The following is a 55,885-nucleotide window of genomic DNA, read 5'->3' on the forward strand; positions in this document are numbered from 1 at the left end:
GCCCGTGGTGGCGGGGCGGGCCTGACGGCCCGGCGTCCACGCCGGTGCGGCCCCGGGTGCCGGTCGCTGCGCCCGGCACCCGGGGCCTCACTCGTCGGCCGTTTCCTGCACTTGGCGGACGTTGCAACGCGTGCCATGTGCGGGAATCGCCGGGCGACCGGCGATTCCTGCAGCTCCCTCAGGCCACCGAGTCGGCCGAGTCCGAGGCCAGTAGCCGGCCGGTGACGACGTCCACCCAGCCGCGGGCGGGCGCGTACTCGGCCACCGCGGGGCGCAGGACGCCCGGCAGGGGCTCGACCGCCCAGAGCGTCACCCACCGGTTGGCCACGAGCGCGTGGAGCGCCGGCACCTTCGCCACCGCCTCGAGCACCCGGTCGCGCGGTGCCTCGATCGCGAGCACGGGCCGGGCCGGCAGGTGGCGCAGGCTCCCGGCCGCCGCGGCGGCGGCCACGGGGTCGGCGCCGGTGACGGCTGCCGGGTCGAGCAGGCTGTGCGCCTGCCAGGGCAGACCGATCGCCAGGTCGCCGGCGCGACCGCGCATCACGCCGACATCGCCGACCACGTTGTGCGTGGTCTTGTCGCCGGCACCGAAGAGGTCGGGATCGCTGACCGAGGCGGCGTAGCAGCCCATGATGCCGGCGGCCACGAGGCCCGGACCGGCCAGCGCACCCGCGAGGCCCGAGAGGTCGAGGTCCTCGTCGTGTCGGTAGTCCAGCTGGAACCAGCGCACGCCCGGCTCGGGGATCCGGCCGCGGCCGACGAGCAGTCCCTGCGCACCGGCCAGGCCCCACTCGGGCATCGGCTCGGCCACGTCGGCGCCGCGCAGCAGCGCCGGCGTCGCCCCGGCGAGGTCGACCTCGCGCTCGGCCCGCGCGCGGCGGGCGGCCCGGTCGAGATCGGCCTGCAGGGCGCGGACGTCGGGGTGGTCGGAGGCGGCCATGACGACGTCGGCGGTGGTGTCGTGCCACGCGGCGATCGCGGTGGAGCGGGCCGGCACCTGGATGCCGTGGTGGAACAGCTCCGCGCGCACGGCGGGGTCGTTGAACCATTCGGCGAGCACCGAGGCGTTGAGCACGCCGGGGTTGGCGCCGCACGCACCGCAGTCGTAGGCGGCGGCGTAGGCGTTGTTCGCCGTGGTCGCACCGTGACCCACCACGAGCAGCACCGCGCCGAGGTCGTCGGCCACACCGGCGGCCTTCAGCAGACCCGCCACCCGAGCGGCCTTCGCGGAGGCGTCGATCTCCGTGCCGCTGCCATCGGTCATCACACCCACCTCGACCGCGAGGCGCCGACGGCGCGCGCGCTCGGCCAGCGGACGACGCAGCGCCCGCCGCACCAGACCGGTCGCGATCTCACCCACCGCGAGCACACCGCCGAGCTCGGCGTAGCCCAGGGCCGTGAGCGGGTCGCGGCCGGCAGCGGTCGTCGTCCACAGGGGGGCGGGCGTGGGGGCGGAGGCGATGCGGTGCAGGTCGGGCTGCAGCAGGCCGGGAGCCCGCGCGGTGCGCGTGCCGTCGGTGTCGATCACGTCGAGGGCGATGCCGAAGAAGCCGGCCACGCCGTGGGTGCGGTGGCGTCGCGGGCCGGGCAGGGCCTCGAGGTGGCGGCGCAGCGGCGCCGAGCGGGCGTCGAGGCACCACAGGCTCTGGACGGTGAGCCGCCGGCCCGTCGGGGGCGCGGCGACCTCCGGGCGCACCGCCGCCCGGAAGAGCCGCTCCTGCACGACCAGGTCCAGCGCCCGCTGTCCGAGGACCCGCCAGTGCCGGGCCAGGGTGACCTCCGCAGAGGTCTCGCGCGGCACGCTCACGGGCGGCAGCTCGACGCGCCAGTCCCGGGCCACGGCGAGCAGGTCGTGCACGGCGCGCAGGGCCACCAGGCCGGCGACCGCGCCGGCGCGCCCCTCCACCCGCGCGCGCCACAGGGCGTGGGCCGCCCAGCCGGGCGCGGTGACGAGCAGGCCGGCGACGTAGCCGGGCAGGTCGATCCGCTCCCGGCCCCGCAGCTCGCGGTGCTCCCCCACCAGCTCGTGCAGCAGGCCCAGCGCCCGCAGCGGGTCCTCGGGCAGGGCGGTCGCCAGGGCCCGCAGCCCGCGCACCCCCAGGACCAGGTCCGCGCCCGGGGTGCGGGCGGCCTGCAGCCAGGAGCGCCACGGGTCGGCGTCGGTGTGCATGCGGCCCCAGGCCCGGGCGCACCACACGGCGGCCTGGGCGCGCGCCCACGCGTCGTCGCCCGCCAGGGTGCTGCGGGCCGCACCCCCCGCCGCACCCCGGGTGGGGCCGTCGGCAGCCGGCACCAGCGACCGGGCGAGCCGCACGAGCTCGCGGGCCTCCAGGTCGCGCCAGGCGGCCGGCAGCGCCTCCTCGGCGGCGAGCTGCGCCGCCGCGCGCGTCAGGGCGTCGTCGTCGATCGCGCCCTGGTCGTACCAGGCCAGGAGCATCTCCACCTCGGCCCGCGGATCGCGGCCGAGCACCCGGTCGAGGAGGTCGGTGCCCGCCTCCTGGGGGAGGTGCGCGACGCCGTCCACGGGGGAGGTCGCCACCGCGGCGCGCAGCGGCCAGGCCGGCGCGAGCACGGAGGAGGCGACCAGGACGGCGTCGCGCACCCGATCGGGATCGCCCGCGGGCCGGGACGCCCCGGCGCGGCGGGCGGAGGCGAGCTGGGCGCCCAGGCCGGTGCGCACGCCGCCGCGCTGGGCGGCGGGCACGGCGAGCCGCGCCTCGAGCAGGGCGAGCAGGCCCGCGACCCCGGCCACGCGACCGCGCAGCAGCGGGGAGAGCAGCAGCCAGGCGAGAGCCAGGGCGACCAGCAGCGGGAGGGCGACGAGCAACGGCCCGGCGGGGGCGGTCGCCTCGTGCTCGAGCGGCAGCCGGAGGTGCTCGACCCCGACCACGAGCGCCCCGAGCGCCAGGCCGGGCGCCACCGCGACGAGTCGGCCCACCGGACCTGCGCCGGTGCCGGCGGCGCGGCGCAGGCCCGCGCCGACGAGCCCGGCCACGAGCAGGGCAGGCACGGCGGCCACGACGGCGGGACCGGCGAGCAGGACCAGCACCGCCGCTCCGGCGGCGACCGCGGCGGCGACGGCGAGCAGACCCGTCCCGAGGCCGACGGGGGTCACGGCCGGCGCGGCGCGGCGGCGGTCCACCTCGCCACCGGCGTTGAGGAAGGACCAGGCCTTCCACCAGGCGTGGGCGACCACGTGGAGCAGGGCGGCGGCCGGCAGGCCGAGCAGGACGAGTCCGGTGGCGAGCGCCATCTGGGCGCTCGTCGAGCCGGCCAGCCGGCCCTTGATGTCGGGGCGCGAGGCCGCGGCGATCGAGCCGATCACGATCGTGCCGGCGGCGATCAGCGCGGCCGCGAGGGCGACCGCGGGCACCGCCTGCAGCCGGGCGGCCACGTCGGGGTGCAGCACCAGCAGCAGCACACCGCCGTTCACCACGCCCGCGTGCAGCAGCGCGGTGACCGGTGAGGGCGCCTCGGCGGTGTCGGCGAGCCAGTCGGCCCGCGGCAGCAGCGCGCCCCGGCACACGACCGCCACCAGCGCCGCCACGGCGACCACGGCGTCCTCCGCCCCCGAGCCCCGGGCGATGCCCGGCAGCACGAGACCGGCGTCGATCGCCACGACGCCCCACAGCGCGAGGTCGCCGGGCAGCTGCGCCACCAGGACCCGCCGCGCCGCGGCCGCGGAGGCCGGCGTCCCGGCGTGGTGCACCAGCCCCGCGACGGCGAGTCCGCTGAGGGTCCAGCCGGCCGCGAGGACCGGGAGACCGGGCGCGACCACCAGGGCCACCAGCGCCCCGGCGGCCAGGAGGAGCAGCGCCCCGAACCGGGCGAGCCGTTCCTGGCCGCGCAGGTTGGTCGCGCAGAAGCGCGCGATCACCGCGACCAGGGCCAGCACGTGGACCGCGAGGAGGAGGGAGAGCAGGGTGCGGGCGTCCGGGAGGACGCCGGCCAGAGCGGCGCAGCCGAGGCCGGCCACCACCATCAGAGGAGCCGCGCGCAGCGACCCGGAGACGAGGCGGAGGACTGTCATGCGTGCGAAATTACTGGAATTTTGTTTCCGGTATCAACATGCGTGAATGTGATCTCGGGCGCATGCCCCCGCGGGCCCTGCCGTACCCGTAGGATCACGGTCGTGTCCGACGCTCCCGCCCCCGAACGCTCCTGGACCTTCCTGAGCAACCACGGACACGTCCTGGTCGCACTCAGCCGCGACCCCAGCGCGCGGCTGCGCGACATCGCCGCCGCCGTCGGCATCACCGAGCGCGCCACCCAGGCGATCGTGCGCGACCTCGAGTCCGCCGGCTACGTCACCAAGGTCAAGGTCGGGCGCCGCAACGAGTACCAGCTGCACCCCGACCGGCGGCTGCGTCACCCGGGCGAGTCCGGCACCCCGATCCGCGACCTGCTCGGCATCTTCGACTGATCCACACCCCGCCCGCCGCGGCGGGGTGTACGACGGGCCGCACGTGGACACCGGGGCGGATGCACACCCTCCTGTGGATCATCGCCGTCCTGCTCGTCGTGGCGGGGGTGGTCTCGCTGATCCGTGGCGAGATCGTCGCCGGCGTCGCCCTCATCGTCGTCGGGCTGCTCGTCGGGCCCGGAGGCGTCTCGCTGTTCACGTGACGCCCTTCCGGCGCCCCCGCCCGTCGTGACAGGGTGCGGACGTGTCGCAGCCGGTCTCCGTCCCCGCCCCGTCCGCCCTCCAGGTCGTCCCCGCCCTGGCCGCCGCGCGCGGGCTCGGCGCCCTGGCCCTGCGCGCCCGCGGCGGGTGGGGCACCCGACGCCGGCTCGTGGGGATCGGCACCCGCGCGATGCCGCCCGTGCGCGGCCTGCGCGTCGCGCGCGGCGACCTGGGCGGGGTCCCCGCCGAGCGCTACACACCGAAGGACGGCGCCCCGGCCCGCCCCGAGATCGGCCTGTGGCTGCACGGCGGCGGCTTCGCCGTCGGCGATCCCGGCGGGCACCGCGGGTTCGTGGGCCGTCTGGCCCTCGCCAGCGGGCTGGAGTGGCACTCCGCGGACTACCGGCTCGCGCCCGAGCACCCCTTCCCCGCTCCTCCGCAGGACGCCCTCGCCGCCTACCGCGCGCTGGTCGAGCGGGGGGCGCCCGTGGTCGTGGGCGGCGACTCCGCCGGTGCCTCGCTGGCCCTCGGCGTCGCCCTGGACGCCGCCGCGGCGGGCCTGCCCGCCCCGGCCGCCCTCGTGCTGGTGTGCCCCTACCTCGACCTCACCGACGACGGCGCCGCCGCCCGCGGTCGCGCCCCGAGGGAGCCGCTGCTGACGCCGCGACTGATGGAGGAGTTCCGCGCGGCCTACGCCCCCGACCCCGCCTCGTGGGCCACCCCCGAGGTCTCGCTGCTGCTCACCGACGACGACGCGCTCGCCGGACTCCCGCCGATCCTGCTCGACGACGCCGCCGACGACCTGCTGCTCACCGACTCCCGGCGCCTCGCCGCGCGACTGGCGGCCCTCGGCGACCGGACGCCGCAGGTGGACCACGTGCACTACGAGGGCCTGTGGCACGACTTCCACCTCTTCGCCGGCAGCGCGCCCTTCGCCACCCGCGCCGTCACCCGCCTCGCCGATCGCCTCGTCCGCAGGCTCGACGGCTGACGGCACGCCCCCTAGGTTCGGGGGATGACCTCCTCCAGCAGCGCGCCCACCACCGTCGTCGTCGGGGCCGGCCCCGGGATCAGTCGCTCGCTCGCCCTGCTGCGGGTCGCCCAGGGTCACCGCATCGGCCTGCTCGGCAACGCCGACGACGTCGTCGAGTCTCTCGCCGCCGAGCTGCGCGAGGCGGGGGCGGAGGTGGAGTCCGCGGTGGCCGACCTGGCCGACACCGAGGCCACCACCGCGGCGCTGAGCCGCCTGGGCGACTGGGCGGGCGAGGTGGCGCACCTGCACTTCAACCCCAGCGCGTTCCGCGAGGTCGACCCGCTCGAGCTCGCCCTGAGCGACCTGCTGGCCGACGTCGCGGTCGGTGTCGGCGGGCTGCTGGTGAGCGTGCAGGCGCTGCAGGACCGGCTCGTGCCCGGCTCGGTGGTCACCGCCACCGGCAGCATGGCGGCCGACAAGCCGTGGCACCGCGCCGCCACCCTCGGCGTCCAGAAGGCCGGCATGCGCACGCTCGTGCTGTGCCTGGACACTGCGCTCGCCGAGCGCGGGGTGCGCGCCTGCTCGGTCACCGTGCGCGGCGCCCTCGCCCGCGAGGGCGACTTCACCCCCGACAAGGTCGCCGCCGCGATCCTCGCCGCCGCCACCCGCGACCGCGACGACTGGCGGACCGAGGTCCCCTACCCCGGCTGAGCGCAGATCCACCGGTCGTCGAGGAGCGAGCGCGGACGCGCAGTCCCACCCCATCTCGCGACGGCGACCAGCACGGTCGTCGAGGAGCGAGCGCAGCGAGCGTCACGAGACGCCCGTGGGGATCAGGACGTCTGCGGCCGGGTCAGCCGCGGGTGGAGCGGAAGCAGATCAGCACGTTGCGGGCGGCCGCGACGCGGCGCATGAGGAAGACCCCGTTGTAGCCGGCGGTGATCTTCGGGCACTGCGTCACCGCGAGGGTGTCGGCCCGGCCTGCGGTCATCCGGCCCTCGTAGATCGTCTCCCCGGCGACGCCGCGCGCCCGGTGGGGCTTGGAGCAGGGCACGATCTGCACCCGCGCGTTCTGGCACGAGGTGATCGACTGCGGCAGCGGCAGCGCGTCGGTGGGCTCGGGGGTCTCGGCCCGGGTGGTGACGAACCCGTTGCCCGCCACGACGGCGACCAGGCAGGTGACCCAGCGGGACCCGGCGCTGCGCTGCGCGCGCGTGGGCAGGAAGTAGAAGGTGCGGTAGGCGCTCAACGCCCAGGCGCGGTCGTCGGTGCCGACGAGCTCGCGTCGACCGCGGTCGCACACCGTGATCGAGAAGGAGTCGAGCTTGGGACCGGCCTTGAGCTCCAGGCCGTCCGGGGCCGCCAGGCTGCGGCCCACCCAGTGGGTGTGGGGTTCGGTGCAGGGCACCGGGGCCGGCAGCGTGGTGGCCGCCGCCTGCTCGGGGGTCAGGTTGTAGCAGGTCCCCTGCGCCGGGGCGCCGTCGAGCGGGTCGGCGGCGCCGGCGCGGGCACCGGGCACGACGACGAGCGCGAGCGCCATCGCCAGGGCCGCGACGACCGGCAGGAGACGGGACGGGACAGCGGGGAGGGTCATCGATCACGCACCATGCAGTTGAGGAGTCCGCGGCCCGGGTCGGTGCCGCGCAGGTACCAGCCGGCGTAGGCGCGCCCCACCTTGCGGGGGCACTTCCGCTCGGCGATCTTCGGGGCCCGGTCGAGGTCGACGTCGGCGCCCTTGAGCGGGATCCCGACCTTCGACCTCGCGATGTGGCGCTGCGCGCAGGGCGTGGCGCGGAACCGCTTGTCGACACACAGCGCGAGCGCGGCGGGCACCCGGTCGGAGGAGAGCCGCGCCGGCGTCGCCCGGGTCGTGGTGACCAGCCCACCCGCCTGCAGGAGCACCAGGCCACAGGAGGCCCACCGGGCGCCGGCGTCGCGTTGCGCCTGGGTGGGGGTGAAGAACACCATCTGGTAGACGCTGCGGCCGTAGCGGGTGAGGTCGGCACCGATCGCGGCGTCACGCGCGTCGTAGCAGGCCGCGGTCAATCGGGCCTGCAGCGCGGGCGAGTCGGGATCGATCGGGTCGCTGCCCTCGAGCACGACGACGTCGGTGACCCACACGGTGTGCCGCTGCGTGCAGGGCACAGGGTCCTCGTCGAGCGAGCTGCCGCCCGCCTGGGCGTAGGTGACGTCGTAGCACTCGCCCTGCGCGGGGGCGCCGACCAGGGGGTCGACGACGCCCGCCGAGGACGGGGCCGCCGGCGCGAGCAGCGCGGTGAGCACGCCGAGGGCCACCGCCAGGGCGAGGCCGAGCCGGGTGCCCGGCGGGCGGGGTGAGGACGACGACATGGTGGGTTCCCCCGAGACGGGTAGGGAGCAACGGGAGCGCGCGGAGCGTGCTGACCCGGAGCCTAGATCACCCCTCCCCCGCCGGGAAGGGAGGCACGGCGTGCCCGGTCCGCGCGGAGCGCGCTACTTGCGGGTGCGGCGCCAGCAGATCAGGACGTGGATGTTGTCCTCGACGTTGCGGGTGGAGGCGAGGTAGCCGCGTCCGGCCTTCCGCGGGCAGTAGCGGCGCGCCAGCGTCGCCGCGCGCTCGGGCGTCATCCGTCCCACCACGGTGGTGCCGGCGATGCCGCGGTAGCGGTGCGCGAACTCGCAGGCCAGCACGCGCCGCTTGGCGTCCAGGCAGGCGGCCACCGGCTCGGGGTTGAGCCCCTTCACGCGCAGCGGGGAGATGCGGGTGGTGCGCTGCAGCTGCCCCGACTTCTGCGCGGCGACGACGCAGGACACCCAGCGCGCTCCCTGTGCCTGCAGCTCCTCGCTGGGCAGGAACACGTAGCGCAGGTAGGTCGAGGTGGCGTAGGCCTTGCCGCTGCCGATGTAGCGCCCGGCGAGGTCGCCGCAGGCACGGGAGGCGAACTTCTGCAGCGCCGTCGACTGCGCCGAGAGCGGGATCGACTCGGGCACCTCGGTGGCGCCCGCGGCCCACGCGGTGTGCACCTGCTGGCAGTCGCGCGCCGCGACCGGGTTGGCGACCTCGGTGTCGGCCTGCTGGCGGGTGAGCAGGTAGCACTCCCCGCGCTGCGGCGCACCGACCATCGGGTCGACCACCGCGCCCCGGGCGGCGGCGGGACCGGCTGGGAGGAGCAGCGTCGCCACCAGGGAGACCAGCAGCAGGAGGGGCAGGAGGAGCGCCGGGGTGGGCGCGGCGGAGGAGCGCATGGTCACGAGGGACTCCCGAGGACGGTGGGTGGATGGGGAGAGGTCCGAGCAACCTAGGGCATCCCGGGGCCGGACGGGAGGACGCCGGGCCGGACGCCGGGCCGGACGGGGAGGGCGACGGCGCCCACGACGGCCACCTCCCACCGGTACAGGCAGCCCTCCCACCACAGGCCCTCGCGGCCCGGGTGGCGCCCCTTCCGCCGGGGGCGTCAGCGGGCGCGGACGCCGTCGAGGACCAGGTCGGCGAGGGAGGCGTAGGCCTGGGCGTCGGTGAGGCCGGTGGCGGCGCGCAGGGCACCGGACTGGATGCCGTGCATGACGTGGGCGACGGCGGCACCGACGAACCGGGCGTCGACGGGGCGCAGCGCGCCGGCCTCGACCCCGGCGTCGACGAGCTGGTGCACGCGGCGGGCGGCCCGGGCGGTGTTGGCCTCGTAGATCTCGCGGGCGGGGGCGAAGGCGGCGAGGTCGCGGTAGAAGTCCTCGGAGGCGGGGCTGAGCGCCTCGGCGACCGCGCGCAGGTAGGTGACGAGCCGGCGGCCGAGGTCGGGGTCGGCGGCCACCTGCTCCTCGACCCGCGCGGTGGCGGCGCGGAAGTAGGCGCGCACCACCGCGCCGATGATCTGCTCCTTGCTGTCGGCCACCTGGTAGAGCGTGGTGCGCGAGCAGCGCAGACGGGCGGCGAGGTCGCCGACACCGAGGTGCAAGAACCCCTCGGCGAGGAAGAGCGTGGTCAGCTCCTCCAGCAGCTCGTCGCGTCGGGACACGTGCGGACCCTAGCGGGGACGACGGCGCGTCAGCGCGGAGCCATCCGCAGCGCGCCGTCCATGCGGAAGGTCTCGCCGTTGAGGTAGTCGTGCTCGGCGATGAAGACCGCGAGGTCGGCGTACTCGGCCGGCCGGCCGAGCCGCTGCGGGAACGGCACCCCCGCCGCCAGCCCGGCGCGGAACTCCTCCGAGACGGTGGCGAGCATCGGGGTCTCGATGATGCCGGGGGCGATCGTGCACACCCGGATGCCGTACTGCGCCAGGTCGCGGGCCGCGGGCAGGGTGAGGCCGATGACGCCGCCCTTGGAGGAGGCGTACGCCGCCTGACCGATCTGGCCCTCGAAGCCGGCGATGCTGGCGGTGTTGACGACGACGCCGCGCTGACCGGTGGCGTCGGTCGGCTCGTTCGCCGCCATCCGCTCGGCGGCGAGCGCGAGCACGGTGAAGGTGCCGACCAGGTTGATCCGCACGACGGTGGCGTACAGGCCGAGGTCGTGCACGCCCTTCTTCGACAGGATCCGGGCCGAGGGGCCGATGCCCGCGCAGTTCACGACGGTGCGCAGCGGGCGCGGACCCTCGGTGGCGAGATCGAGGCCGGCGGCCACCTGCGCCTCGTCGGTGACGTCGACGGGCACGTACTTCACGCCGGGCAGCCGGTCGGCGGCGTCGATGCTGGCGGGGAGGTCGAAGGCGACCACGCGGGCGCCGCGCTCGAGGAACGCGGCGGCCGTGGCGGCGCCGAGGCCGGAGGCGCCGCCGGTGACGACGGCGGTGGTGTCGGTGAGGATCACGGGGTGCTTCTCTCTGCGGGGCTCGGGGAGGGGCGGGCGGGCAGTCTCAGTCGGCCAGCTGCAGCGGGCCGCTGTTGTCGCGGTCGAGGTGGCGCCCGATGACCAGGCGCTGGATCTGGTTGGTGCCCTCGAAGATCTGGGTCACCTTGGCCTCGCGCATGTACCGCTCCACCGGGAAGTCGCGGGTGTACCCGACGCCGCCGAGCACCTGGACCGCGTCGGTGGTGACCTTCATGGCGTTGTCGGTGGCCACGAGCTTGGCGATCGAGGCCTCCTTGCCGAAGGGCAGGCCGGCGTCCTTCAGGCGCGCGGCGTGCAGGGTGACGGCGCGCGCCGCGTGGATGGCGGCCTCCATGTCGGCGAGGATGAAGGAGAGCCCCTGGTGGTCGATGATCCGGCGGCCGAACGCCTCGCGCTGCTGGGCGTAGGCCAGGGCGGAGTCGAGCGCCCCCTGCGCGAGTCCGACGGCGACGGCGGCGATGCCCAGGCGTCCGGCGTCGAGGCCGGCCAGGGCGATCTTGAGGCCGTCGCCCTCCGCGCCGAGGCGCCGCTCGACCGGCACGCGCACGTCCTCGAGCAGGATCGCGGCGGTGGTGGAGCCGGTCAGGCCCATCTTGCGCTCGGGGTGGTCGGCGCGCAGCCCGGGGGTGTCGGCCGGGACGAGGAAGCAGGAGATGCCGCTGGCGCCCTCACCGGTGCGGGCCATGATCTTGTAGAAGTCGGCCTGCCCGCCGTGGGTCACCCACGCCTTCGCGCCGTTGAGGACGTACTCCTCACCCTCGCGGCGGGCGGTGGTGCGCATCGCCGCGGGGTCGGAACCGGCGTGGGCCTCGGAGAGGCAGTACCCGCCGAGCAGCCCGCCGCCGAGCATCTCGGGCAGCCAGCGCTGCTGCTGCTCGGGGGTGCCGCGGGTGATGAGGCCGAAGCACGAGAGCGCGTGCACCGAGACCCCGACGCCGACCGAGGCCCAGACGGCGCCGATCTCCTCCAGCACCTGCAGGTAGACCTCGTAGGGCACCCCGCCCCCGCCGAACTCCTCGGCGTAGGGCAGCCCGAGGACACCGGTCTTGCCGAGCAGGTGGAAGACGTCGCGCGGGAACTCCTCGGCGGCCTCGGCCTCGGCGGCCCGCGGGGCGAGCTCCTCGCGGGCGATCTGGCGCACGAGCTCGACCAGGTCGCGGTGCTCGGACGAGGTGAAGGTACGGGCGGCGGGCATGACGATTCTCCTCAGCTCAGGACGTCGATGAGTACCAGAGTACCATTTTGAGTACTCTGCGCCAGGCCCGACGCCGCGGCGGACTCGAGGCCGCGCCGACCGGGGCGGCCGCCTACGCTCGGCGCATGCGCCGCCGCCACTCCCCAGTACCCCTGCTCGCCGCTGTGGCCCCGGTCTTGGCCCTGGTCCTCGGCGCGTGCAGCGCCGGGGAGCCCGCCGAGCCGGGGCCCACGACGAGCGGGACGCCCGCCGACACCGACGCCGCCGGCACCGACCCCGCGGCGTCGCCCAGCACCCTGACACCGGGTGAGCTCACCCCGCCCGAGATCCTGGGCCGGCTGCTGGAGTCCGATCCCGAGATCGCGGCCCGGGTGGACTACAACACCGGCGCCGGCACGATCTCGGTGTCCTACGGCGGCACCCAGACCGTCCTGCTCTCCACCGTCGGGCGGTGGGGAGGCCTCGCCCTGGCCGCCTGCACCGCGACCGCACGGTACGCCACCGCGGTCGACCCGGACGCCGCCGTGGAGGTGCGCGACGGCATGCCCGGCGATCGCCGTACCCCCGTGCGGGCCAGGTGGGACCGCACGGCCGGGGAGTGCACGACGCCCTGACGTGCGAACGCCCCCGTCCCGACGGATCGGGACGGGGGCGGAAGCGGGGCATCCGGACACCGAAGCGGCCGGCTCCCCCATGCTAGGGCACGGGCGCCCCCGGCGGGGTCGGGACGAGCCCCCCGGCGACGTCCCGACCCGCGCGCGGGCGGCTCACCCGAGCCGGATCAGGCAGCCGGCTGCTCGGGGGCGGGCTGCTGGGCCTGGCACTGCGCGAGCCGGTCCTGGGCCTTGGCGAGGCGCTGCTGCTGAGCGCGCTTGTTGTCCTTGGCGCGCGCGGCGTCGGCCTTCGCCCGGGCCAGCGCCCGCTGGGCCTGGGCGCGCTCGCTGCCGTTGTCGGCGTTCTGGACGTCCTCGCGGGCCTGCTCGACCTCGGCCTTCTGCGCGGCGAACACCGCGGTGAGGCGGGCCAGGGCGTCCTCGGCCTTGGCGACCTGCTTCTCCTGCTGGGCGCAGGCGCCGCGGTCGCCGCCGTGCGATGCAGGGGCGGCCTGGGCGGACGGCAGGCCACCGAGGGCGAGACCGGAGAGCGCGAGGACGGCGGCGGTGGACACGCCGGCGGCGGTGCGGGCGAGGCGGGACGTGGTCATGAGGAAACCTCTCGTAGGCCGCGAGGGATCGCGGGGGGTCGTGGCGGGATCGGTCGGCGCGGGCGAGCCGCGTCATCCCCCACCTGTCGCGGGACGGGCCCGGCGTTACATCGCGCGACCGACGACCCCGGTCGGTCGGTCGGGTCGATCGGTGCACGGGAGCCGTCACAAGGCCGGCACACCGGCGATCCCACCGCCACCCCGGGCCGACCCCGGGCGCTACGGTGGAGCCGACGTCGCGTCCGTCGCCCGTCGCCCCCACGCTCCAGACCGCCTGTTCGACCCTCGGGGGACCCGTGACCGATCTCGACGCCACGACCGACGCCATGACCGACGCCATGACCGATGCCGCAGACTCCAGTCCGGCCGACATCGTCGCCGCGCTCATGCCGGAGCGGGACCGTCTGGCCACCGAGGTGCTGGACGAGGTGGCCCGGGCCCTGCCCGAGCTGACCCGCGACCGGCGCGCCCGCGAGGCGCTGCGCGCCGCCGCGATCGACAACGTGCTGGCGGCGATGGAGGCGATCGCCACCGAGGCCCGGCTGGAGGAGGTCGCCGCCCCCGACGCCGCGCTCGACCACGCCCGGCTGATGGCGCAGCGCGAGCAGCCGCTCACGACCCTGCTGCGCGCCTACCGACTGGGGCAGACGACCTTCCTGGAGGGGGTGGTCGACGCCGCCCGCGCGCGGGGCCTGGACCCGGGCGACTCCGCCCTGGACCTGATCCGCTCGGTGTCGACCTACATCGACCGGATCTCCGACCTCGTCGCGATCACCTACGAGCAGGAGCGGGAGCTGTGGCTGGGCAACCGTGCCGCGCTGCGCCAGCTCTGGGTCGGACGGCTGCTCAGTGGCGAGCCGCTCGACGCCCAGGAGGCCCAGGCGGCCCTCGGCTACCGCCTCGACGGCTGGCACCGGGTGGCCGACCTGTGGGTCGAGGACCCCACGGGACGGCTCGGGGCGCTCGACCGCGCGGCGGCGCTGATCGCCCGCGCGACCCGCTGCCGGGGCGAGGCGCTCAGCGTGCCCCAGGGCGCCGGACGACGACGGCTGTGGCTGCACGTCGAGCCCGGCTCCACCATCGACACCTCCGACCTCGCGCCCGCACTGCGCGACCTCGGCGCCCACGCCGCGCTCGGCCCGGCCCGGGAGGGCCTGCCCGGCTTCCGCGCCGCGGCCGAGGGGGCCCAGCGCGTCCGCGACCTCATGCTCAGCGCCGACGCCGGCGCACCGCCGGTGCTCGACCACGCGCGGGTCGCGCCGCTGACCCTCATCACCCGCGACGACGCCGAGGGCGCCGCGTTCGTGGCCGCCACGCTCGGCGACCTCGCCGTGCCCGACCCCCGGCACGCCGCCCTGCGCGAGACGCTGCTGGCCTACCTCGAGGCCCAGCGCAGCTACCACGCGGCCGCGGGGGCGCTGCACGTGCACCGCAACACCGTGCACTACCGCGTGCAGCAGGCGATCGCCCTGCTCGGACGCGACCTGGAGGCCGACACCTTCGCGATCCACCTCGCCCTGCTGCTCACCCGCTGGCGCCGGCCCCGCGGCTGAGCGGACACCGCGCGCAGCATCGCCCCGGCCGGCAGTGCTCCCGGGAGGGAGTCGGGAGCGGTGCCGGCCGGAGGACGGTCCTCAGGGCGCCAGGGCGGGGTCGACGGCGACGAAGTCGACCTTCTCCCGCACCCCGCAGTCGGGGCAGCACCAGTCGTCGGGGATGTCGGACCAGGCGGTGCCGGCCGCGAAGCCCTCCAGCTCGTTGCCGGCCGCCACCTCGTAGGTGTAGCCGCAGCCGGGGCAGCGGGCCGCGAGGACGTCGTCGCCCGCCCGCGCCGGCGCGGCCGCCTCGGGAGTCCCGGCGACGTCGTCGGGACCCGGCGCCTCCGGGAGCGGGTAGCGCTCCAGCAACGCGTCCCGCTTGCCGGGCTGGACGTTGGCCAGGCGCAGGTCGCCGCCGTAGTGGGCCACGACGCGGGGGTCCATGATCCGCCGGAACAGCGGCGGCACGAGCGCGAGGGAGATCATCCCGGTGTAGCCGGTGGGCAGCACGGGCGCCTCGGCGAAGTCGCGCAGCGCCTGGTAGCGACGGGTGGGGTTGGCATGGTGGTCGCTGTGGCGCTGGAGGTGGTACAGCAGCACGTTGGTGGCCACGTTGTTGGAGTTCCACGAGTGCGCCGGGGTGACCCGCTCGTAGCGCTGCCGCTCACCGGTGCCCACGCGCTGGCGCAGGAGGCCGTAGTGCTCCATGTAGTTCACGATCTCCAGCAGGGTGAAGCCCATGACGGCCTGGAGGAGGAGGTAGGGCAGGACGCCGATCCCGAGCCAGGCCACGAGCGCGCCCCACAGCACGACCGACATCAGCCAGGCGTTGAGCACGTCGTTGCCGAGCCGCACCGGGTGCTGACCGCGGCGGGCGTACCGCTTGGCCTCGGCGTTCCAGGCGCTCACGAGCGAGCCGCGCACCGTGCGCGGCCAGAATCGGTAGAAGCTCTCTCCGATCCGCGCCGAGGCGGGGTCCTCCGGGGTGGCGACCCGCACGTGGTGGCCGCGGTTGTGCTCGATGTAGAAGTGGCCGTAGAAGGTCTGGGCGAGGGCGACCTTGGAGGCCCAGCGCTCGACGTCGTCGCGCTTGTGACCGAGCTCGTGGGCGGTGTTGATGGCCACCCCGCCGACGATGCCGATCGAGAGCGCCAGCCCGACCTTGCCGCCGCCGGAGAGATCGGAGTCGGTGAGGTACCACAGCGCCGCCACGAACCCGACGTACTGCACCGGCAGGTAGAGGTAGGTGATCCAGCGGTAGTAGCGGTCGTTCTCGAGGTACTCGACCAGCTCCTCGGGCGGGTTGGAGTGGTCGAAACCGGCCACGAGGTCGATGAGCGGGATCAGGCCGAGGAACACCACCGGCGTCATCCACAGCCAGAACTCCTGGCCGGTCGCGTGGTGGAGTGCGGTGCACGACAACGGCAGCACCGGGACGATGAGACCGAGCAGCCAGAGGTAGCGCTTACGGTCGCGCCAGGCGGGCGGCGCGGCGGTCGGGAGCGGGGATGCGGACACGGGAGCCTCCTGAGGGGCGAGGGTGACCCAGTTCACACCCGACGCGTGCACAGGCCCTAGCGCCCCGACGCTGAAATGTCGCGGACACGTTGTGCTGGGCGCCCAAAGGCCCGGGCGCCCCGACCCCGTACGGCCGGCGGCGGGCTCAGAACGATCCGACGCCGGCGGCGAAGGCGCGCCAGGCGCGGTCGCTGGAGTTGACCCGCCAGTCGGTCTCCTTGTCCAGCGAGAACCAGGTGACGCCGCGCACCTCGCGGTGGGCAGCGAGCCACGCCCAGGCGTCGCTGATCCAGGCACCCTTGTCGCCGCCCCACTCGGTGGACCCGGTCTCGTCGACGTGCACGGGACGGCTGCTGATCCGATCGAGCTCGGCGACCCCGGGCCCGAACAGGTCAGCGAAGGAGGTCCAGGTCGACCACGACTGCGTGGTGCCGAAGTTGTAGCCGTCCAGACCGACCCGGCCGACCACGGCGTCGCCGGGGTAGATCCGGGCCAGCGGCGTGGCGCCCGGGTAGGGGATGTTCTGGGTCCACGACCAGGTCACGTTGGTGACGCGCTCGGCCGCGAAGAGGCCGACGACGCGCTTCCAGGCCGCGATGTACTGGGCGGCGGTGTTGCCGTTGACGCCGACGGCCCACGGGTACCAGGTGCCGTTGGCCTCGTGGGCGAGGCGCAGCACCACGGGCCTGCCGTAGGCGCGGACCTGCCGGGCCCAGCGGCGCACGTAGGCGTCGAAGGAGCCGCCGGCGATGCGGGCCAGGCTGTAGGCGGGCTGCACGACTCCGGCGCCGGGCTTCCAGGGCTCCCACACGATCTCGGGCACCGCGCCCCGCGAGGCCACCCGGGCCGCACCGGCGGCCGGGAAGTCCGGGGTCCCCGCCCAGGAGGTGTAGAAGGTGACCTGGTCGGGGGTCACGCCGGTGGCCGCGATCATCGCGTCGACCTCGCCGAGGTCGCTGGGCGCCCCGGCGGTGGCCACCCCCAGGGTGCGACCGGTGGCGGTGCTCGCCGCGGGGCCGGTGGTGGCGCGGACCGGCACGACCCGGGGCTCCCGGGCCGAGGCGGCACCGGCGCCGGCCGTGCCGATCGCGGTGAGGACCAGCGCGCCGAGGAGACCGAGCAGGCACACCAGCGCCGAGACCGGGAGGACCATCGGGGCGATCGTGCCGGATCCGGTCGCCGCCGGGGCGCGACCGGCGCGGAGCACGGACACCTGACCTCGGTGCGTCATCTCCACCTCCACGGGCCGCGAACCGCGGCTCCTCCGCCGGCCCGTCCTTGCGGGAACCATCGGCATCATGGTGCTTCCTTGAGGATTCCGGCGAATTGACTTGAGGAGAACTTGAGCGAGGAACCCCTCAGGTGGGCGCCGAGGAGCGCGCTGACGGCACGCGCCGAGGGCCCCACCGGTCTGGACCGGTGGGGGCCCGGAAGTAAAGAACGGCGCCGAGTCCTCCAGATTCCCGCAAGGCCGCCGAACGGATCAGGGTCCGACTTCTCCGCCCGCCAGGAGCCACCATGTCCCGTTTGCGCACCGCCCTCGTGCCCGCCGCCGTCCTGCCCGTCGCCCTGATCGCGGCGACCCTGGGCGTCCTCACGGGGGGCGGGCCGTCGTCGGCGGAGGTCGCCGCCCCGCCCGCCGTGGCGCGGCCGCTGCCGGGTGCCCGCATCCAGGGCGTCATCGCCAACGACCGCGGTCGTCCCATGGACGACGTCGACGTCGTGGCGATCAACGAGGCCGGCGTCGTCGTGGCCGCCGCCTACACCTACTCCTCCAGCTCGCTCTCGGGCCCGCAGCACGGGTACTACAACCTGGTGGTGAAGCGCGGCGTCTACACCGTCGTGGCCGAGGCCGACGGGTACCAGCGCGCGACCGTGCGCGAGGTGATGGTGCCCCGCCGCACGGTGATCACCCTGCCGACGATCAGGCTCGAGAAGCTGCAGGCGCCCTCGCGGCTGCGCGCCGAGGCCGACGACTCCTCGATCACCACCCGGGAGCGGGCCCAGATCGAGGTGCGGGTGACCACGCCGTTCACCCGCCGGCCGCTGGGCACCCTGCTGGTCAAGGAGGGCCGCGAGACCGTGGCCGTCGTGCGGCTGCGCACGAGCAACCGCGGCGAGGTGGAGATCGACCTCGGCACCCTCGACCGCGGCGTGCACCAGTTCCGGGTGACCTACTCCGGCACGCCCGACATCAAGCCCGCCAGCGCGCCGAGCGTGGAGTTCACCGTCCGCAAGGCCCGCCGCCGCTGATCCCGCGGCGCGCAGCGCCCCCCGACCGCACGGCCCCCGGCCCGGCCCGCCCCTCCCGGCGGTGCCGGGCCGGGGTGCGTGCGGGCGGTCACGGGGCCTCAGTAGCTGCGCGGCAGGCCGAGCATCTGGGTGCCGATGTGGGCCAGGATCAGCTCCTCCGCGACCGGGATGTTCTTGCCGATCCGGGCGTCGCGGAAGAGCCGCTCGACGGGCCACTCCTTGGAGTAGGCCATCCCGCCCAGGGTCTGGAACGCCTGGTTGGCCGACTCCCACGCGACCTGGGCGGCGGTGAGCTTGGCGATGTTGGTCTCGTTGCCGCAGGGCCGGCCGTGGTCGAAGAGCCAGGCGGCCTTGTAGGTCATCAGCCGGGCGAGCTCGGTGGTGGCCTTCAGCTGGGCCAACGGGAACTGCAGGCCCTGGTTGGCCCCGATCGGCCGGCCGAACACCTCCCGCTCCCGGGCGTAGGACGACGCCACGGCCAGGGCCGCCTCGGCGCCTCCCACTCCACCGGCGGCGGCCAGGATGCGCTCGGGGTTGAGCACGTCCCACAGGACCCCGAAGCCGTGGTCGACCTCGCCGATCACGTGGGTGAGCGGCACCCGCACGTCGTCGAGGAAGACCTGGCTGGAGGTCACCGTGTTGGCCCCCATCTTGGGGATCGGGGTGAAGGAGAGGGTGCCGGCTGCCCGCGCGGCGGCGACGTCGACCAGGGCGAGGGTGAAGCCGAAGGTGCGGCTGCCCGCGGCCACGGCGTCGGCGGCCGAGGTGGTGCGGGCCACGACGATCATCCAGGTGGCGTTCTCGATGCCGGAGATCCAGATCTTCTGGCCGCGGATCACCAGCTCCTCGCCGTCCACACGGGCGGCGGTGGTGATGGCCAGGGCGTTGGAGCCGGCGTCGGGCTCGGTGAGGGCCAGGCAGAACTGCACGTCCCCGGTGACGACCCCGGGCAGGATCGCCTCCTGCTGGGCGCGGGTGCCGTGCCGGGCCAGGGTCATCGCCCCGAACCCCGGGGTGAGGATGTAGAGGAAGGTGCCGGCGGTGCCGCCGGAGGCGGCGAGGGTCTCGCAGGCCACGGCCAGCTCCAGCATGCCGGCGCCGCCGCCCCCGAACTCCTCGGGCACCGTGAGACCGATCCAGCCGCCGTCGGCGAGGTCGCGCCACGCCTCGGCCGGGAAGCGGTGCTCCTCCTCGCAGCGCGACCAGTAGGCGTGGTCGTACTTCGCGGCGACGGCCGCCACGCCCTCGCGCACGGCGAGGGCGGTCTCGGGCAGGTCGAAGTCCATCGGGTCGGGGTCCTCTCCACGGGGTGGTTCCGGTCGGGGGTCAGAACGGGTCGATCGAGTCGACGCGCCAGCCGTCGCCGGTGCGCACGACGCCGACGAGCACCCGTGCCTGCAGCACCTGCACGGGGGCGTCGGCGTCCTGCGCGGTCTCGCTCGAGACGAGCAGCTGGTCGAGGTAGAGCAGGCACAGCACCCGGCCCTCGGCCGCGCCGGCCGCGCGCTCGGTGCGCACGACGCCGGCCGCCCGCACCGTGGCCTGGGTGACGGCCTGCTGCTCGCGGGCGAGCACCGCGGCCGAGCCGGCGAAGGTGGTGCGGAACTCCTCGGCGAACCCGGTCGTCATCAGCTCGGTGGCGCCGGTGACGGTCTCCTGCAGCGCCCGGTGGTCGTAGGTGAGGGCCCGGGCCAGGGCGGTGTCGGCCACGGCGAGCGCGTCGTCGAGGTCGGCGCGCCCGCGCACGACCGTGCCGGGCCGGTAGTCCTCCCCCGACGTCGCCAGCACCGGCGCGCGGTCGGGCGCGACGCCCCCGGCGGCGGCGTCCTCCCCGTCCGGTCCGACGACGCCGGCGAGCGCGCGCCCGGCGAGGACGACCAGGCCCAGGGCGAGCACCGCCAGGGCCCGCACCAGCAGCGGTGGGGGCGGGGCGGTGGCGCGCGGGGCGCTCATCCGACCTGCTCCAGTCGCGCGACGCGCCACCCGGCCGCGCCCTCGGGCGCGGGCACGAGCACGACCCGGGTGCGGTAGCGGCTGTCGGTGCCCTCGGGTTCGGTGTGCACGTCCACCGCCACCAGCACCCACACCTCGTCGGCGGTGGCGTGCTCGACCGCCACCCCGGACTCCGGCACGTCGGCGGTGATGACGAGGCGGCCCTCGCGCACCGAGCGGGCCAGCTCCTCCCGCTGGCGGGCGTACTGGGCCGCGAACTCCCCGGTGGCCTGGGCGGCCACGCGGGCGAGGTCGTCCTCGAGGGTGCGGTGGTCGAGGGTGAAGAAGTCGCGGGCGGCGGTGACGGCGACGTCGGTGGGCTGGGCGGCGAGGTCGCCGCGGGCGGGGGCGGTGTCGTCGGATCCGCGCAGGGCGCCGAGCGCGGTGACCCCGGCGGCCAGCACCACGACCACCAGGACCGCCACGAGCCACCAGCCCCGGTGCGGTCGGCGGGACACCGCGACCGCAGGCTCCTCCGCGACCCCGCTCACGGCGCCATCACCGCCGTGAGGAGCCACGCCAGGCCCGCGCGGCCCGCGGGCGGCGGGGCTCCTCGGCCGCCGCGCAGCCGGGCTGCCGCGGTGCCGTCGGTGACCATCCCGGTGGCCGGGTCGTAGGCCGCCATCCCGCTCGACGGCGCGGCGGGGTCGCGGGCGAAGGCCGGGGTGGTCACGTTCTGCGCCCCGCGCACGCTGGGACTGGTGGGGTCGGTCGGCGACGCCGCGCAGTGCGCCCGCAGGCTGGGCTCGGCGTCCAGCGGCTGACGTGGACCGGTGCCGTCGGCGGGTCGGCCGTAGGGGTCGTAGCGGGGCGTGGACCCGTAGCCGCGCACGCAGGACTGGAAGGGCTGGGCCCCGAGCTTGTCGAGTTGCTGGGACAGGTGCAGGGAGTAGATGGGCAGGCCCTCGTCGTCGTAGTGGCAGGTGGAGGCGACCGGCACACCGGTGACGGGGTCGTAGTCGTCGCAGTAGCGGGTGGTGTTCACCTGGTTCTCCAGCACCCACGGGAAGACCGTGAGGGTCTTGCGCAGCTGGGGGATCCGGTCGGCCGCGACGTCGGTGACGCCCACGAGGTTGCCGAGCAGCACCGGCAGCAGCGGCTGGTTGTCGGCGAGCAGGTTGGTGACCTCGGTGGTGGCGCGCAGGCCGGTGTCGTACAGGCTCACGAACGTCGGGTCCAGGGCACGCAGCCGCGCCACCAGGGAGGCGATCTCGCGGGTCCAGGTGAGCGTCGGGCCGGCGAGCTCGGCCTGGGTGCCGAGCACGGTCCTCGCGTCGCGGATCAGGGCCGTGACGTCGTCGATGTTGGCCAGGGTGTCGCGGGCCAGCCGGTCGCCGCCCTCCACCAGCCGGCCCACGCTGGGCCCGAGTCCGGCCAGCGCGTACTCGCTCTCGCGCAGCAGGGTGTCGAGGTCGTCCAGCGGCACCGAGCCGGCGAGCCGGTCGAGGTGGAGCAGCAGCTGCTCCAGGCGCAGCGGCGAGCGGGTGTCGGCCAGCGGCACGACGTCGCCGTCGCGCATCAACGGTCCGTCGGCGCTGCGCGGGAGCAGCTGCACGAAGCCCTCGCCGATCGCGGACTTGGCCCCCACCTGCGCCTCGACGTCGCGGGGCACCCGTGCGTCCTCGTCGAGGTCGACCACCACGGTGGAGCCGGTGCCCGGGCCCGCCCGCAGCTCGACCACCCGGCCCACGCGGGTGCCGAGCAGGTCGACGTCGGCGCGGGGGTAGAGGCCGCCGGGGTCCGCGACCTGGATCTCGATCCGGACCGGGTCGGCCAGCAGTCGGTCCCACCCCAGGTAGCGGGTGCCGCCGAGCCAGACGACGAGGGCGGTGACCAGGGCGAACGCGAGCAGCTGCCACTTCACGCGGGTCGGGGTCATCGGGCACCGCCCGTGAGCAGGTCGGCCAGGGTCCGGGGCGCGACGGTGCTGCGACGCACGCCGACCTCGGTGGTGCGCGGGGAGGTGAGGGAGCCCAGCAGGCCCTCCCCGCCCGCGCCGGCCAGGGCGTCGTCCACCACCCCCGGCAGCGCGTCGAGCAGGTCCTCCAGCGGCAGGTCGGACAGCTCCGGCAGGCCTGACAGACCCGGGAGCCCGGGGACGGTCGGGGCGTCGGGGCCGCCGGCGGTGGTGCCTGCGCGGGGGTCGTGCTGGGCCAGGACCTTGTTGAAGGCGTCGAGGTCGAAGCTGATCGTGCCGTACATGCCGGCGTAGTCGCCCTGGGTGACGTACTTGGTGTAGCTCGGGAAGGGGAAGGTCACGACCCCCTCGACGGCGCGGGCGAGCAGGTCGCCGGAGTCGGCGAGGCCGTCCAGGATCGGGGCGAGGTGCTCGAGGTCGGCCCGGGTCGCGCGGCGGGTGTCGCGGATCAGCGGCACCGCGGTGCGCGAGAGCCGTTGCAGCGCGCCGAGCGCACGGATCAGGCGCGGTCGCTGCCGTTCCAGCACGGCCAGCCCGCCGGGCACCGCCTCGAGCGCCGCACCGATCACCTCGCGCTGGTCGGCGAGGGTGCCGGAGAGCCGGTCGAGCGCCTCGAGACCGGCCACGAGGTCGTCCCGGCGGTCGTCGAGCAGGTCGACGAAGCGGCCCACCCGCCGCGTGGTCGCGCCGAGGTCGGAGCCGGACAGGGCGGTGGTGAGCTCGCGGCTGATCGTGGTCAGCGCGTCGAGGCCGCCGCCGTTGAGGACCTGTGAGAGCGCCCCGAGGACCACCTCGACGTCGGGGACGACGCTCGCGGTGGCCGCCGGCAGCACCGTGCCCGGCGCGAGGGTGCCCACCGGGTCGGTGCCCGCGGGCGGGTCGAGTGCGACGAACCGCTCGCCGAGCAGGCTCGTCTCGCGCAGGGTGGCGACGGCGTTGCCGGCCAGCCGGACGTCGTCGTCGATGCGGCACACGACGACGGCGCGCAGCCGGTCGTCGAGCTCGATGGACTCCACGCTGCCGATCACGACGTCGTTGGCGCGGCAGGTCTCGGCCGGCACCAGGTTGGTGACGTCGTCGAAGACCATGCTCACGCGGTAGCCGTCGGTGCCGACCCCACCGGGCAGCGGCAGCGAGGACGCCCCCTCGTAGGAGCAGCCGGCGAGCAGGATCCCGGCCAGCAGCGGCACCAGCCCCCGGCGCAGGGGGCCCGCAGGTGCCCGACGCCCCCCGGTCATCGGGCACCTCCGGTGATCCGGTCCAGCTCGCGCGGGCTCGGCGCGAGGGGCGCACCGCCGCCCGGGACGCCGCCCTGGGAGTGGTAGGCCTCCAGCAGCACCCGGCCGAGGTCGCCGCCCGCCGCCCGCAGCGCCGCGCAGAACGGCGCCAGCTGCGCCGCCGAGGCGGCGGGAAGGACGTCGCACAGCGCGCCGAACGTCGCGGAGAGCTGGATGTCGAGGTCCTGCAGGAACACCGCGTGGAGGTTCTGGGACCCGGTACGGCCCTCCACGCTGGTGCCGGCGCGGTCGGTGGGATCCCAGTTGCGGGGCGTGTAGGTGCCCATCAGGTTGACCAGGCCCACGGGGGCGAGGTCGGTGATCTCCTCCAGCTCGCGGGTGTGGCGGCGCAGCACGCCGGTGATGCTGGTGAGGTCGTCGATCCCGCCGCGCAGCGCCTCGCGGTTGGCGTGGGCGAACCGGGCCACCCGGTCGAGGGCGTCGTCGAGCGTGGTCACGGCCGCGCTGAGCGCGTCACCCTGGCGGGCCAGGGTGCTGCCGACCGCCACCAGCAGGGCGACGGTGCGCCGCAGCACGGCGTCGTCGCCGGCGAGCGCGGCGTTGAGGCGGGCGAGCTCGGAGGTGGTGCCCTGGACGTCGTCGCTGCTGCCGGCGAGGGTGGCGACGGCGTCGGCGAAGCTGCGCACGGCGGCGTTGACGAGCCGACCGCGCCCGCGCAGGTTCTCGGCCCCGGCGCGCACCAGTCGTGAGAGGGCGCCGTCTCGGTTGGCGCCCTGCGGACCCAGCGAGGTCGCCACCTGGTCGAGGGCGCGGTAGGTGTCCTCGAGCTCCAGCGGCACCCCGGAGCGGTCGAGCCCGAGCGTGGCGCCGTCGGCGAGCTCGGCTCCCCCGGTGTAGGGCGGTGCGAGCTGGATGAAGCGGTCGCCCACCACCGAGGGGGGCACCACGACGGCGTGCACGTCGGCCGGCAGGGTGACCGCGGGGTCGTAGACCATCGTCACCCGCACGGCCGTGCCCTCCACGGCGATGTCCTCCACCGTGCCCACCCGCACGCCCAGGACCTTGACCTGGGCGCCCTCGTAGAGGCTGGTGGTGCTCGGGAACATCACCGTGAGCCGGCGCTGCTCGGGCGCCAGGGAGGGTCGCACGACGACCAGCCCGACGAGCACCAGGAGGGCAGCTCCGCCCAGGAGCAGCACGCGCCTCATCGGGCACCCCCTCCCGGCCCGCCGGGGACGGTCCGGTCCAGCGCCGAGGCCAAGGCCGGCCCGAGCGGCAGGCACGGCTCGGCGCTGCCGGTGACCCCCTGGTTGAGCGCGCTCAACAACGGGTCGAGCAGGCCGCCGTCGGGGGCCGTGGAGTCACCGGTGGTGCAGATCGCGAAGCCGCGCGGCGCCTTGAGGGTGGAGTCGAACCACTCCCCCGTGCCGCCGACGTTGGTGAACTCGCGGGCGTAGGGCGCGGCGTAGGTCAGCATCTGCTCCAGGTCCTGCTCGTGGGCCCGCAGCACCGAGAGCACGGTGTCGAGGTCGCGCAGGGCCGGCCCGAGCACGGCCTCGTTGTCGTCCACCAGCCCCCTCAGCCGCGCGGCGAGCGCGCGGGTGCGGCCGATGATCCCGCGCACGACGTCGCGGCGGTCGTCGAGCACCGTCAGCACCTCCTCGGAGGCCGTCAGCAGGTCGGCGAGGTCCTCGTCGCGGGCGGCCACGGTGCCGACCACGCGCTCGGCGCGGTCGAACAGCGAGCGGATCTCGGTGTCGCGGCGGGTGATCGACGACGACAGCCGCCCCAGGCCGGTGAGGGCGCCGTCGAGCTCCGGGGCGGTGCGGCGCAGGGTGGCGCTGAGGGAGTCGAAGGCCGCGGCCACGGCGTCGGTGTCGGTGCGGGCGGTGGCGTCGGCGAGGTCGTTGAAGGCGGGCACGATGTTCACCGGCGTACGGGTGCGCGCGAGCGGGATGAGGGAGCCCTCGGCCAGGGTGCCGTCGCCGGCCGGCCGCACGCTGAGGAAGTGCTGGCCCAGCAGGGTCTTGACCTCGATGCCGGCCTCGGTGCGGGCACCGAGCGGCACGTCGTGGGCCACGGTGAACTCCACCACCACCCGGGCGCCGTCCAGGCGCAGGTCGCGGACGGTGCCGACCTTGACCCCGGCGACCCGCACCTCCTCACCCGGCACGAGGCCGGCGGCGTCGGTGAACTCGGCGCGGTAGGTGAGGGTGCGGTCGACGAACGGGAGGCGCTGCCAGGCCATCGCGACGGTGAGCAGCAGCGTGATCGCCAGCACGCCGACGATCGCGATCGGCACGGGGTCGCGCTCGGTCCACGAGCGGCGGGCGCGGGGGCTCACGAGCCGCTCCCCGACGAGGCGGGGTCGGTCGTGCCGAGCTCCTCGGAGCTGTCGGGCCGCACCACCGGCGGTCCGGCGCACACGGTGTCGCGCTCGTTGCCCGCCAGGCTGGGCGTGCCGAGGTAGAGGGTGTCGCCGAGCAGCTTCACGCGGACCTCCGCACCGCAGACGTAGAAGTTGAACCAGGAGCCGTAGGAGCCCGCCCGGGTCATGAAGCGCAGCTTCGGCGGGATCTCGGCGAGGGAGTCGGCCAGGTCGGCGCGGTCCACGCGCAGCTGGCGTGCCACCCGGGCCAGCGCCCGTGCGGTGTCGGCGAGGCCGGGGCGGATGTCACGCACGAAGCCGCTCCCCGCACCGAGCAGCCGCTCGAGCTGCGGCAGCGCCACCGAGATCGTGTCGCGGTCGGAGGACAGGCCGACCATGAGGTCGCGGAAGCGCACGATGAGGGCGGTGAGCTCGCTGTCGCGGGTGTCGAGGCTGCCCAGGACGTCGTTGAGGTTGCCCACCACCCGCCCGATGACGGCGTCCTTGTCGGCGAGGGTGGCGGTGAGCGAGGCGGTGTCGGAGAGCAGCCGGGTGGCCGCACCCGCCTCGCCCTGGAAGGCGCGTACGACCTCGTAGGCCAGGGCGTTGGTCTGCTCGGGCTCCAGCGCGCGCAGCAGCGGCTGGAAGCCGTTGAACACCTCGGTGAGGTTGAGGGCCGGGGTGGTGCGGTCCAGCCCGAAGGTGGTGCCGGCGGGTGCGGGCTCACCCGTGGGCGGGGAGACGACGGCGAGGTAGCGCTGGCCGACGATGTTCTCGTAGCGCAGCTCCAGGGCGACGTCGGTGTAGATCGGCACGCCCTCGCGCACCTCGAAGGCGACCAGGGCGTCCTGGGTGCCGTCCTCGCCGGGCACCAGCGACACCTCCGCGACCTGGCCGACCTCCACCCCGGACAGCCGCACGCGGTCGCCGGCGAGCACGCCGGTGGCGTCGGTGAAGCGGGCGTAGAAGGTGCGGGTGTCGGCGAGGCTGATGTTGCCGATCAGGGTCGCCAGCACCCCGAGCAGCACGACGGTGACGGCGGCGAAGACCGCCATCTTGTAGGCCGAGGTCGGGATCCGGGGCCGTCGGGCGAGGGTGGCGGGCTCGCGGAACGCCGGCGCCGCGTCCGCACCGGGCTCGGGGCGAGTCATCGCAGCGTCACCTCCCCCTGGGTCAGGGGCATCACGAGCAGTCCGGCGTAGGGCGGCAGGTCGGCGATCGGCACGTCCAGCGCCGCCGCAGCGAGGGCGTCGGCCAGCAGCTCGCGCGGGGAGGCCGTGCCGCCGGCGCGCGCGGACGGCGTCGCCGGGGCGATCGGGCTGGCGGGGTCGGACGTCGGGGGCGGGTCGGCGCGCAGCGCCTGGCCGTAGGGCTGCTGGGAGTACGGCGGTGGTGTCGGGCCGAGCGAGGTGACCCGCTGGGGCAGCACGGGGCAGTGCGGGCCCCAGCGCGGCACGACGGCGGGCAACCGGTCGACGTGGGCCTCGGAGCGGGGGTCGGAGGGCAGGTCCTCGAGGGTGTAGCCGGGGTTGTCGGTGACCATGTCGATCGTCAGGGCGATGTACGGACCGCGCACCCCGGCGGCGAGGTTGGCCAGCTTGTTGCCGGCCTCCAGCGCCCGCAGGACGCACGGCACCTCCTCGGCGTAGCGGGCGAGCAGGGCCAGCACGGGCTCCGAGCGCCCCGAGAGCCGCACGAGGTCGGCGGCGTTGGTGGCCAGGACCGCGGTGGTGAGCTCGCTGCTGCCGGTCACCGAGTCCAGCAGGGCCGCGAGGTCCTCCTCGCGCGGCACGAGGTCCTCCCGGGCGATGGCGGCGCCGTCGTCGAGGATCGAGACCAGGTCGGGGGCGGCGGTGGCGTAGGTGTCGGCGACGCCGGCCAGCAGGTCGAGGTCGGCGCCGAGGTCGTCGTAGGAGGGCTCGAGCGCGGCGAGCACCTGCTCGGTGCTGCGCAGGGTGCGGGCGATGTCGGCGCCGCGCCCGTCGAGCACGTCGGCGAGGGAGGAGAGCACCGAGGCCAGGCGTTGGGGCTGCAGGCCGCGCAGCAGCGGCACGAGCTTGTCGAAGATCTCGCCGAGCTCGGTGGCGGTGGCGGTCTGGGCGATCCGGGCGCCGGCGCGCAGCGGCGGACCGCCGAGGGCGCCGGCGGGGGCACGCAGGTCCACGAACTTGTCGCCGAACAGCGTCTTGGGCACGACCATCGCGTCCACGGCGGCGGGGATCTGCCCGACCCGGTCGGGGTCGAGGGCGAGGGTCACGGTGGCCACGGTGCCGTCGGTGGTGACGGTGTCGACCTCGCCGACCCGCACCCCCTGGAACTCGACGTCGGCCTGGGGCCGCAGGCCCAGGCCCACCTGACTGGTGCGCAGGGTCACCTCCACCCGCCGCTGCCACGGCAGGTCCTTGCGGTAGATCCCGATGCTGGTGGCCATCAGGCTCAGCACCAGCGCGAGGTAGCCCAGACCGAGCAGCGGCCGGCGGTGCGCGCCCCGGCCCGTCGTGGGCGGCCGCGGGGTCATCCGGCGATCCTCACCGTCGTGGTGGAGCCCCACAGGGCGAGGCTGAGGAAGAAGTCGGAGACCACGATCAGCACGGTGGCCATCCGCACGGCGCGCCCCACGGCGACGCCGACGCCTGCCGGCCCGCCGGAGGCGTTGAAGCCGTAGTAGCAGCACACCAGCGTGAGGATCACCGCGAAGACCAGCACCTTGCCGAAGGAGTAGGCGACGTCCACCGGCGGCAGGAAGAGCGTGAAGTAGTGGTCGTAGGTGCCGCCGGTGAGGCCGTAGTAGTGCACCGACACCGCCTCGGTGGCGACGTAGGTGCCGATCAGGCCCACCAGGTAGAGCGGCATGACGGCGATGAACGCCGCGGCGATGCGGGTGCTGACCAGGAACGGGATGGAGGGGATCGCCATCACCTCGACGGCGTCGATCTCCTCGCTGATGCGCATCGCGCCCAGCTGCGCCGTGAAGCCGGCCCCGACCGTGGCCACCAGGGCGTTGGCCGCCACCAGCGGGGCGACCTCGCGGGTGTTGAAGTAGGCCGAGAGGAAGCCGACGTAGGGCTCGATGCCGACCTGCCGCAGCCCCTGGTAGCCGACCAGGCCCACCACGCTGCCGACCGCGAGCACCTCGAAGACGATGATGCCCAGGGTGCCGGCGACCAGCACCAGCGCCCCGCGGCCCAGGCTGACCTCGGCGAGCAGGCGTAGGGTCTCGCGGCGGTAGCGCGTGAAGGCGCGGGGGGTGCCGGCCAGGCTGCGGCCGAAGAACGACACCTGGTCGCCGAGCTCGGCGAGCCCGCGGTAGGCGGCGGCGAACGGGCGGGGGGAGGGGCGTCGACCGGGGCCGAGGGGCTTGAGCGGGGTCGCGGTCATCGTGCTCACAGCCCCTTCGGCGGGACGATCTGGAAGTACACGGCGGTGATGACGGTGTTGACGATGAACAGCAGCACGAAGGACACCACCACCGAGGTGTTGACGCCGTCACCGACGCCCTGCGGGCCCCCCTTGGCGTGCAGGCCCTGGTAGGCCGCGACGATCCCGGCGACGATCCCGAACACGAACGCCTTGATCTCCCCCACCCACAGGTCGGGCAGCTGCGCCAGGGCGGTGAAGGCGTGCACGTACGCGCCGGGCGACCCGCCCTGCACCAGCACGTTGAAGGCGTAGGCGCCGCCGGTGCCGACGGCGGTGGCGACGGCGTTGAGGAGCACCGCGACGATCGCCATGGCCAGCACCCGCGGCACGACCAGCCGCTGGATCGGGGAGATGCCGAGCACCTCCAGGGCGTCGAGCTCTTCGCGGATCTTGCGTGAGCCGAGGTCGGCGGCCACGGCCGTGCCGGCCGCGCCCGCGACGACGACGACCGTCGCGACCGGGGCGGCCTGCTGCACGATGCCGGTGACGGCGGCCGCACCGGTGAACGACGTCGCCCCCAGCTGGTTGAACAGCGACCCGATCTGCAGCGACAGCACCGCGCCGAAGGGCACGGTGATCGCCATCGTCGGCAGCAGCGAGACGCGGGTGACGAACCAGGCCTGGTCGCTCAGCTCGCGCCACTGGAACGGGCGCCGGAACAGCGCGGAGAGCACCTCCAGGGCGAAGGCGAACAGCCGCCCGACCGGCTCGAGGGGACGCCGCACGGGCGCGGGCAGGCTCAGGGCCATGGGGACCCCCTCTCCCTTCGGGTGACGTCGCTGACTGACCTGCACCAACGACACGATGTGACCTGGGTTACGTAATCGACGTGATGCCGGTCACACCAGCGGCAGTCCGCGGCGCAGCCGCCGGCGCAGGTCCCACAGCAGGGCGTTGAACGGGAAGAGGCGCAGCCGGGTCGGCAGCCGGCGTTCGACGGCGCCGAGGCGACGCAGCGTGCGCTCGAAGCGACGCTGGTCGGCGGGCGTCCAGTCCAGCCGCATGTGCTCGCGGAAGACCGGCGGCAGGAACCCGGTGGTCATGAACAGGTGGAACCGCGCGGTGCCTCGCAGGGCGCGGGGCAGGTTGCGCAGCATCGTGAGGTCCATCAGCATCGCGCGCACGGGCTCGTCGATGCTCACCTCGGCGAGCCCCTCCTCCCAGTACCGCGCGAAGGCCGCACGGTCGGTCGGCCAGGCCTCGGCCGGCATCTGCAGCGTCGTGCCGAACCGGGCGCAGTAGGCGTAGAGCGCGTCGGCCTCCGCCTCGGGCAGCGGTCCGTGCAGCGCCTCGACGATGTCGACCGTGCCGTAGTAGAGGCAGGCGGCCACCCACGTCTGCAGCCACGGGTCCATCGCGCGGTACTGCACCGGCTCCTCGGGCGTGGAGACCACCTGGGCGTGCTGGCCGTTCACCGCGCGACGGTAGGCGGTGCGCTCCTCCTCGGTGCCGAGCATCGCGACGGCGAGGTAGGTGAAGGTCGTGCGGGCCCGCTTGATCGGGTGCGCCATCGCCGACCCGTCGTGCACGCGGCTGTTCATCACGCCGTAGCCGACCCCGGGCCAGCTGAGCTGCAGGATCACGTTGGCCTGCCCGGCGATGTAGGCGCCGAGGCCGGAGAGGTGCGGGGTGATGTCGAACCCGGCGGGCACGGGGACGTCGCGGGCGGGCCGGGACGGGACCGGCGGGGTGCTGGTGGAGCTCATGGCGCCTCCTCGTCGAGGGCAACGGCACGGTGGGGGTGTGGGCCGACCGTAGAGCATTGTTGGCAGTCTGCCAACAGTGCCGACGGGTCAGGTGCGCCCGGACGACGGCGTGCCAGACTCGACCCGTGAGCACGGCCCTCGACCCTGCCCGCGGGTCCGACCGGGCCCGACGGCTGCCGCCCGACGAACGGCGCGACCTGCTGCTCGACGCCGCCGCCCGACTCTTCGCGCGCCAGCCCTACGCCGAGGTCTCGACCACCGCGATCGCCCGCGAGGCGGGCGTGGCCCGCGGGCTGCTCAACCACTACTTCCGCGACAAGCGCGGGCTCTACCTCGAGGTCGTGCGCCGCGCCGTGCTGCTGCCGGTCCTGGCCGAGCTGCCCACGACCATCACCGGTCCGGTGGAGGAGCGGGTGGAGGTCGCCGTGCGGTGGTTCCTCGACTCGGTCGAGCCCCAGGTGGCCTCCTACCTCACCGTGGTGGGCTCCGAGGGCCTGGGCGACGACCCCGAGGTGGCCGGGATCCTCGCCGAGGCCGACGACCTCGCCGCGCGTCGGGTGCTGCAACTGATGGGACTGGACGCCGACGACGACCTGGCCCGCACGCAGGTGCGCTGCTACGGCGGGCTGGCCAAGGCCACGGTGCGCGAGTGGGCCCGCGACGGACACCTCGACCGCCCGCAGGCGCACCGGCTGCTGCGCGAGGTGCTGCTGCTGCTCGTGCGCGACGTGCTCCCGCACCCCTGAGCCCGCACCCGTGAGCCGGCACCTCTGAGCCGGAACCCTGAGGCGCACGGCACCGGCGGCGCCCCGCGCCGCGGCGGCTACCGACGGGCGAGGTCGGCGACGCCGACCAGCCCGGCGTCGTTGCCCAGCTCCGCGCGCACCACCGCGGGGGCGGCGCGGGCGCCGCCGGAGAGGTGGGCGGACAGCGACGAGCGCAGCGGGTCCAGCAGCACGTCGCCGACGTCGGCCACCCCACCGCCCACGAGCACCAGGCCGGGGTCGAGCACGTTCACCAGCGACGCCAGCCCCTGGCCGAGCCAGTCGCCGAGCTCGGCGACGAGCGCGAGCGCGAGTGCGTCGCCGGCCGCGACCGCCGCCCCGACCGTGCGACCCGGGTGCGGATCGCCGGCTCCGACGAGGCCCTCCTCGCGCGCGCGGCGGGCGAGCGCGGAGCCGGAGGCGTACACCTCCCAGCAGCCGCGCGAGCCGCAGCCGCACGGCAGGCCGTCGGGGACGACCCGCAGGTGCCCGATCTCGCCGGCCATGCCGCGCGCACCGCGGTAGGGGACGCCGTCGACGACCAGGCCACCGCCGATCCCGGTGCCGACGGTGATCATCAGCACCTCGCCTCCCCCGCGGGCGGCCCCGAAGCGGTACTCCCCCCACGCGGCGGCGGTGGCGTCGTTCTCGAGCACCGCCGCGAGGCCGGTCTCGGCGTGCAGCAGCGCGGCGACGTCCTCGTGGGGCCAGGCCAGGTTGGGGGCGACCAGCACCTCGCCGGCGACCCGGTCGACGAAGCCGGGCACACCGATCCCCACCGCGCCGATGTCCTCCCGCGCGGCGAGGGACCGCACGACGTCGAGCAGGGCGCGGGCCGTGGCGGCGGCGTCGCCGGGGGTCTCGGTGCGCAGCCGGTGGCGGATGACGCCGTCGGCGCCCACCACCCCGGCGGCGATCTTGGTGCCCCCGACGTCGATGCCGACGGCGCTCGTGCCGGCACCGGGGAGCAGGGTCGCGGTCACGGCAAACCCACCTCCGTGCCGCGGGCGGCGAGCAGCACCGCGCCCATGACACTGGCGCGCGAGCCGAGTCGACCGGCGACCACCGGGGTCGCGGCCACGGAGTCGAGGGCGTAGCGGCGCAGGCCGAGGCGGGCCGGCTCCAGCAGCAGCTCGCCCGCGCGCGCCATGTCGCCGCCGACCGAGATGAGCTCGGGGTTGAGCAGGTTCACCAGGCTCGCCATCCCGCGGCCCAGCTGCATCCCGGCCTCCTCCAGCGCGCGGCGTGCCGCGACGTTGCCCTCGCGGGCGGCGGCCACGACCTCGTCGACGTCGGCCGCGGCGGGCGCCTCGGGGATCTGGCCGGCCACCTGCTGCTGCACGAAGAGCACCGAGGTGAGGGCCTCCAGGCACCCGCGCTTCCCGCAGCGGCAGACCGGACCCTGCTCGTCGAGGGTGAGGTGCCCGATCTCACCGGCGGTGCCCCCCGCGCCGTGGAACACCTCGCCGCCGATGACGATGCCGGCCCCGACCCCCGACGAGGTCTTGATGAAGACCGAGGACCCGGTGCCCTGCGCGGCACCCTGGAGGTGCTCCGCGAGCGCGCCGAGGTTGGCGTCGTTCTCCACCACGACCGGCACGTCGAGCGCGGCCTCGGCGGCGGCCCGGGCGTCGACGCCGTGCCAGCCCGGGAAGATCACGTCGGAGTCGACGACGTCGTGGGCCACGGGGGCCGGGAGGCCGAGGGCGGCCGCCCGCAGCGGCGGGGCTCCGGGGGCGTCGGCCTCGAGCTCGGTCGTCATCGCGCGCACCAGCGCCAGCACCTGTCGGTGGTCCTCACCGCCGACGATGGGGCGGCGCAGCTCGCGCACCACCTCCCCGCGCAGGTCGCCGACGGCGACCGACACGTGCCGGTGGCCGACGTCGATGCCGAGCACCGCGCCCGCGGCGGGCGCGAGCCGCACGACCGCACCCCGACGGCCGCGGCCGGGCTCGACGTCGACCAGACCGTGCTCGGCGAGATCGCGCACGATCGTGGAGACGGTGGCCGGGGCGAGCCCCGCGGCGCGCGCCAGGTCGGCCTGGCTCCAGGTGGCCGCGCCCTCGCGCAGCAGCCCGACGACCCGCGCCTGGTTGGCCGAGCGCAACGCCGCCGGCGACCCGGACGTGCCAGAGGCGGCACCGGGGGCGGACGTCGTCGAGGGCACGGACGAACTGTGCCCCGCGTCACGCCTTCCGGTCAATAGCGTTCATTTCTCGAAGGTAAAGCCCATAGATCACGGCCGGATCACGTTTTTATGTTCGACTCTTGACGACAAGCGTGTGACGGCCGACACTCGACCTTGCGCCGGGCAGGGAGTCCGGAGCGCCACCCCCGAGGAGATCAAGTGACCACCAAGTTCCACCGCGCCGCCGTGGCTGGCGCCGTGCTCGCCCTGGGTGCCGTCGGCCTGTCCGCGTGCGGCGCCAACGACACCGACTCCGGCGGCGACAGCGCCTCCGGCGGGGGCACCACCATCGCCCTGCTGCTCCCGGAGTCGAAGACCACCCGCTACGAGACCTTCGACAAGCCGCTGTTCGAGGCCAAGGTCGCCGAGCTGTGCTCCGACTGCACCGTCGACTACTACAACGCCGACCAGGACGCCGCGAAGCAGACCGAGCAGGTCGCCACGGCGCTGAACGCCGGCGCCGACGTGCTCGTGCTCGACCCCGTCAACGGTCCCGGCGCCACCACGATGGTCGACGACGCCCGCGCCGAGGGCGTGCCCGTCATCGCCTACGACCGCCTCATCACCAACGCCGACTACTACATGTCCTTCGACAACGAGACGGTCGGCAAGCTGCAGGCCCAGGCGCTGGTCGACGACCTCGGCGACACCGGCAACATCCTGATGCTCAACGGCTCTCCCGACGACCCGAACGCCGGGCAGTTCAAGGCGGGCGCCCACTCCGTGCTGGACGCCTCCGGTGTGACGATCCTGGAGGAGTACGACAACCCCGACTGGAGCCCCGAGAACGCCCAGAAGTGGACCAGCGACCAGCTGAGCAAGATCGACCCCGCTGACATCGACGGCGTCTACGCCGCCAACGACGGCCAGGCCGGCGGCGTCGTCGCCGCGCTGACCGGCGCCGGCGTGTCCGCGGACGCCCTGCCCCCCATCACCGGCCAGGACGCCGAGATCGCCGCCCTGCAGCGGATCATCAGCGGCGAGCAGGCGATGACGATCTACAAGTCGATCAAGCTCGAGGCCGAGACCGCCGCCGAGGTCGCGGTCGCCCTGGTGAAGGGTGAGGACGTGCCGGCCACCACCGAGACCGGCGTCACCCAGACCGAGTACGAGGGCCTGAAGTCCTACATCTTCGACCCGGTCGTCGTCACGGTCGACAACATCGCCGACAGCGTCATCGCCGACGGCTTCTACAGCGTCGACGACATCTGCACGGCCGACTTCGCCGCGGCCTGCGAGGCGGCGGGGATCTCCTGATGACCACGACCACCTCGCTCGCGAAGGGCGCGGCCCCGGCCACCACGCCGGTGCTCTCCCTGAGGGGCATCACCAAGCGGTTCGGCGCTGTGCAGGCCCTCACCGACGTCTCCTTGTCGGTGCACGCGGGCGAGGTGGTCGCACTCGTCGGCGACAACGGCGCCGGGAAGTCGACCCTCATCAAGGTCATCTCCGGCGTCTACCAGCCCGACGAGGGCACGATCGCGCTGGAGGGGAGGGCCACCACCGTGCCCGGCCCCTCCGCCGCCCAGGGTCTCGGTATCGCCACGGTCTTCCAGGACCTGGCCCTGTGCGACAACCTCGACGTCGTCGCCAACCTGTTCCTCGGGCAGGAGCGGCGACGCCGGGGGCTGATCGACGAGGTCGGCATGGAGCAGGAGGCGTGGCGGCTGCTGCGCTCGCTCTCGGCCAAGATCCCCTCGGTCCGCATCCCGATCGCCTCCCTCTCGGGGGGCCAGCGCCAGACGGTCGCGATCGCCCGCTCGCTGGTGGGCGATCCCAAGGTCGTCATGCTCGACGAGCCCACCGCAGCGCTCGGCGTCGCCCAGACCGCGGAGGTCCTCAACCTCGTGGAGCGGCTGCGCGACAACGGGCTCGGGGTCATCCTCATCAGCCACAACATGGCCGACGTCCAGGCGGTGGCCGACCGCATCGTGGTGCTGCGCCTGGGGCGCAACGCCGCGGAGTTCCGCACCGCCGAGACCAGCACCGAGCAGCTGGTCGCCGCCATCACCGGTGCCAGCGACAACGTCGTGGCCGCCCGGTCCGCCCGCTCGTCCGCGTCCGAGGGATCCTGACCGTGTCCAAGACCACCCTGACCACCACCCCGTTCGCGGCCGACGCCGCCGATGAGCGACTGATCCGGTCCGAGAGCATCACCGCCCCCCTGCTGCAGGCACTGCGCCGGCTGGTGCTCGAGCGTGACCGCACCGCCGTGCGCACGATCCTCGCCCTGCTCCTCCAGGCGCTGCGGCGCTCGGTCGCCACGACCGTGACCCGGTTGCGCAGCGGCGAGCTCGGCGTGGTGCCCGTCGTCGTCGGCCTGATCGTGATCTGCGCGGTGTTCTACAGCCAGGAGCCCGTGTTCCTCTCCTCGCGCAGCCTGGTCTCGCTCACCCAGTTCGCCGCCCCGATCGGGTTCATCTCCCTCGGCATCGTGCTGGTGCTGCTCCTGGGCGAGATCGACCTCTCGGTCGGCTCGGTGTCCGGGTTCACCTCCGCGATCCTCGCGGTGCTCCTGGTCGACCACGGCCAGTCGCTCGTGGTCGCCATGGCCGCGGCCATCGGTGCCGGGGCCGTGATCGGCCTGATCTACGCCTCCCTGCACCAGTTCGTCGGCGTGCCGTCGTTCGTCTTCTCGCTCGCCGGCCTCCTCGCGTTCCAGGGCGCCCTGCTCTACACCCTCGGCGACCAGGGCACCATCAACCTGCCGCAGGACTCCGGGCTGCGCACCTTCGCGCGCGACAAGTTCCTCACCGACACCCAGGCCTACGCCCTGGTCGGTCTGGCGGTGGCCCTCTACGTCGGGAGCCGCGTGCTCACCATCCGGCGCCGTCGGGCCGCCGGGCTCACCCCGCCTCCGCTCGCGGGGGTGCTGGTGCGCGCGGTCCTGATGCTCGCCGGCCTCGGGTACGCCTGCTACTACCTCGGCATCGGACGAGGTGTCGGCTACCTCTTCGCCTCGTTCGTCATCACCACCGCGCTCCTCGACCTCGCCCTGCGCCGCACCTCGTGGGGCCGGCACGTGTTCGCCGTCGGCGGCAACGAGGAGGCCGCGCGACGGGCCGGCATCAACGTCAGGTTCGTCTACCTGTCCGTGTTCACCCTGTGCTCGACCTTCGCCGCGATCGGCGGTCTCATGGTCGCGGGGCAGCTGACCTCGGTGTCGCAGTCCTCGGGCACCACCGACACCAACCTCACCGCGATCGCCGCCGCGGTGATCGGGGGCACCAGCCTGTTCGGAGGACGGGGTTCGGCCTACGCCGCGTTGCTCGGCATGCTGGTGCTGCAGTCGATCAGCACCGGACTCAACCTGCTCAGCGTGGAGTCGTCCGTGCGCTTCATGATCACCGGCGGCGTGCTGCTGCTGGCCGTGGCGATCGACTCTGTCTCGCGCCGGGCCCGCTCCTCCAGCGGCAGGGGCTAGCGCCACGCCTCACCCCCTGCAACGGCACAGGGCCCCGCGGCGGACGACGTCGCGGGGCCCTGTCGTTCGTCACAGGTCGCAGTAGCGGGCACGCACCAGCTTGGCCAACGCCCCGGGCGCTCCGTAGCCGCAGATGAGGTGCGAGAGACCGACGTTGTCGGTCCAGGTCTCGTACCGCCCGTCGTAGAGGTGCACCTCGTAGGGCCCGTAGGACTGGCCGGGGAGATAGTGCTGGGCGCACTTCTTGCGGGTCACCGTGCCCTTGGCCCGGGTCAGCCCCTGGTAGAAGATCACCTTGCGGTTGCGCTCGTCGGGATTGCGGAACTCCCGCCGTTCGCGCGTCGTCACCGTCTTCGAGAGGGTGACCGACCCCTTCGCCTCGAACTCCAAGGAGGTCGCAGCGTTCACCGCGCCGAGCAGCTTCGCGGGCAGGCTGACCTCCACCGAGGCCGACGCGCTGCCGCGGTAGCCGGCCTCGACCGACACCTTGCGGTCCATCACGACCTTGCGAGCGCTCCCCCAGCGCTCGTAGCTCCCCATGACGTAGGACGCCTGGTAGGTGATCACGGGCTCGACCGTGAGACTCGTGATCTCGTACCGCTCCTTGTACTTGTTCGGATCGCACGGCTTGCCGTAGCGATCCGCGCCGTCGGCGGCTGCGGGGTCCGCCGTGAGCAACGGGCTCAGGCCGCTCAGCACCAGAGCGCTGATGACGGCGGCGATGCGACGGGTGGATCGATGCTTCATCCAGGTTCCTCCGAGTAGGCACGCGCCGGACGGCGCGGGGTGTCGGATCGATGCCCCGGAGCGGCCCGGTCCACACCCGCGCGCGAACGCCCGTCCCGACCGTGACGGCGCCGGGCGTCCCGCGCCTCCCGGGGTGGTCGTCGTATCAACCGTTGCTGCTGTCTTCCCGCCCGGAAACAGCAGGGACGGTTGGTACGACGACCCCCGCGCTCAGCAGGCGGTGCCGCGATCGACCGAGAGCACCGCACCCGTGACCGACGCCGCGGCGTCGGAGGCGAGGTAGGCGATGGCGTCGGCGATGTCGCGCGGGGGCATGAACCCGTACCGGGCGCCCGCGGTCTCCATCAGCAGGCCCCAGTCCAGGTCGGTGTCGGGGTGCTCGGCCGCGGCCGCGGTGGGCAGGTCGGTCTGCACCCCGCCCGGGCACACGGTGTTGACCCGGATCCCGTCGGCGGCGAGCTCGAGGGCGAGGGACTTCATGAGCATCACGACGCCGGCCTTGGAGGCGCAGTACGCCGCCTGGTAGGGCTGGGCCCGCAGACCCGCGATCGAGGCCACCGTGACGATGTTCCCCCGGCTCTCCCGCAGGTGCGGCAGCGCCGCCCGGCTCAGCAGCATCGGGCCGGTGAGGTTCACCGCGAGGTGCTGGTGCCAGGTGTCGAGGTCGAGGTCCTCGAAGCGGCGGAACCGATCGATGCCGGCCACGTTCACCACGACGTCGAGGCCGCCGAGCCGCCGCACCGCCTCCTCGACCGCCGCCGCGACGGAGTCGGCGTCGCCCACGTCGCAGGCCACGACGTCGTCCTCCGCGCGCAGGTCCAGGCCCACCACCGCCGCGCCCTCCTCGCGCAGCAGCTCCGCCGTGGAGCGGCCGATGCCGCCCGCCGCGCCCGTCACCAGTGCCCGCTTGCCCTCGAACCGTGTCATGGGCCACATCCTGGCCCAGCCCCGACGAGGCCCCGTCACCGTTCCGTCATTCCGATGCCCGGGTTTCGCGAGGACGGGTCCGCACACTGGGTTCATGTCGATCCTCGCGCTCCCCCGTACCCCCTCCTGGCGCCGTCTCGTCGTCCTCGGCCTGCTGTGCGGCGCCCTCGGTGCCTGCGGCACCGACCCCGTCGGCTCGACGGGGACCGCGGGGACCGCCGTCCCGTCAGCGGCGGCGAGCACCGGGACGCCCGGCGCCACCACGGGCGGCTCCGACGGGGACCGGACCGACACCGAGGCAGCGCCCGGGGGATCCGGTTCCGCGACGGACCCGGGCGCGCCGGCTGGGAACGAGCCCGGCGCGGCCCCCGGTGCGGCCCCCGGCACGGACAGTGGCGGTGGACGGGCCGACGGCGGCACGGGCGGCGACAAGAACGACGACAAGAACGACGACAGGAACGACGACAGGAACGACGACACGGGCCAGGACCCGGCCCCGAGCGCCGCGCCGGAGCCGACCCCGGTGCCGACGGCGTACCGGTTCAGCGGAACGACGGTGGACGGCGCCGCCTTCGACGGTGCCCGACTCGCCGGCCGGCCCGCGGTCCTGTGGTTCTGGGCACCCTGGTGCTCGGTGTGCCGCAGCCAGATCCCCACCATCAGCGACCTGGCGGCCCGCTACGGCGACCGGATCTCCTTCGTCGGCGTGGGCTCCCTCGACTCCGGTGCGGCGATCGACGACTTCGCCGACGACGCTCCCGGCCCGCTGCACCTCGACGACTCCGCGGGCGACCTGTACCGCACGTTCGGGGTCACCGAGCAGTCCTCGTTCGTCGTCTACGACGCCGCAGGCGAGGAGGTGCTGCGCACCGGGTACGGCGACGACGACGCGCTGGTCGGCGTCGTCGAGGACCTCGCCGGCTGAGCCGGCCGAGACGACCATGGATTCCACGACCGTCGCGCTGGTGCTCAGCGCCGGAGCGCTCGCCGCGCTCAACCCCTGCGGGTTCGCGCTGCTGCCCGCCTACCTCGGCCTGGTCGTGAGCCCGCCCGACGCCACCGGGGAGCGGGTCCGGCCCGGGGCGGTCACCGCGGTGGGCCGCGCACTGGGTGCGACCGCGGCGATGACGGTGGGCTTCGTGCTGGTGTTCGCGGCCTTCGGCCTGATCGTCTCGCCCGTCGCGTCCTCGGCCCAGTCCGTGCTGCCGTACGTGACGATCGCGGTCGGGCTGGTGCTGCTCGTGCTCGGGGCGCTGATGGCCGCGGGACGCTCGGTCACCCTGCCGCTGCCCCACCTCACCCGCCGCGGAGGTACCGGCCTGAGCGCGTCGCTGAGCTACGGCGTCGTGTACGCCCTGGCGTCGCTGACCTGCACGGTGGGACCGTTCCTGGCGCTGGTGGTCACCACCCTGCGCACCGACGACGTCACCGACGGACTCGTGCTCGTCGGCGCCTATGCGCTCGGGATGGGGGCGGTGGTGGGAGTCGCGGCGGTCGCCGTGGCCCTCGCCGCCGGCACCGTGCTGAGCCGGCTGCGCGGCGCCGGACGCTGGCTGCCCCGCGCCACCGGGGGGCTGCTCGTGGTGGTGGGCGCCTACGTCGCCTGGTACGGCGGATGGGAGGTGCGGGTGCTCGGAGGCGCCGACCCCGCCGACCCCGTCGTGGACACTGCGCTGGAGATCCAGCGGTGGCTGGCCGACCGCGTGCGCCCGCTGCTGCCCGGGACGTGACGAACGCGACGGCCCGCGGCGCGCACCGACTCCTTCCGGGTGTCCGGCACGGCTCCGCCGCGACCTAGCGTCGAGTCATGAGCACCGAGGCCGCCCCGCACCTCCCCGCCCCCGAGCCGGTGAGCCCCACCGCGCCGGCCCTGACCGGCTCGGTGCTGATGCAGCAGGACTGGCGCGACCTCACCTACGTGCACTGGGCGGTGGATCCCGAGCGGCTGACGCACCTGATGCCGCCGGGCGTGCGCCCCGACGTGCACGACGGCGCCTCCTACGTCGGGCTCGTCCCGTTCCGCATGGTCGACGCCGCCCCCTTCCGGCTGCCCGGCGTGCCGTGGCTCGGCACGTTCCTCGAGACCAACGTGCGCCTGTACTCCGTGGACGCCACCGGCCGGCGTGGGGTGGTGTTCCTGTCCCTGGACTGCGACCGCCTCGCCGTCGTGCTCGGCGCCCGGATCGGGTTCGGCGTCCCGTACCGGTGGGCCCGGCTGCGGCACGGCGTGACCACCGACCTCGCCACCCGACGTCCGGTCCACACCTACGAGGGGGTGCTGCGCCGCGCGAAGGCGGGGGTCCAGGGCCGCAACAGGGTCGTGGTGGCGGTCGGTGACCGACGGCCCGCGACGGCCTTGGACGAGTTCCTCAGCGCCCGCTGGGGCCTGCACTCGGCTCCGCTCGTCGCCGCCCGCCGCACGCTGTACGTGCCCAACCAGCACCCGGCGTGGCCGCTGCACGACGCCGAGCTGCTCGACCTCGACGCCGAGGTGCTCACCACCGTGGGCCTGCGCGACCTCGGCCCCGAGCTCGCCCGCCGCGCCCCCGACCACGTCGCCTTCAGCCCCGGGGTGCACACCGAGTTCGGGTGGCCCGGATCCGCCGCCCGCCCCCGCCCCTGATCCCACCCTCGGTCGCCGCGCCGCGGAGCGCCCCCCGACCCGGCTCGGGGGCCGCGGGCCCCACCGACAATTCGTCAGGTACCTGACGAATGGTGCGCCGAACGGTCCGTTTCGGGCCCTCGCAGGTGCAACTCGTGAGGTACCTGACGTTTGTCCCGACGCGCCGGCCACGCCCCGGCCAGGGGTAAACTGCGGATGCTCGATTCCCGATCCCACTCCAGACGCCGCACCCGGGGGCCCCATGACCACGACCGGCCGCACCTACGGCGGCGAGTCCGCCGCCGACCGCGCCGCGCGACGGCGCACCCAGCTGCTCGACGCCGGCCTGGAGGTCTTCGGCACCGACGGCTACCGCAAGGCCACCGTGCGGCAGCTGTGCCGGGAGGCCAAGGTGGCCGACCGCTACTTCTACGAGGAGTTCCCCGGCACCGAGGACCTCCTCCTCGCCGTCTACGACCGCTGCCTGGACCGGCTGCAGGCCGCGGTGGTGACGGCGACGTCGCAGGCCGCGCACGAGGAGCTCGCGACCCTGGCCGAGGCGGGACTCACCGCCTTCTTCAGCACCCTGGCCACCGATCCCCGCACGGCCCGCGTGGTGTGGTTCGAGATCCTCGGCGTCAGCGCCCGGGTGGAGGCGCACTACCTGCGCCGCACCGAGGAGTTCGGGGCGCTGCTGGCGGGCGTGGTGGACGACCGCGGCGTGCTCGACTCGGTCCCGGCCGACCAGCGCCGGATCCTGCTGCAGGCCCTGGTGGGCGGGATCAGCCAGGTCGTCCTGCACTGGGCCTACGACGGCGCCACGACGCCGCCCGACCAGCTCGTGCCGCCGCTCGTGCGCTTCCTCCTCGCCGGGGCGGCCGCCACCACCGGACCCGCTGTGACCGGGGCCACCGACCTCCCCCATTGAGGAATCACCCGTCCTCAGAATAATCTGAGGACGTTGAACATCACATCGGGGGCCGTCCGCCCCCGACCACCCCAGGAGACGCCGTGAGCAGCACCGCCGCCACCCCCGCCCCCGCCGACCAGGCGGCACAGTCCGACGCCGTGCGCGAGGCCACCGTCGTGATCATCGGCAGCGGCTTCGGTGGCCAGACCGCCGCCCTGCAGCTGGCCGAGCGCGGTGTCGACGACGTCGTCATCCTCGAGCGACGCGACTTCATGGGCGGCACCTGGTGCCAGAACTCCTACCCCGGCGCGGCCGTCGACGTGCAGAGCCCGCTCTACTCCCTGGTGGGCGAGCCCTACCGCTGGTCGAAGATGTTCGCCGAGCAGGCCGAACTGCAGGAGTACACCGAGCACGTCATCGCCAAGCACGGCCTGCGCGAGAAGACGGTCACCGGCGCCAACGTCGTCGCGGTGCGCTGGGAGGAGGAGCACGGCGCCTGGCGGATCGAGACCGAGGCGGCCGGCACCTTCCGCGCCCAGTTCCTCATCAACGCCTCCGGCCCGCTGAGCACGCCGGTCATCCCGCCCTTCCCCGGTCGCGAGGAGTTCCGCGGCGTCACGTTCCACACCAACAACTGGGACCACTCCGTCGACCTCACCGGCAAGAAGGTCGCGATCATCGGCTCCGGCGCCAGTGCCGCCCAGGTGATCCCCGCCATCCAGCCGCAGGTCGGCGAGCTGCACGTCTTCCAGCGCAGCCCCCACTGGGTCATGCCGCGCCCCGACCGCGACTTCTCCGCCTGGCAGCAGCGCCTGCTCGGCATCAAGCCCCTCTACAAGGCCCTGCGCACCTCGATCTACTGGAGCCTGGAGACCCGCGTGGTCGGCTTCAAGTACTCCGACGCCGCGCTGAAGAAGCTGGCCCAGGACAAGGCGCTCAAGCACCTCGAGCGCCAGGTGCCCGACCCCGAGCTGCGCGCCAAGCTGACCCCGGACTACACGATCGGCTGCAAGCGGATCATCCTGTCCAACACGCTGTACCCGGCGCTGTCGGCCCCCAACACCACCCTGCACGACCGCACCGACGGCATCGACCACCTCGACGCCACCGGCATCGTCACCGCCAGCGGGGAGCACCTCGACCTCGACGTCATCGTGTGGTCCACCGGCTACGACGCCACCGACGGCGTGATCTCCTACCCCGTCGTCGGCCGCGAGGACCGCGCCCTGGCCGACGTGTGGGCCGAGTTCCCGCGCGCCTACCTCGGCACCACCGTGCCCGGCTTCCCGAACCTGTTCGTGGTCACCGGCCCCAACACCGGCATCGGCCACACCAGCGCCATCTTCGTGATCGAGTCGCAGATGAAGTACGTCATGGACGCGATCGAGAAGGTCCGCACCTCCGGGCGTCGCAGCATCGAGGTCACCGCGCAGGCCGAGGAGGACTACACCGCGATGATCCACCGCGAGATGGAGCAGACGGTGTGGAAGAAGGGCGGGTGCCACTCCTGGTACCAGTCCAAGTCGGGTCACGTGATCGCGATGTTCCCGGGCTTCTCCTTCACCTTCCGCCGCCTCGCCGCGAAGTTCAAGCCCGCCGACCACGTGCTCTCCTGAGCACCGCGACCCACCAGGAGACACCGATGAAGGACCTCACCGGCCGCGTGGTCGTGATCAGCGGCGCCGGCTCGGGCATGGGCCGCGCCTACGCCGTGGAGGCGGCCCGCCGCGGCGCCACCCTGGCGATCCACGACGTCGACGCCGACGGCCTGGCCGGCACCGCCGCGCTCCTGCCCGCCGGCACGACCGTGCTCTCGCAGGTGGTGGACGTCGCCGACCGCGACGCCGTCTACGCCCTCGCTGAGCGGGTGCTGACCGACCTCGGCCCCGCCGACGTCGTCATCAACAACGCCGGTGTCGAGGGGTGCGCGAAGCCGACCTGGGCGTTCACCGACGCCGAGATGCAGCGTGTGCTCGACATCAACCTGTGGGGCGTCGTGCACGGCACCCGGGCGTTCCTGCCGCAGCTGCTCACCGGCGACCTCGGCGCCCTGGTCAACGTCTCGAGCCTCTTCGGCCTCGTCGGGGCGCCGAACCAGGCCGACTACTGCGCGAGCAAGTTCGCCGTGCGCGGCTTCTCCGAGGCGCTCGCGGCCGAGCTCGCCGACACCCACGTGCGCGTGCACCTGGTGCACCCCGGCGGCATCGCCACCAACATCGCCCGTTCCGAGGCCAGCGCGGGGTTCGCCGGGAAGTACCTCAAGACCTCGGCGGAGTCGGTGGCCGTGCGCGTGCTCGACGCCGTCGGCACCCGTCGCACCCGGATCGTGCTGGGCCACCGCGCCCCCACCACCTGGCTGGGCGCCCGCGTGCTCCCGCCGTGGCTGATGGTGCGGATGATCTGGCGCGACCTGCGCCCGATCCTGGACCTGCAGCACTACCCGCCCACGGGCGACACCCCGCTGCCCACCCGCTGAGCCACCTCGGGGCGCCCGCGGGGGGCGTCGTACCGACGACGGGAACCGGCGGGCGCGTCAGGCCATCGCGCCGACGGCCTCGGGGGTGAAGCCGGGGAAGATCGTGGAGCGGGAGCCGGAGAGGTCGCTGAAGCGCGAGCCGAGCACCTCCCACAGCACGCTGCGGTAGTCCTGCCCCAGCGCCAGGTCGCCGTCCTCGAGCTGGGCCAGGCCCGGCCAGCGGCCGTGCACGGCACCGCCGTTGACGCCGGCCCCGAGCAGGAACGTGGCGTTGCCGTAGCCGTGGTCGACGCCGCCGCTGCCGTTCTCCTCCACGCGGCGGCCGAACTCGGTGAGGGTCACCACGGTCACCCGTGACGCGGCGGTGCCGAGGTCGAGCATGAACGCCGCCAGCGAGGAGGCGAAGTGGGTGGCCTGGTCGACCATCCAGCCGCCGTCGACGCGACCGAGGTCGGCGTGCATGTCCCAGTCGCCGTAGTCGATGGCCACGATCCGGGTGCCGAGATCCGCACGGATCAGGGCGGCGGTCGAGGCCAGCACCTGCTGCAGCGGGCCCTCGGGGTAGGCCAGCGTGTGCACGTTGCTGTCGACGGCGTCGACCAGCGGGCTCAACCGCTGGGTGACGCCGATCGCCGTGCGCACCCCGGCCGCCAGCGGCGTGGTGGAGGTGCCCCAGGCCCGGGTGAGGGCGGTGCGGCGGGTCTGGGCGGAGGTCCCGACCTCGGGCATCGCGAGGTCGGAGAGGTCGTAGGCCGACAGCGCCGGCGCCGGGCCCACCAGCGACGCCGGGGCCAGCGGCACGCCGAGGGCGACGGCGTCCTCGGGCAGCGGCGAGGCCGAGAGCCCGGTCATGCGGTTGATCCAGCCCACGCGGGAGACCGTGCCGGGGTCGGCGTCCTCCATCTCCTCGGTGGCGTCGAAGTGGCTGCGGTTGGGCGCCGAGAGGCCGACGGCGTGCACGGCCCCGAACACCCCGGCCTGCCAGAACGGCATCAGCGGGGCGAGGGCGGGGTGGAAGCCGAAGCGGGGGTCGTCGCCCAGCAGCACGCTCTCGGGCACCACGAGGTTCGGGCGCGCGGCGGCGAGCAGGTCGTGGTCGGCGCCCCGGGGCACCACCAGCGACAGGCCGTCGGCACCGCCGCGCAGCGAGAGCACCACGACGACGTTGCCGCCGGGCTCGGCGCCGAAGGCGACCTGCCGGTGGGCGTCGCCGATCAGCTGGCTCACGGTGCCGAGGGCGGCGCCGGCCGCGATCCCGCCGAGCAGGCGGCGGCGGCTGGTGCGGAACTCGGGACAGCCGCAGTCGGTGGTGGTCATCGGCGTTCTCCGGTCATGGGTGCGGGCTGATGCGGGCTGGTGCGGGCGGGGTCGGGCTGGTCGTGGCTCAGCGGTGCAGGTGGATCGGGCTGTCGAGCAGCGCGACCAGCAGGCGCCGGAAGGTCCAGTAGTCCGAGAGCAGGTCGGCCCGGGTGACGGTGCGCGACAGTGGGATCCCGACCAGGGCGCTCACCGCGGCGCAGGTCCCGGCGTCGGGCTTCTGACCGAGCAGGTTGAGCCCGATGTTGGTGACGACGGCCTGCAGGGTGGCGGGCATCGTGACCGGGAGCATGCTCACGGGGTCGGGGAAGACGGCGTCGAAGGTGGGCCACCAGCGCGAGGCCAGGTCGCGGTGCAGCCGGAAGCTGGTGAGCACCCGGCCGGCGCTGGACCAGGCGGCGCCGGTGATCGGGTAGCCGTCGGGGGCGTGCCACTCGTAGGGCGCGTTGTCGGTGCCCGAGTAGTGCCAGTACATGGCGTTGGCGAAGGACTCGTCGTTCGAGGGCCGGTTCATCGCGATCCCCAGCGCGCGCAGGGTGGCGATGTAGTCCTCCATCGGCGTGCGCACCTTGCCCAGCGGGGCGCTCTGGAAGCCGGGGTGGCTCACCAGCGCGCGCAGGGTCGGCTTGATGCTGGTGCCGTTGGCGAGGTAGGCCTTCGCGACGGCGTCGACGTGCGCCGAGCTGGGCTTCTCCGAGGAGAACACCGTGCACAGCCGCCGGGCGAGCCGCCGCGCGGTGGCGGGGTGTCGGGCCAGGTAGCTGAGGTAGGCGTCGGTGGCGGCGCGCCCGTCGGGGTTGCTGTTGGCGTGGGAGAAACCCATCACCTTCACCGGCCGGGTGTCGTGCACCGTGGGGTCGTAGAAGGAGCGGAAGGCCGGCCACCACACGTCCACGCGGTAGCCGGTGAGCATCCGCGCGGAGGCCTTGACGTCGGCCTCGGTGTAGCCGCCGTCCACGCCCACGGTGTGCAGCTCGAGCAGCTCACGGCCCAGGTTCTCGTTCGGCGCGTCCTTGGTGGAGGAGGCGTTGTCGAGGTAGAGCCCCATCGCCGGGTGGGTGATGGTGGCCTTGAGCAGCTTCTCGAAGGAGGTCAGGGCGTTGAGGCGGATGACGCGGTCGTAGTCCCAGCGCCAGTACCAGGCCTCGTCGTGGTAGATCGGCACGTGGAGCAGGTTCGACCAGAAGTCGACCATCACCTCCGCGACCTGGCGGCGGCTGTACACCCGACGCGCCACGGTCCAGCGGCTGAAGTCGCGCATGACCTCCCACGGCAGGTCGGTCCCGGCCGCCTGGGCCTGGAAGATCTGCAGCGGGCTCATGGTGAGCGCGGGGAACCAGGAGTTGAGCGCGGTGCCGAGCACGTCGGTCACCGAGCTCGGCAGCAGCTGGGCCTCGAACCACGTCCGGGAGCCGCCGGCGAGGCGGACCTCGTCCCCGAGGGCGGGGGTGAGTCCCCAGCTGAAGCGGCGCACGAGGTGGCGGTCCGCAGCGCCCAGCGGCGTCACCTTGCGCTTGCCCAGGGGCGCGGTGCGCACCGCCTGACGACGGGGCCGCGTCAGCGGCACCTCCTGGACCCCAGGCGGATCGACGACCGGCATCCGACTCTTCCCTCCCTCAGGCGGACCGGTCCTCCGGGCCGCCACTCCACGCTAGGAACATCGCCACCGTCCGCACCACGGCCGCGCGCCCAGGTCCGGCCGGACCGTCCGAACCAGGACCCGGGCCCCCCGAACGGGTCAGGCCGGACGCCCGATCGGCCAACCGTTACCCCGGGGGGCATGAGGAGGATGTTGGCAAAACGACATATCCGCCAGGGTGAAGCCCAGACTTCGGGACCGTAAACTCGCGGAGAGACCCGCTGCCGCCAGGTGGCGTACCGAGGCGGAGGGCGACCACCGATGGCGAAGACGAGCTCCGCGGCGCCTCCCGCCGGGGAGGACGAGCGCCGCGAGGGTCGCCCGCACGGGTCCTCCTGGCGCGCCTTGGTCTACGCCCAGCGCGTCACGGTGTTCGGCGCCATGGTGTGCGCGCTCATCCTCGAGCTGTCCGGCCTGATCGGTGAGGGCGGGGTGTGGTGGCAGTCCACCTTCATCAGCGGACTGAGCTACATCGCCGACTCCATCGTGATCTGGCTGGTCATCATGGTGCTGGTCGGTCTCACCAACCGCGTCACGCTCTCGGTCGGCATCGTGGTGGCGCTCAGCGTCGTCATCGCCGTCACCAACCGGGTCAAGCTGGGGCTGCGCGCCGAGCCGGTCTACCCCAGCGACATCGACTTCCTGCGTCAGCCGGCGTTCCTGGCCGAGATGGTGGCGCCGGCGTTCCTCGTGCTCGCCGTGATCGCACTGCTGGCCATCGTCGTCATCGCCTGGCTGCTCGGACGCCGGTTCGAGCCGCCGCTGGCGCGCATCTGGCCGGCGCACCTGCCGCTGCGCCGCCAGCTGGCGGCGGTGCTCACCCGCGCCGCGCTGATCACGCTGGTCATCGTGCTGCTGGCCGACACCACCCGGTTCAACGCCCCGGGCAACGCCTGGCGCGGGCTCTACGAGGCCGGCGGCGACCGCTGGCGGTACTGGAACCAGCGCACCAACTACCTCGCCAACGGCTTCGTGGGCGGCTTCCTCTACAACATGCCGACCACGGCCATGGCCACGCCACAGGGCTACGGACCCGAGGCGATGGACGCCCTCGCCGCCCGCTGGACGCGGGCGGCCGCGCAGGAGAACCGCGGGCGCACCGGGTCCCTCGACGACACCAACGTGGTGTTCGTGCTGAGCGAGTCCTTCAGCGACCCCACGCTGCTGAAGGGCTTCGAGCTCGAGCGCGACCCGATCCCGCTCACCCGCGCCCGGATGGCGCGGATCACGAGCGGCACGATGATGCCCCAGCTCTACGGCGGCGGCACCGCCAACATGGAGTTCGAGGCGCTCACCGGCCAGTCGATGGGCCTGTTCGAGCCCCAGCTCTCCTCGCCCTACCAGATGCTCCTGCCCGGCTTCGAGGACTACCCCTCGGCCGTGGGCTGGTTCGCCTCCCACGGGCACACCCCGATCGCGGTGCACCCGTACCTCACGAGCTTCTACAAGCGCAACGAGGTCTACCAGACCCTCGGCTTCACCGACTTCATCCACGACACGACGATGGAGCGGCCCACCCGGATCGACGACAACCCCTACATCTCCGACGACGCCGCCTTCGACGAGGTGCGCGACCGGATCACCGCCTCCGACTCCCCGCTGATGGTCAACCTCGTGACCATGCAGAACCACATCCCGGTCGACGGCAACTACGCCGACCCGATCCCGGTCAGCGGCGTCGACGGCACCCAGGCCGACCGGCTCGGCAACTACGCCCGCGGCATCGAGTACACCGACCGGGCCCTCAACCGGTTCCTCAACGGCCTGAAGCGCTCGGGCGAGAAGACCATCGTCGTCTTCTACGGCGACCACCTGCCCGGTATCTACGACGGCGCGATCACCGACGCCAACCCCGACCTCGGGCTCTACCGCACGCCGTTCCTGATCTGGAGCAGCGAGGGCCAGCGGGTCGAGCGGCGCGCGGCCTACACCAGCCCGATCCACTTCCTCCCGATGCTGTACGACGTCGCCGACGCCCCCATCCCGCCGTACTTCCTGCTGCTGGACCGCTGGTACCGCTACGTCAGCGCGATGGAGCTGGGCCGCTGGTACACCCCCGACGGCCGCAAGATCAGCGAGGCCGACCTCGACCCGCAGGGACGCCGCGTGCTGCAGGACCTGCGGATGGTCCAGTACGACTTCTCCATCGGGCAGCGCTACGCCCTGGAGCGGATCTGGCCCGGCTCGCTGGGACCGGCCCCGACCGAGGTCGGAAGCACCCCCGACGCCGACCCCGACGCCCCCGTCGGCCCGCCGAGCGCCGTCCCCGATCCGGCCGAGTGAGCACCGACCCGGCCGCCCCCGGCCCGTCCTTCCCCCGCTACGCCACCCACGCGCGGGTGCGGGAGGTCGTGCTCGTCCGCCCCGGCCCGCTCCCACCGGCGCCCTACGCCGGCGTCGAGACCGACCTGGTCCGCGGCCGCGGCCACGCGGCCCTGCACCTGGGCGACTGGTCGCTGAGCGCCCGAACAGGACGCGGGGGCGTGGTCCTGCAGGCCTCCCACGCCGGGCGCCGGCTCGACGTCCCCGCCGGCCCCCGCACCCGCTGGCGGCGGTGGCGCACGCGCACCCGCACCGCCGAGGTGCTGGCCCTGACCCTCACCGGCCCGTGCGCGGTGGCCTGGACCCGCGACGCCGACGGCTGGACGGCGCGGGCCCGTCTCGACCTCGCCGGCGCGCCGGGCACGCCGGTGCACCCCACGGGGCCCGGTGGCGTCCACGACCCCGCCGTGCTCGCCACGCTGCGCGCCGAGGGCGACCGCCACGGCGCCTTCGGAGGGCTCGGGCTGCGGGACCCCCGGCTGGTCACCCACGCCGACGGCACGCCGTGGCGCGAGGGCGACGACGTCCTGGTCACCGCGACGTCCGCCGGACCGGGCGGATTCCGCACCGGCCACACCTCCGTGTGGGCCTTCCACACCGGCACCGGCGCGCTCACCCACCGCGGCGACCTCTTCGCGCGTCGCGGCGGCGCGGTGGTGGGCGACCACGCCGTCCACCTCGTGCGCGAGGACGACGGGTGGCTGCTGGCCACCAGCACCTGGGGCGACTTCGACCTCGGCGACCGGCCACGCGTCGGTGTGGGGCTCGCCCGCACGCGGGCCGACGTCACCCGCGGCACGCACGTGCTCGACACCGAGCCGCTGCCCCTGCCCACGGGCCCGCATCGAAGCGTCGGGGTGTGGGACCCCCACCTGCGCCGCGACGCCGACGGCGTGTGGCACGTCGCGTTCGTCAGCGCCACCCGGTTCTTCGACTTCCATCCCGTGCTGGCGCGCGGGACCGAGCTGAGCGGTACCGGACTCACGTGGGTGGCCGCCGCAAGCGATCGTCACGCCTGCGAAGGCGTCACCTGGGCCCGGGACACCACGGGGCGCTGGTGGCTGCTCGCGTCCGAGGGCGGCGACGGCGATCCCGAGCACCGGCTGCGCTACCCCGTCTTCGACGCCGGGCTGCGCGCGGTGGCGACCCTCGGCGCCGACTTCCCCGGCAACATCCCCTGGCCCACGCTCCTTCCGGGCCTCCCCGGCTCCCCCGGCAACCAGGCACCGTGGATGATGGGGTTCGACGGCGTGTCGGCCGGGGGTCCCGTACTCCCCTACGGCACGCACGGCGCGCTGGTCCTCCAGCGCCCCGTCGGGGGCGGCGACCACCCGGGAACCCCGGGCGATCACCCCAGCTGCCACTGACGGGACCGACCCCGGGCACCCGCCCCCCACCGACCCAGAAGGGATCACCATGAACCGCACCGAGCTGCGCGAGGCCGTCGCCACCCAGACCGGGCTGAGCGGCGCTCAGGCCGACCAGGCCCTCACCGCCGTCCTCGACGCGATCACCGCCGCCCTCGCCAAGGGCGAGAAGGTCACCCTGCCCGGTTTCGGCACCTTCGAGACCCGTGCCCGCTCGGCGCGCGAGGGCCGCAACCCGCAGACCGGCGAGACCATCCAGATCGCCGCCAGCGTCCAGCCCGCCTTCAAGGCAGGCGCGGGCCTGAAGAAGGCCGTCTCCGGCAGCTGAGCCACCGCCGGGGCGTCCGCCCCGACGACGACACGACGGGCCGGCCCCCTGGTGGGGGCCGGCCCGTCACGCTTGTCGGGGGGCGGCGGCGCAGCGTCGGGGCACAGGTCAGCCCCGCCACGGGCGCAGGCGGACGCATCGGGGACCCGGAGTCACCGCCCAGCGCGTGCGGTCAGGCTGACGCGACCCGCGCACCCCGGAGGATGCGGGAGCGAGGACCGCTCGGTGAGTCAGTCGCGTGCGGCGTAGTCGGACCACTCGTCGTGGTCGTCGGCGTCGGGCTGGTTCTCCTCGCCGTGCAGCTCGCGCGCGAGGGCGCTGAAGTCGGTCTCGTGAGTCCGGTACTTCAGGTCTCGAGCAACCTTGGTCTGCTTGGCTTTCGCACGGCCGCGGCCCATAGGGTCCAGCCCCCTCGCACACTTGGCCGGGCGCCATCACGGGCCCGGACTGTCTCAACAGAATCTCGTGGGGACAACGCTACCCGAGGCACGGCTGTTCCGGCATCCCACCTCGGGACGAAGTGCCCCGAATGCTGTCCGGATCACACCCGAGGCGGCCCCGAGGCGGCCCTGAGCAGCCCCAGCGGCTCAGCGCGCGGGGTGGTCGCCGACCAGGCGCACCGTCCCGGCACCCTCGGGGTCGGCGTCGACCTCGCCGGCCACCCAGGCGTGGATGCCGTGCTCGGCGAGCGTCGCCACGCCGGCGTCGACCGCGTCGGGGGTCATCAGGGCCACCATCCCGACGCCGCAGTTGAGCGTCGCCTCGAGGTCGGCGCGCTCCACGCGCCCCACCTCGGCGACGACGTCGAAGATCGGCTGCGGGGTCCAGCTGGCCCGCTCCAGGGTCGCGCGCAGCTCCACCGGCATGACGCGGGCGAGGTTGGCCGCCAGCCCACCGCCGGTGATGTGCGACATCGCGTGCACCCCGCCGGCGGCGGCGAGGTCGAGACACGCCTTGGCGTAGATCCGGGTGGGCTCGAGCAGCTCCTCGCCCAGGGTGCGGCCCAGGGCGGCGACGTCGCGGTCCAGCGCCCAGCCGGCCTCGGCGAGCAGGACGTGGCGCACCAGGGAGTAGCCGTTGGAGTGCAGCCCCGAGGACGCCATCGCGACCACGACGTCGCCGGGCCGGACCCGGCCGGGGCCGAGCAGCGCGTCGGCCTCGACGACGCCGGTGGTGGCACCAGCGACGTCGTACTCGTCGGGGTGCAGCAGGCCGGGGTGCTCGGCGGTCTCGCCGCCGACGAGCGCGCAGCCGGCGACCACGCAGGCCTCGGCGATGCCCTGCACGATCGCGGCGATCCGCTCCGGCACCACGCGGCCGCAGGCGATGTAGTCGGTCATGAACAGCGGCTCGGCCCCGCACACGACCAGGTCGTCGACGACCATGCCCACGAGGTCGAAGCCGATGGTGTGGTGCACGTCCATGGCCTGGGCGATCGCGACCTTGGTGCCGACGCCGTCGGTGGAGGTCGCGAGCAGGGGGCGGGTGTACTTCGTGAGCGCGGAGACGTCGAAGAGCCCGGCGAAGCCGCCGAGGTCGCCGATCACCTCGGGACGCCGGGTGCGTGCGACCGAGGCCTTCATCAGGTCGATGGCGCGGTCGGCGGCCTCGATGTCGACGCCGGCGCGCGCGTAGGCGTTGCCCACCGGCGTCGTCGGGACCGCGGCGGCGGCCGGGGAGCTGTCGGTGGGGTGCGGGGTCATGCGGGCCTCACGGGTTGTTGAGCACGGGGAGCGCCTTGCCGAAGGTCGGCGCCTGGATGGAGGTCTCGAGCAGGTGCTTGCCGAGCAGGCTCTCGTCGGGGAGCGGGACGGGGTACTCCCCGGTGAAGCAGGCCGTGCAGAGCTTGTCGGCGGCCTGCTTCGTGGCGCCGATCATCCCCTCGAGGGAGATGTAGCCCAGGCTGTCGGCGCCGACGCTGGCCGCGATCTCCTCGACGTCGAGACCGTTGGCGATCAGCTCGGCCCGGGTCGCGAAGTCGATGCCGTAGAAGCAGGGCCACTTCACCGGCGGGCTCGAGATGCGCACGTGCACCTCCAGGGCCCCGGCCTCGCGCAGCATCCGCACCTGGGCGCGCTGGGTGTTGCCGCGCACGATGGAGTCGTCGACCACCACGATCCGCTTACCGCGGATCATGTGCTCCAGCGCGTTGAGCTTGAGCCGGATGCCCAGCTGGCGCAGGGTCTGGCTGGGCTGGATGAAGGTGCGCCCGACGTAGGCGTTCTTGACGAACCCCTGGCCGAACGGGATGCCGCTCTGCTCGGCGTAGCCCGCGGCCGCCGGCGTGCCCGACTCCGGCACCGGCATCACGAGGTCGGCCTCGACGGGGAACTGGCGGGCCAGCTCGCGGCCCATCTCGACCCGGGCCTCGTGCACGCTGCGCCCGGCGATCGTGGCGTCGGGGCGGGCGAGGTAGACGTACTCGAACACGCATCCCTTCGGCGCCGCCTCGGCGAAGCGGTGGGAGCGCAGGCCCTGCTCGTCGATGACGATCATCTCGCCCGGCTCGATCTCGCGCACGATGCTCGCCCCGACCGTGGCCAGGGCGGCGTCCTCGGAGGCCACCACCCAGCCGCGCTCGAGCCGGCCCAGGACCAGCGGCCGGATGCCCTGCGGGTCGCGGGCGGCGTAGAGGGTGTGCTCGTTGATCCACACGAACGAGAAGGCACCGCGCACCAGCGGCAGCACGTCGAGCGCGCGCTGCTCCAGCGAGGTGTCCGGGTGGTGGGCCAGCAGCGCCGTCACGAGGCTGGTGTCGTTGGTGGCGGCCTCGAGCTCGCGGGAGTGGATGTCGAGCTCGCCGTCGTCGCTGGGCAGGTCGCGCACCAGCTCGGCCAGCTCGTGGGTGTTGATGAGGTTGCCGTTGTGCCCCAGCGCGATGGAGCCGTCGCCGGTGGGGCGGAACGTCGGCTGGGCGTTCTGCCACGTCGAGGCGCCGGTCGTGGAGTAGCGCGAGTGCCCGATCGCGACGTGGCCGCGCAGCGAGGCCAGCGTCGACTCGTCGAAGACCTGCGAGACCAGCCCCATGTCCTTGTAGACCAGGATCTGACGGCCGTTGCTGACCGCGATGCCGGCCGACTCCTGCCCGCGGTGCTGCAGGGCGTAGAGACCGAAGTAGGTCAGCTTGGCGACGTCCTCGCCCGGGGCCCACACCCCGAACACGCCGCAGGCGTCCTGAGGTCCCTGGTCCTGCGGGTCCAGGGCGGCGGTGAGCCGACCGTCACCGCCCCGGCGTCCGCTCGTCTCGTAGGGCACCACCCCATGGTAGGGCTGCCGGCGCCCCCGGGTGGAACCGTGGGACGCTCGCGGACGATCCTCTTGCGAACGCCACGTCACAGGTAGGCTGTCCCTGCCGACGCGAGCGGCACGCGAGGACGGGGGGAGCATGGCGCACGACGCCCTCGACACCCGGGGCCGGGTGGACCTGCGCATCTGGTCCGACGCCGCCTCGCGCGACGCCCTCGACCTGGTGGTCGCCTCGGCCCCCGACATGGTGGGCTTCGACGTCGCGACCATCAGCGTGCTGTGGGAGGACCAGCTCATCACCGTCGCGGTGCAGGGCCCGACCGACCTCACCCAGCGGATGCTGGGGGTGGGCGTCCCGCTGCCGGAGCTGCGCGAGGAGCTGGAGCCGGCGCTGCGGTGGGGCCGGTTCTCGTTCCTGCCGGCCGAACGCGCCCCGCAGCCCCCACTGGCCCACGACTGGATCCCCGACCTGCCGGCCACGAGCGACCCCGACCGGTGGCATCCGCACGACCTGCTGTGCGCCTGGCTCTACGACGAGGTCGGCGCGCTGATCGGCCTCGCCCAGCTCGACATGCCCCACGAACAGCGCAGGCCGGCCTCCATCCAGCGACTGCTGCTCCAGCGATGGGCGGTGCAGGCCGAGCGGGCGCTGCGCCAGGCGGTGCAGCGCGAGGAGCTGGCCGAGCGCATCCGACTCGCCGAGGCGGCGCGCCAGGTGGTGCGCATCGCCGTCGCCGAGGGCGACCTGGAGGCGGTGCTCACCGCGGGGCGCGACGCGGTGCTCACCGGCTTCCGCTCCGACCTGCTCGGCCTGCACCTCTACCCGCCCTCCGGGGTCGGCGTCCCGTTCGTCGCCACCGGCGACGAGACGCTCGCC

The 55,885-nt window shown here is 74.4% G+C and carries 52 protein-coding genes (1 of these 52 cut by a window edge); 21 read left to right on the top strand and 31 right to left on the bottom strand.

The features are described from left to right. Positions 1 to 178 precede the first annotated feature (178 nt). Positions 179 to 4,030 (bottom strand): putative inorganic carbon transporter subunit DabA, encoded by a 3,852-nt coding sequence (locus tag ACERUJ_RS12695; RefSeq protein ID WP_370248938.1) that lies wholly within the window; start codon positions 4,028 to 4,030, stop codon positions 179 to 181. Between the two features lie 102 nt (positions 4,031 to 4,132). Here ACERUJ_RS12695 and ACERUJ_RS12700 point away from each other — a divergent pair, with 102 nt between their 5' ends. The 4 genes from ACERUJ_RS12700 to ACERUJ_RS12715 are packed head-to-tail and all read left to right on the top strand — an operon-like array spanning position 4,133 to position 6,308. Further along, positions 4,133 to 4,423, top strand: a complete 291-nt coding sequence (locus ACERUJ_RS12700; RefSeq protein ID WP_370248939.1) for a helix-turn-helix transcriptional regulator — start codon at positions 4,133 to 4,135, stop codon at positions 4,421 to 4,423. A gap of 59 nt (positions 4,424 to 4,482) precedes the next feature. Continuing rightward, entirely contained in the window at positions 4,483 to 4,626 is a 144-nt protein-coding gene (locus ACERUJ_RS12705; protein ID WP_370248940.1) for a GPGG-motif small membrane protein, read from the top strand. 41 nt (positions 4,627 to 4,667) lie between these two features. Continuing rightward, positions 4,668 to 5,615 carry an alpha/beta hydrolase fold domain-containing protein gene (locus ACERUJ_RS12710; protein WP_370248941.1) on the top strand — a complete coding sequence of 316 codons (948 nt, stop codon included), beginning with the start codon at positions 4,668 to 4,670 and terminating at the stop codon, positions 5,613 to 5,615. A gap of 24 nt (positions 5,616 to 5,639) precedes the next feature. After that, positions 5,640 to 6,308, top strand: a complete 669-nt coding sequence (locus ACERUJ_RS12715) for an SDR family NAD(P)-dependent oxidoreductase (RefSeq protein WP_370248943.1) — start codon at positions 5,640 to 5,642, stop codon at positions 6,306 to 6,308. A 142-nt stretch (positions 6,309 to 6,450) separates the two neighbouring features. On the opposite strand, the gene ACERUJ_RS12720 is transcribed toward ACERUJ_RS12715, so the two are convergent. The 6 genes from ACERUJ_RS12720 to ACERUJ_RS12745 all read right to left on the bottom strand — a co-directional run bounded on the left by ACERUJ_RS12720 (position 6,451) and on the right by ACERUJ_RS12745 (position 11,596). Further along, positions 6,451 to 7,191, bottom strand: a complete 741-nt coding sequence (locus ACERUJ_RS12720; protein ID WP_370248944.1) for a septum formation family protein — start codon at positions 7,189 to 7,191, stop codon at positions 6,451 to 6,453. Beyond that, the gene (locus tag ACERUJ_RS12725) at positions 7,188 to 7,946 is read right to left on the bottom strand and encodes a septum formation family protein (protein WP_370248946.1); all 759 of its coding nucleotides are present in this window, start codon (positions 7,944 to 7,946) and stop codon (positions 7,188 to 7,190) included. The genes ACERUJ_RS12720 and ACERUJ_RS12725 overlap by 4 nt, the downstream gene beginning before the upstream one ends. Positions 7,947 to 8,069: 123 nt before the next feature. Further along, positions 8,070 to 8,828 (bottom strand): hypothetical protein, encoded by a 759-nt coding sequence (locus tag ACERUJ_RS12730; protein ID WP_370248947.1) that lies wholly within the window; start codon positions 8,826 to 8,828, stop codon positions 8,070 to 8,072. Positions 8,829 to 9,031: 203 nt separating this feature from the next. Then, complete coding sequence (locus tag ACERUJ_RS12735) at positions 9,032 to 9,589, bottom strand: TetR/AcrR family transcriptional regulator (protein ID WP_370248950.1); 558 nt, start codon at positions 9,587 to 9,589, stop codon at positions 9,032 to 9,034. Between the two features lie 29 nt (positions 9,590 to 9,618). Beyond that, positions 9,619 to 10,380, bottom strand: coding sequence for an SDR family NAD(P)-dependent oxidoreductase (locus ACERUJ_RS12740; protein ID WP_370248951.1), 762 nt, complete (start codon positions 10,378 to 10,380; stop codon positions 9,619 to 9,621). 46 nt (positions 10,381 to 10,426) lie between these two features. Then, positions 10,427 to 11,596 (bottom strand): acyl-CoA dehydrogenase family protein, encoded by a 1,170-nt coding sequence (locus tag ACERUJ_RS12745; RefSeq protein ID WP_370248954.1) that lies wholly within the window; start codon positions 11,594 to 11,596, stop codon positions 10,427 to 10,429. 125 nt (positions 11,597 to 11,721) lie between these two features. On the opposite strand from ACERUJ_RS12745, the gene ACERUJ_RS12750 reads away from it, so the two are divergent. Beyond that, on the top strand, positions 11,722 to 12,210 hold the full coding sequence (locus ACERUJ_RS12750) for a hypothetical protein (protein WP_370248955.1): 489 nt from the start codon (positions 11,722 to 11,724) through the stop codon (positions 12,208 to 12,210). 167 nt (positions 12,211 to 12,377) lie between these two features. Here ACERUJ_RS12750 and ACERUJ_RS12755 read toward each other — a convergent pair whose 3' ends face one another. Continuing rightward, entirely contained in the window at positions 12,378 to 12,800 is a 423-nt protein-coding gene (locus ACERUJ_RS12755) for a hypothetical protein (RefSeq protein ID WP_370248956.1), read from the bottom strand. Positions 12,801 to 13,096: 296 nt separating this feature from the next. Here ACERUJ_RS12755 and ACERUJ_RS12760 point away from each other — a divergent pair, with 296 nt between their 5' ends. Then, entirely contained in the window at positions 13,097 to 14,353 is a 1,257-nt protein-coding gene (locus ACERUJ_RS12760) for a PucR family transcriptional regulator (RefSeq protein ID WP_370248957.1), read from the top strand. An 81-nt stretch (positions 14,354 to 14,434) separates the two neighbouring features. On the opposite strand, the gene ACERUJ_RS12765 is transcribed toward ACERUJ_RS12760, so the two are convergent. Beyond that, the gene (locus ACERUJ_RS12765) at positions 14,435 to 15,856 is read right to left on the bottom strand and encodes a fatty acid desaturase (protein ID WP_370248958.1); all 1,422 of its coding nucleotides are present in this window, start codon (positions 15,854 to 15,856) and stop codon (positions 14,435 to 14,437) included. Positions 15,857 to 16,001: 145 nt separating this feature from the next. After that, positions 16,002 to 17,009: a glycoside hydrolase family 26 protein gene (locus ACERUJ_RS12770; RefSeq protein WP_370248959.1), complete on the bottom strand. Its 1,008-nt coding sequence runs from the start codon at positions 17,007 to 17,009 to the stop codon at positions 16,002 to 16,004. A gap of 365 nt (positions 17,010 to 17,374) precedes the next feature. On the opposite strand from ACERUJ_RS12770, the gene ACERUJ_RS12775 reads away from it, so the two are divergent. Beyond that, the gene (locus tag ACERUJ_RS12775; protein WP_370248960.1) at positions 17,375 to 18,109 is read left to right on the top strand and encodes a carboxypeptidase-like regulatory domain-containing protein; all 735 of its coding nucleotides are present in this window, start codon (positions 17,375 to 17,377) and stop codon (positions 18,107 to 18,109) included. Between the two features lie 98 nt (positions 18,110 to 18,207). Here the strand turns inward: ACERUJ_RS12775 and ACERUJ_RS12780 are convergent, their stop codons facing one another. From ACERUJ_RS12780 to ACERUJ_RS12835, 12 genes are all read right to left on the bottom strand, one after another. Further along, positions 18,208 to 19,395, bottom strand: a complete 1,188-nt coding sequence (locus ACERUJ_RS12780) for an acyl-CoA dehydrogenase family protein (protein WP_370248961.1) — start codon at positions 19,393 to 19,395, stop codon at positions 18,208 to 18,210. A 40-nt stretch (positions 19,396 to 19,435) separates the two neighbouring features. Further along, positions 19,436 to 20,062, bottom strand: a complete 627-nt coding sequence (locus ACERUJ_RS12785) for a hypothetical protein (protein ID WP_370248962.1) — start codon at positions 20,060 to 20,062, stop codon at positions 19,436 to 19,438. Then, the gene (locus ACERUJ_RS12790) at positions 20,059 to 20,592 is read right to left on the bottom strand and encodes a hypothetical protein (RefSeq protein WP_370248963.1); all 534 of its coding nucleotides are present in this window, start codon (positions 20,590 to 20,592) and stop codon (positions 20,059 to 20,061) included. Before ACERUJ_RS12790 ends, ACERUJ_RS12785 begins: the two co-directional genes overlap by 4 nt. Continuing rightward, the gene (locus ACERUJ_RS12795; protein WP_370248964.1) at positions 20,589 to 21,980 is read right to left on the bottom strand and encodes an MCE family protein; all 1,392 of its coding nucleotides are present in this window, start codon (positions 21,978 to 21,980) and stop codon (positions 20,589 to 20,591) included. Before ACERUJ_RS12795 ends, ACERUJ_RS12790 begins: the two co-directional genes overlap by 4 nt. After that, positions 21,977 to 23,257, bottom strand: a complete 1,281-nt coding sequence (locus tag ACERUJ_RS12800; RefSeq protein ID WP_370248965.1) for an MCE family protein — start codon at positions 23,255 to 23,257, stop codon at positions 21,977 to 21,979. Before ACERUJ_RS12800 ends, ACERUJ_RS12795 begins: the two co-directional genes overlap by 4 nt. Next, positions 23,254 to 24,465, bottom strand: coding sequence for an MCE family protein (locus ACERUJ_RS12805; RefSeq protein ID WP_370248966.1), 1,212 nt, complete (start codon positions 24,463 to 24,465; stop codon positions 23,254 to 23,256). Before ACERUJ_RS12805 ends, ACERUJ_RS12800 begins: the two co-directional genes overlap by 4 nt. Then, a complete protein-coding gene (locus ACERUJ_RS12810; RefSeq protein WP_370248967.1) occupies positions 24,462 to 25,601 on the bottom strand; it encodes an MCE family protein in 1,140 nt (379 codons plus the stop codon). The genes ACERUJ_RS12805 and ACERUJ_RS12810 overlap by 4 nt, the downstream gene beginning before the upstream one ends. After that, positions 25,598 to 26,776, bottom strand: a complete 1,179-nt coding sequence (locus ACERUJ_RS12815; RefSeq protein WP_370248969.1) for an MCE family protein — start codon at positions 26,774 to 26,776, stop codon at positions 25,598 to 25,600. Before ACERUJ_RS12815 ends, ACERUJ_RS12810 begins: the two co-directional genes overlap by 4 nt. Further along, positions 26,773 to 28,143 (bottom strand): MCE family protein, encoded by a 1,371-nt coding sequence (locus ACERUJ_RS12820; protein ID WP_370248970.1) that lies wholly within the window; start codon positions 28,141 to 28,143, stop codon positions 26,773 to 26,775. The genes ACERUJ_RS12815 and ACERUJ_RS12820 overlap by 4 nt, the downstream gene beginning before the upstream one ends. Beyond that, the gene (locus ACERUJ_RS12825) at positions 28,140 to 29,003 is read right to left on the bottom strand and encodes an MlaE family ABC transporter permease (RefSeq protein WP_370248971.1); all 864 of its coding nucleotides are present in this window, start codon (positions 29,001 to 29,003) and stop codon (positions 28,140 to 28,142) included. Before ACERUJ_RS12825 ends, ACERUJ_RS12820 begins: the two co-directional genes overlap by 4 nt. A gap of 5 nt (positions 29,004 to 29,008) precedes the next feature. Further along, a complete protein-coding gene (locus ACERUJ_RS12830) occupies positions 29,009 to 29,794 on the bottom strand; it encodes an MlaE family ABC transporter permease (protein WP_370248972.1) in 786 nt (261 codons plus the stop codon). A 90-nt stretch (positions 29,795 to 29,884) separates the two neighbouring features. Beyond that, positions 29,885 to 30,751, bottom strand: a complete 867-nt coding sequence (locus tag ACERUJ_RS12835; RefSeq protein WP_370248973.1) for an oxygenase MpaB family protein — start codon at positions 30,749 to 30,751, stop codon at positions 29,885 to 29,887. A 125-nt stretch (positions 30,752 to 30,876) separates the two neighbouring features. On the opposite strand from ACERUJ_RS12835, the gene ACERUJ_RS12840 reads away from it, so the two are divergent. Further along, positions 30,877 to 31,497 (top strand): TetR/AcrR family transcriptional regulator, encoded by a 621-nt coding sequence (locus ACERUJ_RS12840; RefSeq protein ID WP_370248975.1) that lies wholly within the window; start codon positions 30,877 to 30,879, stop codon positions 31,495 to 31,497. 77 nt (positions 31,498 to 31,574) lie between these two features. Here ACERUJ_RS12840 and ACERUJ_RS12845 read toward each other — a convergent pair whose 3' ends face one another. Beyond that, a complete protein-coding gene (locus ACERUJ_RS12845; protein ID WP_370248976.1) occupies positions 31,575 to 32,498 on the bottom strand; it encodes an ROK family protein in 924 nt (307 codons plus the stop codon). Beyond that, positions 32,495 to 33,682 (bottom strand): ROK family protein, encoded by a 1,188-nt coding sequence (locus ACERUJ_RS12850; protein WP_370248977.1) that lies wholly within the window; start codon positions 33,680 to 33,682, stop codon positions 32,495 to 32,497. The genes ACERUJ_RS12845 and ACERUJ_RS12850 overlap by 4 nt, the downstream gene beginning before the upstream one ends. A gap of 180 nt (positions 33,683 to 33,862) precedes the next feature. Here ACERUJ_RS12850 and ACERUJ_RS12855 point away from each other — a divergent pair, with 180 nt between their 5' ends. From ACERUJ_RS12855 to ACERUJ_RS12865, 3 genes are read left to right on the top strand one after another with little or no spacing between them, the layout of a single operon-like run. Then, positions 33,863 to 34,960, top strand: coding sequence for a substrate-binding domain-containing protein (locus ACERUJ_RS12855; RefSeq protein ID WP_370248979.1), 1,098 nt, complete (start codon positions 33,863 to 33,865; stop codon positions 34,958 to 34,960). Continuing rightward, on the top strand, positions 34,960 to 35,778 hold the full coding sequence (locus ACERUJ_RS12860; RefSeq protein WP_370248980.1) for an ATP-binding cassette domain-containing protein: 819 nt from the start codon (positions 34,960 to 34,962) through the stop codon (positions 35,776 to 35,778). Before ACERUJ_RS12855 ends, ACERUJ_RS12860 begins: the two co-directional genes overlap by 1 nt. A gap of 2 nt (positions 35,779 to 35,780) precedes the next feature. Further along, positions 35,781 to 37,127 (top strand): sugar ABC transporter permease, encoded by a 1,347-nt coding sequence (locus tag ACERUJ_RS12865; protein WP_370248981.1) that lies wholly within the window; start codon positions 35,781 to 35,783, stop codon positions 37,125 to 37,127. 69 nt (positions 37,128 to 37,196) lie between these two features. On the opposite strand, the gene ACERUJ_RS12870 is transcribed toward ACERUJ_RS12865, so the two are convergent. Both ACERUJ_RS12870 and ACERUJ_RS12875 read right to left on the bottom strand, forming a co-directional pair. Next, entirely contained in the window at positions 37,197 to 37,874 is a 678-nt protein-coding gene (locus tag ACERUJ_RS12870) for a hypothetical protein (RefSeq protein WP_370248982.1), read from the bottom strand. Between the two features lie 210 nt (positions 37,875 to 38,084). After that, positions 38,085 to 38,801 (bottom strand): SDR family NAD(P)-dependent oxidoreductase, encoded by a 717-nt coding sequence (locus ACERUJ_RS12875; RefSeq protein WP_370248984.1) that lies wholly within the window; start codon positions 38,799 to 38,801, stop codon positions 38,085 to 38,087. 94 nt (positions 38,802 to 38,895) lie between these two features. Here ACERUJ_RS12875 and ACERUJ_RS12880 point away from each other — a divergent pair, with 94 nt between their 5' ends. The 6 genes from ACERUJ_RS12880 to ACERUJ_RS12905 all read left to right on the top strand — a co-directional run bounded on the left by ACERUJ_RS12880 (position 38,896) and on the right by ACERUJ_RS12905 (position 44,789). Continuing rightward, a complete protein-coding gene (locus ACERUJ_RS12880) occupies positions 38,896 to 39,726 on the top strand; it encodes a TlpA family protein disulfide reductase (RefSeq protein ID WP_370248985.1) in 831 nt (276 codons plus the stop codon). 16 nt (positions 39,727 to 39,742) lie between these two features. After that, positions 39,743 to 40,531 carry a cytochrome c biogenesis CcdA family protein gene (locus ACERUJ_RS12885; protein WP_370248986.1) on the top strand — a complete coding sequence of 263 codons (789 nt, stop codon included), beginning with the start codon at positions 39,743 to 39,745 and terminating at the stop codon, positions 40,529 to 40,531. A 77-nt stretch (positions 40,532 to 40,608) separates the two neighbouring features. Beyond that, positions 40,609 to 41,424, top strand: coding sequence for a YqjF family protein (locus ACERUJ_RS12890; protein WP_370248987.1), 816 nt, complete (start codon positions 40,609 to 40,611; stop codon positions 41,422 to 41,424). Between the two features lie 241 nt (positions 41,425 to 41,665). Continuing rightward, entirely contained in the window at positions 41,666 to 42,331 is a 666-nt protein-coding gene (locus ACERUJ_RS12895) for a TetR/AcrR family transcriptional regulator (RefSeq protein ID WP_370248989.1), read from the top strand. Positions 42,332 to 42,414: 83 nt separating this feature from the next. Continuing rightward, positions 42,415 to 43,929: a flavin-containing monooxygenase gene (locus ACERUJ_RS12900; protein WP_370248990.1), complete on the top strand. Its 1,515-nt coding sequence runs from the start codon at positions 42,415 to 42,417 to the stop codon at positions 43,927 to 43,929. Positions 43,930 to 43,955: 26 nt separating this feature from the next. Continuing rightward, positions 43,956 to 44,789, top strand: a complete 834-nt coding sequence (locus ACERUJ_RS12905) for an SDR family NAD(P)-dependent oxidoreductase (protein WP_370248991.1) — start codon at positions 43,956 to 43,958, stop codon at positions 44,787 to 44,789. A gap of 57 nt (positions 44,790 to 44,846) precedes the next feature. Here ACERUJ_RS12905 and ACERUJ_RS12910 read toward each other — a convergent pair whose 3' ends face one another. Together ACERUJ_RS12910 and ACERUJ_RS12915 are read right to left on the bottom strand one after the other, a co-directional pair. Beyond that, positions 44,847 to 46,106 (bottom strand): DUF1501 domain-containing protein, encoded by a 1,260-nt coding sequence (locus tag ACERUJ_RS12910; protein ID WP_370248993.1) that lies wholly within the window; start codon positions 46,104 to 46,106, stop codon positions 44,847 to 44,849. 67 nt (positions 46,107 to 46,173) lie between these two features. Next, positions 46,174 to 47,673 carry a DUF1800 domain-containing protein gene (locus ACERUJ_RS12915; RefSeq protein ID WP_370248994.1) on the bottom strand — a complete coding sequence of 500 codons (1,500 nt, stop codon included), beginning with the start codon at positions 47,671 to 47,673 and terminating at the stop codon, positions 46,174 to 46,176. 333 nt (positions 47,674 to 48,006) lie between these two features. Here ACERUJ_RS12915 and ACERUJ_RS12920 point away from each other — a divergent pair, with 333 nt between their 5' ends. Genes ACERUJ_RS12920 through ACERUJ_RS12930 form a run of 3 tightly spaced genes read left to right on the top strand, consistent with a single transcriptional unit; the run spans position 48,007 to position 51,762 of the window. After that, positions 48,007 to 50,028 carry an LTA synthase family protein gene (locus ACERUJ_RS12920; protein WP_370248995.1) on the top strand — a complete coding sequence of 674 codons (2,022 nt, stop codon included), beginning with the start codon at positions 48,007 to 48,009 and terminating at the stop codon, positions 50,026 to 50,028. After that, a complete protein-coding gene (locus ACERUJ_RS12925) occupies positions 50,025 to 51,434 on the top strand; it encodes a hypothetical protein (RefSeq protein ID WP_370248996.1) in 1,410 nt (469 codons plus the stop codon). Before ACERUJ_RS12920 ends, ACERUJ_RS12925 begins: the two co-directional genes overlap by 4 nt. 49 nt (positions 51,435 to 51,483) lie before the next feature. After that, entirely contained in the window at positions 51,484 to 51,762 is a 279-nt protein-coding gene (locus tag ACERUJ_RS12930; protein WP_370248997.1) for an HU family DNA-binding protein, read from the top strand. Between the two features lie 230 nt (positions 51,763 to 51,992). On the opposite strand, the gene ACERUJ_RS12935 is transcribed toward ACERUJ_RS12930, so the two are convergent. From ACERUJ_RS12935 to purF, 3 genes are all read right to left on the bottom strand, one after another. Beyond that, complete coding sequence (locus ACERUJ_RS12935; RefSeq protein ID WP_370248998.1) at positions 51,993 to 52,160, bottom strand: DUF3073 domain-containing protein; 168 nt, start codon at positions 52,158 to 52,160, stop codon at positions 51,993 to 51,995. A gap of 189 nt (positions 52,161 to 52,349) precedes the next feature. Beyond that, positions 52,350 to 53,465 carry a phosphoribosylformylglycinamidine cyclo-ligase gene (gene purM, locus ACERUJ_RS12940; RefSeq protein WP_370248999.1) on the bottom strand — a complete coding sequence of 372 codons (1,116 nt, stop codon included), beginning with the start codon at positions 53,463 to 53,465 and terminating at the stop codon, positions 52,350 to 52,352. A 7-nt stretch (positions 53,466 to 53,472) separates the two neighbouring features. Next, on the bottom strand, positions 53,473 to 55,017 hold the full coding sequence (gene purF / locus ACERUJ_RS12945) for an amidophosphoribosyltransferase (protein WP_370249001.1): 1,545 nt from the start codon (positions 55,015 to 55,017) through the stop codon (positions 53,473 to 53,475). A gap of 130 nt (positions 55,018 to 55,147) precedes the next feature. Here purF and ACERUJ_RS12950 point away from each other — a divergent pair, with 130 nt between their 5' ends. After that, positions 55,148 to 55,885, top strand: the start of a protein-coding gene (locus ACERUJ_RS12950; RefSeq protein ID WP_370249002.1) for a sensor histidine kinase. 1,065 nt of this gene lie beyond the right edge of the window; only the first 738 of its 1,803 coding nucleotides appear in the window; it begins with the start codon at positions 55,148 to 55,150; its stop codon lies off the right edge, out of view.

It is taken from the genome of Nocardioides sp., assembly GCF_964228225.1.
Lineage (GTDB): Bacteria > Actinomycetota > Actinomycetes > Propionibacteriales > Nocardioidaceae > Nocardioides.

Bases quoted from the DNA above. Each gene is read 5' to 3' on its own strand.
- ACERUJ_RS12895 (WP_370248989.1), top strand. From the start codon at position 41,666: ATGACCACGACCGGCCGCACCTACGGCGGCGAGTCCGCCGCCGACCGC.
- ACERUJ_RS12720 (WP_370248944.1), bottom strand. From the start codon at position 7,191: ATGACCCTCCCCGCTGTCCCGTCCCGTCTCCTGCCGGTCGTCGCGGCC.
- ACERUJ_RS12750 (WP_370248955.1), top strand. From the start codon at position 11,722: ATGCGCCGCCGCCACTCCCCAGTACCCCTGCTCGCCGCTGTGGCCCCG.
- ACERUJ_RS12780 (WP_370248961.1), bottom strand. From the start codon at position 19,395: ATGGACTTCGACCTGCCCGAGACCGCCCTCGCCGTGCGCGAGGGCGTG.
- ACERUJ_RS12910 (WP_370248993.1), bottom strand. From the start codon at position 46,106: ATGACCACCACCGACTGCGGCTGTCCCGAGTTCCGCACCAGCCGCCGC.
- ACERUJ_RS12770 (WP_370248959.1), bottom strand. From the start codon at position 17,009: ATGGTCCTCCCGGTCTCGGCGCTGGTGTGCCTGCTCGGTCTCCTCGGC.
- purM (WP_370248999.1), bottom strand. From the start codon at position 53,465: ATGACCCCGCACCCCACCGACAGCTCCCCGGCCGCCGCCGCGGTCCCG.
- ACERUJ_RS12705 (WP_370248940.1), top strand. From the start codon at position 4,483: ATGCACACCCTCCTGTGGATCATCGCCGTCCTGCTCGTCGTGGCGGGG.
- ACERUJ_RS12885 (WP_370248986.1), top strand. From the start codon at position 39,743: ATGGATTCCACGACCGTCGCGCTGGTGCTCAGCGCCGGAGCGCTCGCC.
- ACERUJ_RS12930 (WP_370248997.1), top strand. From the start codon at position 51,484: ATGAACCGCACCGAGCTGCGCGAGGCCGTCGCCACCCAGACCGGGCTG.
- ACERUJ_RS12880 (WP_370248985.1), top strand. From the start codon at position 38,896: ATGTCGATCCTCGCGCTCCCCCGTACCCCCTCCTGGCGCCGTCTCGTC.
- ACERUJ_RS12935 (WP_370248998.1), bottom strand. From the start codon at position 52,160: ATGGGCCGCGGCCGTGCGAAAGCCAAGCAGACCAAGGTTGCTCGAGAC.
- ACERUJ_RS12755 (WP_370248956.1), bottom strand. From the start codon at position 12,800: ATGACCACGTCCCGCCTCGCCCGCACCGCCGCCGGCGTGTCCACCGCC.
- ACERUJ_RS12725 (WP_370248946.1), bottom strand. From the start codon at position 7,946: ATGTCGTCGTCCTCACCCCGCCCGCCGGGCACCCGGCTCGGCCTCGCC.
- ACERUJ_RS12745 (WP_370248954.1), bottom strand. From the start codon at position 11,596: ATGCCCGCCGCCCGTACCTTCACCTCGTCCGAGCACCGCGACCTGGTC.
- ACERUJ_RS12805 (WP_370248966.1), bottom strand. From the start codon at position 24,465: ATGAGGCGCGTGCTGCTCCTGGGCGGAGCTGCCCTCCTGGTGCTCGTC.
- ACERUJ_RS12835 (WP_370248973.1), bottom strand. From the start codon at position 30,751: ATGAGCTCCACCAGCACCCCGCCGGTCCCGTCCCGGCCCGCCCGCGAC.
- ACERUJ_RS12820 (WP_370248970.1), bottom strand. From the start codon at position 28,143: ATGACCCCGCGGCCGCCCACGACGGGCCGGGGCGCGCACCGCCGGCCG.
- ACERUJ_RS12830 (WP_370248972.1), bottom strand. From the start codon at position 29,794: ATGGCCCTGAGCCTGCCCGCGCCCGTGCGGCGTCCCCTCGAGCCGGTC.
- ACERUJ_RS12795 (WP_370248964.1), bottom strand. From the start codon at position 21,980: ATGACCCCGACCCGCGTGAAGTGGCAGCTGCTCGCGTTCGCCCTGGTC.
- ACERUJ_RS12800 (WP_370248965.1), bottom strand. From the start codon at position 23,257: ATGACCGGGGGGCGTCGGGCACCTGCGGGCCCCCTGCGCCGGGGGCTG.
- ACERUJ_RS12815 (WP_370248969.1), bottom strand. From the start codon at position 26,776: ATGACTCGCCCCGAGCCCGGTGCGGACGCGGCGCCGGCGTTCCGCGAG.
- ACERUJ_RS12785 (WP_370248962.1), bottom strand. From the start codon at position 20,062: ATGAGCGCCCCGCGCGCCACCGCCCCGCCCCCACCGCTGCTGGTGCGG.
- ACERUJ_RS12875 (WP_370248984.1), bottom strand. From the start codon at position 38,801: ATGACACGGTTCGAGGGCAAGCGGGCACTGGTGACGGGCGCGGCGGGC.
- ACERUJ_RS12695 (WP_370248938.1), bottom strand. From the start codon at position 4,030: ATGACAGTCCTCCGCCTCGTCTCCGGGTCGCTGCGCGCGGCTCCTCTG.
- ACERUJ_RS12890 (WP_370248987.1), top strand. From the start codon at position 40,609: ATGAGCACCGAGGCCGCCCCGCACCTCCCCGCCCCCGAGCCGGTGAGC.
- ACERUJ_RS12860 (WP_370248980.1), top strand. From the start codon at position 34,960: ATGACCACGACCACCTCGCTCGCGAAGGGCGCGGCCCCGGCCACCACG.
- ACERUJ_RS12920 (WP_370248995.1), top strand. From the start codon at position 48,007: ATGGCGAAGACGAGCTCCGCGGCGCCTCCCGCCGGGGAGGACGAGCGC.
- ACERUJ_RS12870 (WP_370248982.1), bottom strand. From the start codon at position 37,874: ATGAAGCATCGATCCACCCGTCGCATCGCCGCCGTCATCAGCGCTCTG.
- ACERUJ_RS12905 (WP_370248991.1), top strand. From the start codon at position 43,956: ATGAAGGACCTCACCGGCCGCGTGGTCGTGATCAGCGGCGCCGGCTCG.
- ACERUJ_RS12825 (WP_370248971.1), bottom strand. From the start codon at position 29,003: ATGACCGCGACCCCGCTCAAGCCCCTCGGCCCCGGTCGACGCCCCTCC.
- ACERUJ_RS12715 (WP_370248943.1), top strand. From the start codon at position 5,640: ATGACCTCCTCCAGCAGCGCGCCCACCACCGTCGTCGTCGGGGCCGGC.
- ACERUJ_RS12775 (WP_370248960.1), top strand. From the start codon at position 17,375: ATGTCCCGTTTGCGCACCGCCCTCGTGCCCGCCGCCGTCCTGCCCGTC.